The sequence below is a fragment of the Bacillus sp. S71 genome, from assembly GCF_016625265.1.
Taxonomy (GTDB): Bacteria; Bacillota; Bacilli; order Bacillales; family Bacillaceae_G; genus Bacillus_A; species Bacillus_A cereus.
In genome coordinates this window covers 1-56,930 of record NZ_JACVUW010000006.1, presented here as the reverse complement: position 1 = coordinate 56,930, position 56,930 = coordinate 1, and the positions used below count along the sequence as shown (strand labels likewise).

The window sequence follows — 56,930 nt, the reverse complement described above, 5'->3', positions numbered from 1 at the left end:
CTCTTGATTTTCTTCTGAAATCCACCCAATATCATTTGTCGGATGGATCCACTCATCGCCAGCCATAATGGCAGGATCTACTTCATCACTCCAATTGTTAAGCGGACTGTTCTCGGAATTATATTTACTGTCTCCAATTACAACATTATATTGATTCACAAAAGGTTGTTGCATCGTTTTTCCTGTTCCTTTAAAAGATGGAAAATTCATTTGATGCGGGAGCGTTTCGTCTAAAATTGGTGATTGAATCTTTTCTTTTTTCTTCAAAATTATCGCTCCTTTTTATAATGATTTCTTCATATGTAGTATTTCCATCTAACGCCCCTTATGTACTTGTTAACACTTGCCAGTAATAATTATTTTAAGTTGTTTCAAACTAGAGTAGAAAGTGATTTCTTGAGAGCAGGTGAATGTATTGGTAAAAAGAAAAGTGAAACCAAATGCGGCAATCAATAATAATAAAACTCCGAAAGAAAGCTTACCAGATGCAGAATTTGCATTAGAGTATGAAGGAGAAAATAGCGCAAAGTATGCTAATCGTAATTCAAAAAAAGGGAAACAAAAATGAGGCGTTTTTTACAAACGCCTCATTTTTTTGTGGGATTATAAAGGTTTTTTTAATTATTTGTAAATTTAGTGTTTTCTATTAGCAGAAAAATGCGAAAAAACATAGAAGTAGCAACGTATTACACAAAAACAAACAACAAACAAAAGATTAATGTTGGTTTAATACTGCTTTTACACTAGTTGTTTATATTTGAGTTGTACATAAGATTTGTAAAAGGAGAGAGAAACAGTGAAAAAAACAATCTTTAAAGCTGTAGCGACTGGAATGGTATTTTCGTTATTAATGGGGTGTGGTGCAAAGAAGGAAGAAAGTGCTGGAGCGAAAGTGAAAGATGACAAATTATCTGGATCATTAACTGTTTACACAGCAATTGAAGAAGAGCTTGTACCAATTTATCTTGATTCCTTTAAAAAGAAATATCCTGATGTGAAATTGAACATTGTACGTGATTCAACAGGAGTTATTACTGCGAAATTGCTAGCTGAAGGGAAAAATACACAAGCTGATGTTGTATGGGGAACTGCAGCATCAAGTCTATTAGCTTTAGATAAAAAAGATATGTTAAAAGGATACTCTCCAAAAGGAGCAGATCGTGTTCTTCCACAATTTAAAGATGATAAGCAACCTGAAAAATGGGTAGGAAATACTGCATTTATGACGGGGATTGCTGTAAATAAAGAAGAGTTAAAGAAGAAAAATTTACCGATGCCAGAATCATATGAAGATTTAACGAAACCAGAGTATAAAGGAACACTTGTTATGCCACATCCAGCATCATCTGGAACAGGATTTTTAACAGTTTCTGCATGGCTACAAATCATGGGTGAAGATAAAGGCTGGGATTACATGAAGAAACTTCATGATAATATGGCAAGTTATACGCATTCAGGATCAAAACCAGCGAAATTAGCAGGAGCAGGTGAATATCCAGTCGGTGTATCAATGGTTTATAGTGCTTTAAAAGAGAAACAAAAAGGTGCACCAGTTGAAGTTGTACTGCCGAAAGAAGGATTAGGGTGGGAAGTAGAAGCGAACGCACTTATTAAGAAAGATAATGCGAAAAATGATAAATTAGCACAAGCATTTTTAGATTGGGCAATTACTGATGATGTAATGAAGTTATACTTTGAGAAAAATGGATTTGCGACAATTAAAAATGATTATAAACTTCCAGAGGGATTCCCGAAAGATGTTACTGAAAAATTATATAAAAAGAATGACTTTAAATGGGCAGCAGAAAATCGTGACAAAATTTTAGAAAAATGGGAAAAAGAGTTTGGCCAAAAAGCAGAACCGAAAAAGTAAGTGAGTGGGAGAGAGAAAAATGAGCGAATATTTATCAATTCAACACATTCAAAAACAGTTTGATGCATTTACAGCGTTAAAAGATATTTCTTTTACTGTGAACAAAAATGAGTTTGTTTGTTTATTAGGCCCGAGTGGCTGTGGGAAAACGACGTTGCTTCGCATTTTAGCGGGACTAGAGGAACCAACGACTGGCAGTATAGCTGTGAATGGAAAAGATATTACAGCATTGCCTCCTGGGAAGAGAAACTTCGGAATGGTTTTCCAATCGTATGCTTTATTTCCGAATTTAACAGCACTTGAAAATATTGAATACGGCTTAAAGACAAAAAAATATGGGAAAGCAGAAGTGAAAGAGAAAGCGCTAGATGCGTTAAAACTTGTAGATTTGCTGAATGTAAAAGATAAATATCCTGCTCAAATGTCTGGTGGACAACAGCAGCGAGTAGCACTTGCACGTGCGCTCGCTCTGTCTCCAGATATTTTGTTACTCGATGAGCCGTTATCAGCTTTAGATGCAAAAGTGCGTGAAAAATTACGTAGGGAAATGCGTGATTTGCAAGAGAAAATAGGAATAACGACGATTATGGTAACGCATGATCAAGAAGAGGCATTAACGATGGCTGATAAAATTGTTGTAATGAATCATGCGGAAATTATGCAGATTGGAACACCAGAGGAGATTTATCAAAGACCAGCCAATCCGTTTGTGGCAGATTTTATTGGTTCTATTAATTTCTTTTCGAAAAATAATGAAGAACATGCAATTCGTCCTGAACATGTAACAATTGTACAAAAGGACGGTATTAAAACAGTTGTGGAAAGTATGGAATTTCGCGGATCTGTATATCGGACGGAAGTACGAGTCGTAGAAGAAAACACACACCTTTATAATGAGAAAATTGTAGTGGATATATTAGCATCAGAAGTAGAAGCAACGGCTATTAGAAAAGGAAAGCCGATTCAAATCTCTTTCTCAGAAAATCATATGTTGTCATATGGAAAGAAGGTCATTGTATAGATGGAGATGTTAGAAAACTATAAGGTAGAAAGTACGAAAAAAAAGATTAAGAGAAGTATAGGGAAAGAGGAATGGATCCAAAGGCTCGTAATTATCGGTATGATTCTTTCCTTCCTTATCATACTTGTATTACCGCTATTACAACTATTTACACAAGCTTTTTATAATAAAGATGGAGTTTTCATTGGTTTAGCGAATTTCAGTAAATATTTCACAACACCAACTTTAGTGCAGTCTTTACAAAATACAGTATGGATTTCGGGCGCAACAACAATTATTTCAGTTGCAATCGCATTCGTTTACGCATATGCAATTGCCCGTACGAATGTTTTTGGAAAGCGCGTATTTCAGTATGTAGCGTTATTACCATTGTTTGCACCAACGATGATGCACGGTATAGCACTTACATATTTATTTGGTAATCAAGGGCTAGTAACGAAAGGAATGTTTGGTTTATTTGAAGGTATACAAATCCCTTTATATGGACCAGTAGGAATTGTAATAGCTGAAGTTATGTATACATTTCCGCAAGCCTTTCTCATATTGCTAATTGCCTTTCAAGGATCTGATTATCGTTTATATGAAGCTTCTAATATGTTAGGAGCCAGTAAAACAAAGCAATTTTTCACGGTTACTTTACCTAGTGTAAAGTACGGATTAATTAGTGCAATGTTTGTTGTGTTTACACTTAGTTTTACTGATTTTGGGGCACCAAAAATTGTTGGTGGGCAATATAATGTGCTTGCTACTGACGTATACAAACAAGTAATTGGACAGCAAAATATGCCGATGGGTGCAACTGTCGGAATGATTTTATTAATCCCAGCTATATTCGCATTTGTAGTTGATCGTATTACGCAAAGAAAGCAGGCGAATTTCTTATCTTCAAAAGCAGTACCATACAGAATAATAGCTAATAAGAAAAGAGATGTAATCTCATTCATATATTGTAGTGTGATTACCCTTATGATCATTCTATTATTTGTTGCAGTTGGTATTGCTGCAAGTGTGAAAGTATGGCCATATAATATGAGTTTTACATTTGAGCATTTTAATTTTTCAAGTTTAACAGGAGATGGACTTGAAGCATTTAAAAATAGCGTAATTGTTTCAGCAGTTACAGCAGTTATTGGGGCGATCTTAACATTTGTATTCGCATATGCAATTGAGAAAATAGACCAGCTACAATTTTTCAGAAAAACAGGTTACTTTTTCTCTATAGTGCCGTTAGCGATACCAGGTTTAGTACTCGGATTAGGATATGTCTTTTTCTTTAGTCAACCAACGATTCAAATTCTTGGACTATCAGTAACGAATCCGTTTCATTCTTTATACGGAACAATTGCTGTATTAGTACTAGTAAATATCATTCATTTTTATTCTGTAACATTTGTTACGGCAACGACTGCCTTAAAGAAATTAGACCGAGAGTTTGAGCTTGTTTCGCAGTCGATGGGTATTCCGTTTTATAAAACATTCTTCCGAGTAACAGTACCAATGTGTTTACCAGCAATTTTAGAAATGGTAATGTACTACTTCGTAAATTCAATGGTAACTGTATCGGCAGTTGTGTTCCTATATGCAGCTGATTTTAAACTAGCTGCCGTATCAATCGTAAATATGGATGATGCAGGAAATGTAGCGCCAGCAGCTGCAATGAGTGTACTTATTGTTGTTACAAATATTGTAGTGAGAGTTGTATATGAATGGGGAACGAAAGCACTTCGTAACCGAACTTCACAATGGCAAAAAAGATAAGTAAGAAGGGTGATGGACAGAATGAAAATTGAAGCAGTTATTTTTGATTGGGCAGGTACGACGGTTGATTACGGATGCTTTGCACCACTAGAAGTATTCATGAAGATTTTTCATAAACGCGGCGTTGAAATTACAGCAGAAGAAGCACGTAAGCCAATGGGATTATTAAAAATAGATCATGTAAGGGCACTAACAGAAATGCCTCGTATTGCGGATGACTGGAAGCGTGTCTTTGGTCACTTACCAACAGAAGCAGACATTTATGAGATGTATGAAGAGTTTGAAGAAATTCTCTTTTCTATTTTGCCAAATTATGCTAAACCGATTGATGGGGTAAAAGAAGTAATCGCTTCTTTACGTGAGAGAGGCATTAAAATCGGTTCAACAACTGGTTATACGAGAGAAATGATAGATATTGTAGCAAAGGAAGCAGCGTTACAAGGATATAAACCTGATTTTCTTGTTACGCCAGATGATGTTCCAGCAGGCCGCCCATACCCATGGATGTGCTATAAAAATGCAATGGAACTTGGTGTGTATCCGATGAACCATATGATAAAAGTAGGGGACACAGTATCAGATATGAAAGAAGGTAGAAATGCTGGAATGTGGACAGTTGGTGTAATTCTTGGAAGTAGTGAGCTCGGTTTAACGGAAGAGGAAGTGGAGAGTATGGATTCGGTAGAGCTTCGTGAAAAAATAGAAATAGTTCGTAATCGGTTTGTTGAAAATGGGGCTCATTTTACGATTGAAACGATGCAGGAGCTCGAAAACGTAATGGAACATATCGAGAAACAAGAACTTATTATTTCATAAAAGGGGTACGGGATCATGAATGAAAATCACTACTTATTATTAACACCAGGACCATTAACGACAACAAAATCAGTAAAAGAAGTTATGCTATACGATTGGTGTACGTGGGATGTTGAATATAATACGATGGTGCAAGAAGTAAGAGCTAAACTTGTATCGCTAGCGACGAAGGAAGAAGAGAAATATACAACAGTGTTAATGCAAGGAAGCGGTACGTTTTCAGTTGAAGCGGTAATTGGCTCTGTTATTCAGGCAAATGGGAAGCTGCTCGTTTGTACAAATGGTGCGTACGGTAAGCGCATTGTGCAAATGGCAGAGATGTTACAGATTGATGTAGTGGTCAGCCAAACAGAAGAGTGGGAACCTACTAATATTGTAGAAGTAGAAAAGTTATTGCAAGAAGATAAAGAGATTACGCATATTGCAGTTGTTCATTGTGAAACAACGACAGGCATTATAAATCCAATTGTAGATGTATGTAGATTAGGAAAGCAGTATGGAAAGGTTACAATTGTTGATGCGATGAGTAGTTTCGGCGGGATTGAAATAGACATTGCTGATTTACAAATTGATTTTTTAATTAGTAGTGCGAATAAGTGTATTCAAGGGGTTCCTGGATTCGGATTTGTAATCGCAAAACGTGATGAATTATGGAAGTGTAAAGGGCAAGGACGCTCTTTATCTCTTGATTTATATGATCAATGGGAAACGATGGAAAAACAAAATGGGAAATGGCGTTTTACTTCACCTACACATGTTGTACATGCTTTTTATCAAGCACTACTTGAACTAGAAAAAGAGGGTGGAGTAAGAGCGCGTTACAATCGATATTACAACAATCAAAAACTACTAGTGAATAGAATGGGAGAAATCGGATTTAAGCCACTAGTAGATGAGAAATATCAATCTCCTATTATTACATCTTTCATTTATCCAAAAGGGGAGTTCGAGTTTCAACAGTTATATAACGAATTAAAATGCTATGGATTTGTTATTTACCCTGGGAAAATTTCGAAAGTAGATACGTTCCGGATTGGAAATATAGGTGATGTACATGAAGAAGATATTAATCGCTTAGTTGATAGTATTGCTAAAGGAGCTGTTATTGCGTGAAAGTATTTTGTTTAGGTGGAGCAGGTAAAATTTGTCGTGAAGCTATTTTGGATTTAGTTCAATTTTCATCTTTTGAGACGATTACTGTAGCCGATTTTAACGAGGAAGAAGGCCGTAAAGTAGTAGAATGGCTTAACGATCCTCGTGTTGATTTTGTAAAAGTAGATGTAACGAATCACGAGGATACGGTTGCAAAAATGAAAGGTTATGACATTGTATTGGATGGTACGACGATAAAGCTAAACGGATTGTCGACTCGCTGTATTGCAGAAGCAGGCTGCCACGGTGTGAACTTAAATGGATTTGGTGAAGAAAATGAATCGCATGCTATATTTGTTCAAAATGAAAAAACATGTTTGCCTGGGTTTGGCATGACGCCAGGTGTAACGCAAATGATGGCAATGCATGCAGCAAATCAACTGGATACTGTAGAGTCTGTCCGCGTAAGTCACGGTTCGTATCGTCCGATTGCTTTTTCTGCTTCAATTACAGAGACAACGACATATGAATATGATCCACATTTACCATCGCGTACAGTGTATGAAGATGGTGAATTTAAACAAGTACTTCCGTTTGCGCGTCCGAGAGAAATAGAATTGCCAGCGCCTTATGGTAAGGAAACGCAGTATATCATTCCGCATTCTGAAACGATTACGTTAGCAAAGGCACTAGAAAATAAAGGTGTCAAACTGATAGAGACGAGAGGAACTTGGCCGAAGCAAAATATGCAACTTGTACGTGCTTTATATGATTACGGCATATTGCGTAATGATCAGATTGAAATAAACGGGAAAGAAATAGGCATTATGGATTGTATTTCGCAGTATTTATTGCAATCGAAAGAAGGACAAGAAACAGAGCTTTATGGTTATGCACTTCATGTAGAAGTAATAGGTATGAAAAATAATGAGAAGCAAAGACATGTGTTATATCATACACATCCGTTATCTGATGGTTCTGTTGTAGGATGGGAAAAATTAAGAGCGTATACGAGAAACGTCGGTATTCCATTTGGGATTGCCGCAGAGTTAATTGCAACTGGAAATGTAAATAGGGTGGGTGTTGTTACGCCTGAAGAAGCTTTTGAAAATCCACAATTAATTTTTGATGAGCTAGCAAAGCGCGGTATTCATATTCATGAAGAAGTTTCTACTTACAAAGAAAATTATAACTTTGTATAAGCAAGGAAGCTTATGAGGGAGATATAAATGAGGTGAATCTATGTCTGTAGTAGGAGAAGAAAGAAAGCGAACCATTCTTGAAAAGGTAGAATTTAAAGGAAAAGTAAAGGTTTCAGAATTAGCGAGAGAATTTGCTGTATCAACAGAAACGATTCGTCGATATTTAGAAGAATTAGATCGTGAAAAGAAGCTGAAAAAAGTGTATGGTGGAGCTGTTCAACTTCCAGGCGCTGGGGTAGAGGCGCCAATGTTAGAAAGAGAAATGCTACATATAGAAGAGAAGAAAAGAATTGGTTATAAAGCAGCGACATTTGTAGAAGATGGTGATGTCATTGCAATTGATGATGGAAGTACACCGCTTCAAATGGTTCCATACCTTGTTCATCGTAAAAACTTAACGATTGTAACAAGTTCATTTCCAGTCGCAACACAATTAATTTCTTCTATTAATAAAAAGATGTTTCACGGTGAAGTTTTATTTATAGGTGGAAAAGTATCTCCAAAGCATTCGCGTGTATCAGGGTCTATTTCTCAGCAAGTAATACAGCAATTCCATTTTCATAAAGCGTTCGTTTCGATTGATGGGTTATTACCTAGTTTTGGAGTTTCCAGCTTTGAATTAGAGAAAGCGAAATTGTCAGAGGCGATGATGAAATTAGCTGAGAAGACATATATTTTATGTGATCATACGAAGGTAGGCGTGAAAGGGAATTATCGGATAGCAGCATTTTCACGTATTCAACATGTAATTTGTGATAAAAAAATGCCATATAGTTTTGAAGAAGAACTTATGAAGCATAATATTCAGTGGACAGTTTGTTAAATAAAGTGAAAGTACCTAAACTCCCGCCTAATTTTTAGGAGGGAGTTTTATTGTCTGCAAATCGTAAAATAAAAGATTTGCATTTATGCAAAAAGTGGACACATTTTCTCATCTCTTTCATATAATTTACCAATACAAAAAAAGTTGGTCGAAGGAAAGAAGGGAGAACATGTCAGAACGAATATATAATAAACTTGTATTGTACGCGAATATTTTGCAAAAAATTGGTGTCATCAATGAGAAGGAAAAAAGTGAAATTCTTCATACGATAGGTAAAAAAGCCCTTTGAATAAAGGGCTTTTTATTTTTTATCTTTAAAAATATAAATTTAATGTAATATTCTCATTGACAATGATAATGAGATTCATTATCATTTATTTGTGGATAATTGATAAGGGTTATCAATTATAAAAATTGTATATGATAGGGGATATTATTTTGAAAAAAAATTATATGAAGGCGCTAGTAGTAGCGACAACATTAGCAATTCCATTTGCTACGTATTCTACTCCAGCATTAGCGGCATTAAAAGTTGAAGCAAATCAATCGGTAGCAGCAGCGAGTGATCGCACGTATGATACTGAAATTAAAATATATAAGGACCAAAAAGACGAGCCATCTATGGTTTCTCAATATATAAAAGATCCTAAAGTAACGATTGCAGCTGGTAAAAAAATTGTCACTGTAACAATGCAAGATAGCGATTATTTTCAATATCTTAGAATAGAAGATAGAAACCAGCCTGGTGTATTTCATGATGTGAAGGTTTTGTCAGAAGATAAGAGGAAGAACGGAACGAAAGTAGTCCAATTTGAAATTGGCGAGTTTGAGAAGAAGCACAATATGCAAATGCATATACTTATTCCAGCTATTGGATATGATCACAAATATCAAGTTCAATTTGAAATTAAAGATCCAACTGTAGGTAACAAAGAAACAGAGAAACCAGATGATAACTCTAATTCAGGCAATACGGAAACGGATAATCCAGTTGATAATCAAAATATGATAACAGATAACAAATTAAGAGAACTTGTGAATAAAAAAGTATTTAATAGAAAAGATTTAAATACACCAATTACGAAAGAAGAGTTATTACAAGTAAAGGATTTATTTTTAAATACAAATGAGATACTTGATTATAGTGCATTAAAATATATGCCAAATTTAAAATCTTTAACAGTTGCGAATGCGAAGATAAAAGACCCGTCGTTCTTTGCGAACTTAAAGCAATTAAATCATTTAGCTTTGCGTGGTAATGAATTTGCAGATGTAACGCCACTTGTTAAGATGGATAATTTAGAATCTCTTGATTTAAGTAATAATAAAATTACAAACGTTGCACCACTAACTGAAATGAAAAATGTAAAAAGTTTATATCTATCAGGCAACCAAATAGAAGATGTAACAGCATTAGCGAAAATGGAACAACTAGATTACTTGAATTTAGCAAATAATAAAATTACGAACGTTGCTCCATTAAGCGCTTTGAAAAATGTAACATACTTAACTTTAGCAGGTAATCAAATTGAAGATATTAAAGCGTTATATTCATTACCTTTAACAGATTTAGTATTAACACGTAATAAAGTTAAAGATTTATCCGGCATTGAGCAAATGAAGCAATTAGAAGAATTGTGGATCGGGAAAAATGAAATAAAAGATGTTACTCCTCTAAGTAAGATGACACAGTTAAAACAATTACACTTACCTAACAATGAGTTAAAGGATATTACGCCATTATCAAGTCTAGTAAACTTACAAAAGCTTGATTTAGAAGCGAATTATATTTCAGACTTATCACCAGTGAGCAATTTGAAAAAATTAGTATTTCTAAGTTTTGTTGCAAATGAAATCCGTGATGTCCGACCAGTTATAGAACTAAGTAAGACGGCTTATATTAATGTCCAAAATCAAAAAGTATTTTTAGAGGAAACAGAAGTAAATAAAGAAGTAAAAGTACCTATATATGAAAAAGATGGTGAGGTTTCTACGAAAATCCGTCTGAAGAGCGATAACGGTACGTATAGTAATGGTGTAGTGAAATGGAGTACATCAGGTGAGAAAGTATATGAATTTGGTGTGAAAGATCCATTCGCGGATACAGGAATTTTCTTTACAGGATCTGTTATTCAAAATGTAGTAGAAAGTAAAGACGGTAATACATCTAAAGAAGATGAGAAAACAGAAGTGGTAGAATTTAAAGATGTACCAAAAGGACATTGGTCAGAAGAAGCAATTAATTACTTAGCGAAAGAAAAGTTATTTATAGGCTATGGAAATGGTGAATTTGGATTTGGGGATAACATTACTCGTGGACAAGTAGCACTTCTAATACAAAGGTACTTAAAATTAGAAAATAATCTAAAACCAAAAACGACATTTACAGATACGAAAGGAAATATGTATGAAACGGCTATTGATGCAGTAGTTCAAGCTGGGATTATGACAGGGTATGGAAATGATACATTCCGTCCAGATGGAGTATTAACTCGATATGAAATGTCAGTAGTACTACAAAGAGTATTTCAGTTAAAAGAAAATGAAAATAGTGCAGAGAACTTTAAAGATATACCAAATGGCCATTGGGCGAAAGGATATGTGAAAGCTTTAGTAGATAATAAAATATCAAAAGGTGACGGGGAAGGGAACTTTTTAGGAGATAATTTCGTAACACGTGAACAATACGCACAGTTTTTGTATAATGCAATAAAGAAATAAAGTGAAACTTTAATCAGTGGGGGTCTTACTGCCCGGTAAATAGCGGGATAAAAAATGAGGAAAATACGCTATTCTTTAATTAAAGAATAGCGTATTTTTTTATGTGCAAAATGAAATAGGAAATAGATAGGAGTATAGACATATGAATAGCCTATTTTAAAGAAGAACCACGAAACTATATTGACAAAAAAGCGTTCTCATGTGATAATTCAATTAAATTTTTAGAATAATCAAAAAATATTCCTTTTACATAGAAAGGATTCGAACCTTATATGAATATTATGCCGGGGGTGACGAAATGTTATTTTTTCTGAAGAAATGGAATGAATTAAAAGATGTGAAATCTGAATTGGCACTTCGTGATTGGTTTTATGGTACCAAAATTAGTTTATCGCTATGTACGTCAAAAGAGCCGTTAACATTCTTAGTAAATGTTGAGGGAAGAGATAAAGGGCTATTTTCGGAAGAAGATTTTATTGTCGTAAATTGCATGTGCGAGTCAGTATTTGAAAATGAAGAAAAACCAGCTGCAGAGTCATTTATGCATGCAGATATTTATAAAAAAAGTAGTGCAGGATGTATTTTACAAGTGCAGACTGTAGATAGTCATTTAATATCAGAGTTATATGGAGAAGAAGGAGAAGTAACGTTCGATAAACGCAGTGTGGAGCGTGTTTTCGGAAAAGAAGGTATAACAGAAATGACAATTCCAATTGTAGAAGATGAAAAAAAATTCGCTGATTTATTAGAAAGTAATGTTCCGAATTTCATTGAAGGTGGAGGAGTAGTTCTTGTTCATAATTACGGCATGATTGTGTGGGGGAAAACGCCAGAAGAATCGAAAAAATGGCTAGAGGGTATAGAATATTTAATGAACTATCATGTAAAGTTATTAATGATTAAGGGCGCAAGGAGCTCTGTTATATAAAAATGTATGTGATATGGATACAAGTTAATAAATAAATGAAAGCGTTTTAAAAATAATTTCACTCATAAAATATAGGTCTCCTTATTATATATAGATTACATGTTGACATGTAAGGAGGAACATATTTTGCGAGTTAAATATCATTTTCTGCCAAAGCAGCAAGTAACATTTTGCAAAATAAATGATTCTGGTGAAGAGGCACTGCAAATGATGAACGAAACGGGATTTCGAGCCATCCCGGTATTAGCAGAAGATGAGAAGAAATTCACGGGGATTATTTATAAAGTAGATTTATTAGAAAAAAAATGCAATAGCGGATTAGATCATGTAAGTGCAGGAGATATGCTTGACAATTCCAATGCATTTATTTTTGAAAAGGATTCCTTCTTCAGAGCCTTTTATGTAATTCGTCGGCTTCCGTTTTTAGCCGTGCTAAATGATTATAATGAATTTGTCGGTATGTTAACGCATTCGAATATATTTGATGTTATTGAAGATTCATTTGGTATGCGAACAGGTGGTTATATATTAACAATTGCAACACAAGATTGTAAGGGGACGATTAAAGAGCTTGGGACATTGTTAAAAGCATATAATATCGGTGGTTTGTTTACACTCGATAACGGCGATCAATATATCCGTCGGGTTATTGTAAATATATCAGATGAGTTAGATGAAACAAGATTAAAGCAATTAATCGGAAAAATAGAGAAAAAAGGATTCAGAGTGAGTCATGTAGATTATATTTAAGTTAACAAGAAAAGTACCTATCTGTTATATACAGATAGGTACTTTTTTGTCCCGTTATTTGTGGGCGGTAAGATCCCCACCTCAAAATTCAGTGAAAGCAATGGGGGCTTCCCGTAAAAGCCCGATTGGTGAGGGCTGGTTATATGTGAGTAATGAACTTTATTTTGAAACAGGAGGCGGGGATAATGCTAGATCAGATAAAAAAATAAAGTCTGCATGCTCACGAATTTTAGGGATAGAAGTTTCAATAACGCGTGATGTAATTTCACCTGGGGGGCCCACATGCCCGATAGCTACCATAATAGGCTTTTCTTGAATTTTTTTGATGAGTAATTGGGCTTGTTTTGAAATATGTCCTGCTGTATACACATCATCAAAAAATAGTTGGTTTTCAATAATAGGAACTCCTAATTCTTTTCCGATTTTTGGGACGACACTCTTAGGATTCGTTTTACTATCTAAGTAAAATAAACCGTGTTTTTTACAAGCAGCAAGTATAAGGCGAACAATTCTTTCATCCGCTGTTACTTTTGACCCCATATGATTGTTCATTCCAATTGCATGCGGAACTTCTTGAATAGCTTGTTCAAGTCGGTTGTTTATTTCTTCATCGCTTAAATCGGTTGTAATGGCTTTCGGCCCAAGCCATTCTTTTTTACCTTTAATAGGTTCCATTGGCATATGTATAATAACTTCATGGCCTTTCTTATGGGCAGCTATTGCATCTTCTTTTGTGGAAGGAAGAAAAGGCATAACAGCAACAGTTAGTGGAATTGGAAGTGACAACATTTGATTAGTCCCCTTCATATTATTGCCGAAATCATCAATGACAATAGCAACTTTATTCGTATGAGCAGTTGCTTGAATAGGAAATAAGAAGGACGGTAAAAACAAAACAATGATGAATAATGCAATCGTATATTTTCGCATATAAATATTTCCTTTCTCTTGTTATCCCGCTATTTGTGGGTAGTAAGACTCCCACCTCAACATTGGGCTGGATAGGTGGGAGATTCACTGCCAATAAACGCCCGATTGATGAATGCTAATAATCAGTGGGGCTGAACAAAAAACACTGATGAAAGTTTCACTTTATCAATCATCATTATGTTTTGCTTTTTTATATAAATTAAACAAAAAATGTCGAAGAAAAGTAGGTGGAAAATTAAGAATCCCCGGTTTACGTAGAATTTGTAAAAAAAAAAGATGAAAAAAATGTCTATTATTGCGAATGTATTTACAAAGATAGAATAATTTGTAATAATTCTCAAAGTGAGGGTAAAGATTTGTAAATTACAGGGAGAAAATGTTAAATTTTCTGATTCTTCAAATTTGCATATGATTAAGTAGTTAAAAAAGTCAATGGAGAAGTGAACTTGAGAGCATGGAAGTATAATAAGGGGGATATGGATGTTTACTGTAAAAAGGAAGTACACATTAGAAAAGCTTTCACGTGATATTCATATGAAACGTGAAGAAATGATTCAACTAGGATTAACAAGTGGGCTAAATAGTAAGGAGACAATTCAAGTTAGTCAAGAATTGGACAAGCTTATTTTACAATATCAGTGTTATAAAGAAAAACAAACACCGAAATGGTTTTCAATTATAAAAATACCTATTTTCCAAATCGGGTATGAAGGAAAATCAAATAATTTTTGGCGAATGCTTGTCGCTGGTTTTATGAAATAAGTATAATTACCCTTATAGGATAAGGATAATTATACTATGTGTAACGGAATTTCGATATGAACTGTCGTTCCTTCGTTTTCTGTACTGTCAATAAAAATATGCCCATTATACATCTCTACAATTCGTTTACATATGACAAGTCCAAGACCTGTTCCAGTATCTTTATTAGTAAAGAACGGATGAAAGAGGTGTTTTTGAATATGTTGTGGAATCCCTTTCCCAGTATCTATAATCTGCAATTGTGCATGTGTTTCATTGTTTTTTACTACAATGGTTAGTGTATCACTAGAAGTCATAGCCTCAATTGCATTTTTTGTAATGTTTAAAACCACTTGTTTCATATGGTCTTTCGAACAACGGATATGAACGGGATGGTCTGGCAAATGTAAATGGAATACAATGTTATGTAAATTCGCCTCAGATTGAATAATTAATGCTACCTCATTTAGAATTGTTCTTACATCATATGTTTGTTCGATGATGGCGGTTGGCTTTCCGAGAATAAGAAATTCACTTACAATTTCATTGATTCGCTCTATTTCTTGTTCAATTACGGAAAAGTAGAACTGATCTTGTTCATCTTTATATTTCTCTTTTAATAGAGCGACGAGTCCTTTAATTCCAGTAAGAGGATTACGGATTTCGTGTGCTGTACTTGCTGCAAAAGTTCCAACTAATTCAATTTTCTGTAGTTCGTTTTGTTGTCTTTCAAGTTTTGTTTGACGTTTTAACAACATATATTGAGCAAGTAAAAATAAAATAGACATTAAAAATAAAGTAGCGATACACTCTATTGCAACCCACTGGTATAAGGTTTTCTGATGAATAGGTAATGGAGAAACAGAGACCTTCCAATTTAATTTTTGGAGTGGGGTAGTAAGCATATTAGAATGCGTATCACTTGTGTCGTTATTATCATCGGTTAGAAAAACTACATCATGTTTATCAGTTACCTCAAAATGGTATTGTGGTTTAATGGCATTTAAAGAAGATGAAATGTAATCAAAGCGTAAACTAGCTAATAATAATCCTGAGAGCTCTTTCTGTTTATTGAATATGGGGGTAGCAATCATAATAGCTTTATGTCCAAGAACGCGATCAGTAATGACTGATGATACAGTGGTTTTTTTAGTTTGTAGCACGTCTTGAATATATTTACGGTCTGAAACATCTATAGGCTTTGATTCATCTTCAGATGCGATTGTAATGACCCCTTCTGGTGTAGCGTAATATAAACCAGAAAAGCGTGCATCGTTCCCATCTGTATCATGTACAATTTGTTTAATGCCGTTTATATTACCAGTCTCGGTGCCTACAACTTTTGCAAGCATGTCTAAAGCAGAAATTGCTTCACCAAGATGATGATCTAAATAATCTCTATATAAAAAGAGAACTGTATGAGCGGATAATTTGTTTTCCTGTTTCATTTTATATGTATGATACGAATAAAATGTAGCACCAATCCCTATTGTCGGTAGGATAACAAGCAATATATATATAATTATGCTTTGGAATTTGACTTTCAAATGTGGTACTCCTTCTTTTTTTATTATCATTATATATAAACTATGTTAAAATTGTCATGTTTTTATTCAAGAATGATTCTTAATATATTAGGGGAGAGGAAATGGATGAGTGAATGCTCATTCGGAATTCACATGAAGTATGAAGTGGCATTTTCTTTTTATTGGTGAGAATTTAAGTGAAGGGTTGAAAGTTGTATGACATCAAATAATGAACGAGAAGATATTTCTCAATCTTTAAAAGTATTTATTGCATTATCTCGTGTACATCGTTCTGTTATGGATACTACAAATAAATCTATACAAAGTAACGGATTAAATCCAACTGAATTTGCTGTATTAGAACTGCTATATCATAAAGGCGGTCAACCACTCCAGCAAATTGGTGAGCGCATTTTAATAGCCAGTGGCAGCATTACATATGTTGTAGATAAGCTGGAGAAAAAGGGATTAGTAAAGAGAATCCCATGTCCGAATGACAGACGTGTTATTTACGCGCAATTAACTGAGTCTGGCGAGAACTTTATTGCTTCTATTTTTCCGGGGCATGAGAAAGTTATACATCAGTCTTTTGAAATGTTAACGAAAGATGAAAAAGATGAATTACTTGATCTATTAAAAAAAATTGGGAAGTATGAAAAATAATAATATGTTCCAAAGGAGCTTTGGATAAATAAATCCAGGGCTTTTTTATTTGCAATGAACTCAGAGTAGTCACTGCCGAATTTTGTTGAAAATTAAGAGGGAATTCGAGAATACGTATTGAATTATAATAAAGGTATGTAATGGAGAGGAGGCCCGTTCATGTCATTTAAAGACTATGAATATAAACGCCCAAATATTGAAGAGTTAAAAGAGAAATTTACTGTTGCTTTAGAGAAGTTTGATAACGCAAAAACTGTAGAAGAACAAAAACAAGTCATTCATTCAATTAATGAAATTCGCAACGATTTTGGTACAATGGGAAACCTTTGTTACATTCGCCATTCTGTTGATACGACGGATACTTTTTATAAGGAGGAGCAGGATTTCTTTGATGAATTCTCTCCAGTTGTACAAGGATATGGTACAAAATATTATAAGGCACTTATTAATTCTCCATTTCGTGAAGAATTAGAGGCGTATTATGGAAAACAATTATTTGCTCTAGCAGAATGTGATTTAAAAACATATTCAGATGAAGTCGTGAAAGATTTACAATTAGAAAATAAATTATCGTCGCAATATACACAGTTATTAGCATCCGCAAAAATTGACTTTGCTGGAGAAGAAAGAACGTTATCGCAATTGATTCCGTTTATGCAAGGAAAAGAAAGAAGCGAACGTAAAGCAGCAAGTGAAGCATACTACGGATTTTTAGCTGGAAATGAGGAAGAACTAGATCGTATTTATGATGAGCTTGTTAAAGTGAGAACGAAAATCGCAAAATCTTTAGGTTTCAAAACCTTTGTTGAACTTGGATATGCAAGAATGTACCGTACAGATTATAATGCGGAGATGGTGGCTAATTACCGTCAGCAAGTGCTGGATTATATCGTTCCCGTTACAACGGAATTAAGAAAGCGACAACAAGCACGTATCGGTGTAGAGAAGTTAGCTTATTACGACGAAAACTTTGAGTTTGCTACAGGTAACCCAACTCCAAAAGGAGATGCGGATTGGATTGTTGATCATGGAAAGACGATGTATAAAGAGTTATCGGCTGAAACAGATGAATTTTTCAATTTCATGCTAGATAACGATTTATTAGATTTAGTTGCGAAAAAAGGAAAAGCTGGTGGCGGATATTGTACATATATTGAGAATTATAAAGCGCCATTTATTTTCTCAAACTTCAATGGAACATCTGGTGACATTGATGTATTAACACATGAAGCAGGTCATGCTTTCCAAGTATATGAAAGTCGTAAATTTGAAATTCCAGAATATAATTGGCCAACATATGAGGCATGTGAAATCCACTCTATGAGTATGGAATTCTTTACATGGCCATGGATGAAGCTATTCTTTGAAGAAGATGCAGATAAATATTACTTCTCTCACTTAAGTTCAGCACTTCTGTTTTTACCTTATGGTGTATCTGTTGATGAATATCAACATTATGTATATGAAAATCCTGAAGCATCACCTGAAGAGCGTAAGACAGCATGGCGTAACATAGAGAAGAAATATTTACCGCATCGTGATTATGAGGATAATGATTATTTAGAGCGCGGTGGTTTTTGGCAACGTCAAGGGCATATTTATAGCTCACCTTTCTATTATATTGATTACACGCTTGCTCAAATTTGTGCGCTACAATTTTGGAAACGTGCAAGAGATAATAGACAAGAGGCATGGGAAGATTATGTGAATCTGTGCCAACAAGGTGGAAGTAAATCGTTCTTAGAATTAGTAGAAGTTGCAAATTTAACATCACCATTTGCTGAAGGCTGTGTGAAAAGTGTTATTACAGAAATTGAAGCATGGTTACATGCGATTGACGACACAAAATTGTAAAAAACATGCGCTTTTTTTCACATGTTTAACATCGACATAATGGGAAAATGATGAGATAATAAAAGAAAATTCAGAATACTAAAGAGGTGTTTCTAATAAGGAGCACCTCTTTTCACCAACAAAAAGGGGGGAAAGAAGTATGCTTCAATCTAATATGGATGTGAGTTTAGAAAGTTTAGTAAGCTCATTACAGTCTACTCGAAGCACGCTATTATCAGAAATTGAAATGTTAAATGATACAGAAGTGAATGTAAAGCCACGCCGTGATAAATGGAGTATTATTCAAATTTTACACCACTTGCATTTAGTTGAACAATCTGTCACGTCTGCCCTTGTATATGCTTTACAAAAAAATGAAAGAAACATGACTCCATTTAAAGACCTCCAACTTACGCTTGATCGCACACATAAACGAGAAGCTCCTCAGCAAATGCAACCAACAGAAACTTTAATGAAAAAACAGCAAGGAATTCAATTACTAGAACATTCACGACAAGAACTATTACATGCGCTTCATAGTGTTATAGATGAAAAAGATCTATTTGAAAATGGATTAAAGCATCCTGTTTTTAATGATCTGAATTTGTATCAATGGGTTCAATTTCTTGATTTGCATGAACAAAGACATCTTACGCAATTAAAAGAGGCGAAACATGCAATTTTGCAGCGCTAAAGTGGAAGAAGTGGGAAACCACTTCTTTTTTTGATACGTGCATAGTTTTCTTTCTTATTTTGGAATACTACATGGAGAAAGAAAAGAAGGAGTTGAAAAAATATGTCTAAGAAGAAGCGAGAAGAAGAGCGTGCCTGGAAAGCGCGTAAAGAAAATCAACAACCGCACGGAAAAGTGAAAGCTTTTGCTGAATTAGTTGAAGGAACAGAAAAAACGTGATGATTATTTCATCACGTTTTTTGTATGAGTGGAAAAGTTAATAAAAAGGTTGTACCGATTCCTTTTTCACTTATAATATCAATTTTTCCATTCATAGCTTGAACAACACTGAATACGACCATCATTCCAAGTCCAGTGCCTTTTTCTTTCGTTGAATAGAAAGGCGAGCCAAGACGTTTTACTTGTTCTGAATCCATACCGACTCCTGTATCTTTTATATATAACTGAATATGCTTATGGTCAGGAACTAATGTGAAATAAAGATCACCGCCTTTTGGCATAGCCTCAATGCAATTTTTTAAAATATTTAATAAACATTGATTTAGTTTTTGCTTTTCTCCAGCGATAAAAAAAGAAGTGCTTTGCTTTATATAATGAGTACGTACATTTGTTAAATTAGCAAGCGGTGTAATTAACGACAATGCATGTAGTAATTCTTCTTCTAACTGTAATGTTTGTTCTTTTTCAATGCTTGGTTTAGCAAAGGTTAAATAATCTGTAAGAACATGATTTGCTTGTTCAATGCCGTTAATGGCAATATCGATATATAATTTTCGTTCCTGCTCAGTGCATGTATCTGATTGTAACAGTTGTAAAAACCCTTTTGTTGAAGTTAATGGATTGCGAATTTCATGAGAGATAGACGCTGCCATTTCACCAATTAAATGAAATTTTTCAGCATTTATAAGTTCGTTTTGGAGACGAACTTGAGTTTGTAATATGTGTAGTAAATATAAAATTAGAATCGTACCAAGCATTGAACATAACTCATACACAATAATATGCGGTATATAATCAGTCTTATTTGTAACCTTTGAAAGGAAGAAGGGTATCCAACTAAATCCGTATGTGAGACTGTAGATAATAGCAAGTGTTATTTTTATACGATTAGAAGTTCGATTGAAAAATTTATATGTTAATAGTAGAACAATAAATAGAAGAACAGAACCGATAAGAGATGGGAAAACACCGATCCCACCTAATAATAAGCGATATATGTTTAATACAACTAAGATAGAACCACCAGCAATAGGCCCTCCCGTTAATGTACCGACAATTAATACAATATGGCGCATATCAAATTGAAAACCATTATTTGTTTTTGCTGCAAATGTAATACAGAGTACGGTAGCGAGGCAACAGAGTACAATGAATATAGCTGAATTTAATTTAGGAGAGCGTTTCCCTTTTTGATTCCAAAATAAATGATATACGAGCATTGTAATCAGGATGAATAATATATTTAAAAAGAGATAAATAATAAAGGATTTCAGTGGGATGCCTCCTCTCTTCTTATATTAAATTAATCATACTATAAAATGAAAGAAATGAAATGATAAATAGCGGAAAAATCAGAAATTTTTACGCTAGTATACAATATGTTACAATAAGCTGTGTCAATGAAAGAAGAAATTCCGTGTACCGCGCGGGAGAGGTTCGCGAACTCCCTCTATAAAAAACTATGGAAACAACAATATCCTTAGGTATTGTTTTGTTTTTTTATTGTGACAGTTCAAGAACGTTCTTTCTTCTTATTTATAGTAGAGAAGGAGAATGAGTGAAATGAAAAAAGAAAAAGCAGTTGTTGTTTTTAGTGGAGGACAAGATAGTACGACATGTTTATTTTGGGCAATAGAGCAGTTTGCAGAGGTAGAAGCTGTAACATTTAATTACAATCAACGTCATAAGCTAGAAATTGATTGTGCAGCGGAAATTGCAAAAGAGCTAGGAATAAAGCATACGGTACTAGATATGAGTCTATTAAATCAACTTGCTCCAAATGCGTTAACGAGAACGGATATGGAGATTACACATGAAGAAGGTGAATTGCCGTCGACATTTGTAGATGGACGAAATTTACTCTTCCTATCATTTGCTGCTGTATTGGCAAAACAAGTTGGAGCACGTCATATTGTAACCGGTGTATGTGAAACTGATTTCAGTGGTTATCCAGACTGCCGTGACGTGTTTGTGAAATCGTTAAACGTTACTTTAAATTTATCTATGGATTACCCGTTTGTCATTCACACGCCACTTATGTGGATTGATAAAGCTGAAACATGGAAATTATCAGATGAACTTGGAGCATTTGAGTTTGTTCAGGAAAAAACATTAACATGTTATAACGGAATCATTGGTGATGGTTGCGGTGAATGTCCAGCATGTCAACTTCGTAAAGCAGGATTAGATACGTACCTACAGGAACGCGAAGGAGCGAACAACTAATGGATAACTTTTTTGGATTTCGCATCGTAGAGAATTTGCAAAAAATGGACAAGGATATTCAGCGTAAACAACTCAAATACCATAATAAAAGAGTAATGGTCAGCAAGGAATTTACATTTGATGCAGCACACCATTTACACTGTTATGAAGGGAAATGTAAAAACTTACATGGTCACACATATAAAGTTGTATTTGGAATTAGTGGATATGTAAATGAAATAGGTCTTGCAATTGACTTTGGAGATATAAAAGAAATTTGGAAGAATGAAATCGAAATTTATTTAGATCATCGTTATTTAAACGAAACGTTACCTGCAATGAATACGACTGCTGAAAATATGGTCGTTTGGATTTATGAAAAGATGGCAGAAGCACTAACAAAAGAGAATCGAGTGAACGAATATAAAGGAGCTCGCGTTGAATTTGTTCGTCTATTTGAGACGCCGACTAGTTATGCGGAAGTAAGACGGGAGTGGATGCTTGATGAGTAAAATCCCTGTCTTAGAAATATTCGGTCCGACTATTCAAGGTGAAGGAATGGTTGTAGGGCAAAAGACAATGTTTATCCGTACAGCTGGTTGTGATTATAGCTGTGCTTGGTGTGATTCTGCTTTTACGTGGGATGGATCAGCTAAAGATCAAATTAGACAGATGACACCAGAAGATATTTGGGATGAGCTTGTTGCAATTGGAGGAGAAAATTTTTCTCATGTTACGATTTCAGGCGGAAATCCGGCATTACTGAAAAATATTGAGTTTCTTCTTTCAATATTAAAAGAAAATGGAATGCGAACGGCAATTGAAACGCAAGGGAGTAAATGGCAAGATTGGTTACTTCAAATTGATGAGGTAACAATTTCTCCAAAACCACCAAGTTCGACGATGAAAACAGATTTTCAGAAGTTAGATGCTATTATTCAGAAACTAGCAGGAAAAGATATTAGTTTAAAAGTAGTAGTATTCGATGATCATGATTTTGAATATGCAGTTAAGATGCACGAACGTTATCCAGGTGTACCATTTTTCCTGCAAGTAGGAAACGATGATACAAAAACAGTGGATGATGCGATGCTTATTAAAAAATTATTAGATAAGTATGAGTGGCTGATTGATAAAGCTGTAAATTGTAAAGAGATGAATGATGCAAAAGTATTGCCTCAGCTTCATGCGTTAGTATGGGGAAATAAACGCGGCGTATAACGAGAAGGGATGTTTAAAATGACTGGAAGATTAGATGAAGATTTAAAAGATGTAACATTATTAGGAAATCAAAATACAAAATATTTATTTGAATATAGCCCAGAAATATTAGAGGTATTTGATAATAATCATCCAAACCGTGATTATTTTGTAAAATTCAATTGTCCTGAATTTACAAGTTTATGTCCGAAAACAGGACAACCAGATTTTGCAACAATTTATATTAGCTATATTCCAGAGCAAAAAATGGTAGAGAGTAAATCTTTAAAGTTGTATTTATTTAGTTTCCGCAATCATGGTGATTTCCACGAAGATTGCATGAACGTTATTATGAACGATTTAATTAAATTAATGGATCCACGTTACATTGAGGTATGGGGGAAATTCACACCACGTGGTGGCATTTCAATTGATCCATACTGCAACTACGGTCGCCCAGGGACGAAGTATGAACAAATGGCTGACTACCGCATGATGAACCACGATCTATATCCGGAAACAATTGATAATCGTTAATAGAAAGAAAGGGCCTGTATACTATACAGGCCCTTTCTTTCTATTATATTATGCATTTTGATTAATGACAGTATAGTTTTTATGACTTACAACTGTAAGAGGTTCCATATCTAGTTCTCTAAAATTCTTCATAATTGTTATATCAACAATAACAGAGTTTTGATTTACTTTTTGAACACGGCCTTGCATTCCACCTTTAAATTCGATGATATCTCCAGTTTCTGCGATCTGCATAAGCAACTCTCCTTGTTACAGTTTTCCCAAAAAAAGAATAAATTTGGGTTTTTTTTATTTCCTCCTATTTTGAACCATATTTCCTACTTTGTAAATGTTTCCAAAGTAAAAATTCGAAAAATATTCACTTTTTGTAAGAAAATATGTAGAAAATCCATGTTATTTGAAAAAAATAGCAAAAATGCGAGAATCTTTATATCGAGGTATAATGAAAAAGTAGAATAACCTGCTGAAGTGGGAGAAATTAGAGGCGGTAAAATGATGTTTGAATTTGTGGGGAGTGTTATAGCTTTAATTTTATTTTTATTTTCTTATATGCATTTAAAAAAGATTCGTCAATATGATACGAGTACATATTTTGATGGGATGGATGGTATCCATGCTTCGATAACGCATGATAGTGGTGGGGAGATGTAAAAGTATATGACTTTCTTTTCTTGCGTGGTATGATGTTTAGAACTAGTGCATAATAGAGTTCGTAAGTGATGAATGGAGAGTGAAAAGAATGAAGATTTCTTTTATTCGTCATGGTTGTTTAGGTCGTATAAGAGAACCGATGACAATTAATTCATTTCACGAATGGATGAAACAGTATGATTCCGAGTCAATGATACAAAAAGCTAAAATGCCGATAGAAACAATAGAGGCAATTGAAGCAGCGAAATTTGTCTTAACAAGTGATCAAAGGCGTGCTGTACAATCAGCAGCTGAATTAACGGATTCTTTATCTTTTATGCAAAACTCTCTTTTTAGAGAAGCTGAAGTTCCTTCATACTTTTTTGCTCCGAAGTGGTTGAAATGCACAATTAAGGTATGGATGTTCATTGGGCGCACATTATGGATACTTGGCTACCATAAAGATGTTGAGTCTTATAAGGAAGTAAGAGAGAGGGCAAGGCAAGCGGCTTACCTGTTACATCGTTATGCTCTCGTACATGGAAGTATTGCTCTTGTAGGTCATAATTATTTTAATTCGATGATTGGAACGGAGCTGAGGGCAATGGGATGGTCTGGTTCTCCTATTTTGCATAGAAAGCCATGGGGATGTACAACATATACGTTTCACGAGGCGATGGATGGAAATATATTAAATACGAATTTAACATAAAAGCACACGATTTATATAAATCGTGTGCTTTCTTTTTAAGATATAGAAATTTTGACGTTTAATGGTTTTACGAGATGAGCATAAGGTTCGCCTACTAGCATAACAATTTCATCTTTTTTATAACCTAACTTTTCGTATAGTGAATAGGCGCGTGTGTTTTCTAAATTAACAAGTAAAGCGATTTTTTCATGCCCTTTTTCAGTTGCATAGATTTCGGCAGCTTCAATTAATTTAGAACCAATACCTTTTCCACCGTGTGCACTTGAAACTGATAATGTATCAATGTAATACTCATCAAGCTCAGCTTCTTTTTCTAACGTAATCGATTCATCTTTATGTAATTCTCTTAAGTGATGTACAATTGGTGCGTCAAGCTGTGTTGCTTCACTACCGTGATAAGCGACAATAATTCCAACTGCACTCTCGTCTTGTTCATAAATAAAACAGTTTTCGTAGCTCAGACGGTTATTTTCTTTTGAGAACCATGTCTCAAGTCCTAGTAATACTTCTGCTTCAACTGTGCTACCTGTGATTTTTTCAGCAATTTCATGCAGAGCATTATACAATAAAGGAGCTATTGCCATTGCATCTGTCTTTTTTGCTTTCCGAATCATAGTATCCCTCCTAGTTCTATTTGTATATTGTAGCATAGTGGTATGGAACTTTGCATAATTGAATGCCGAAATGTTTGATATAGAGAAGTAGCTATGTTAGTATATGATATTTAGTGGACATATAGTAAAACGATATTGTTTGCGAAATAACGAAAATAAAATCATGGCATAACAACAAGATAAAGTGAAATGTTAATCAGTAAGATTTTTTGTTCATTCCACGACTGATTAGTAGTCAACACCAATCGGACTACCCGCAAATAGCGGGATAATTTTACAGTTGTTGACCTATAGAATATACGATAGAATAAAATATTGCAGAGAGGTGAAATACATGGATAAAGAATTAGCAAATACAATTTTAGATCAGCTGAAAAATGGTGAAATAACGGAGTATGTTGTTACGAAAGATGTATTTTATACGTTCAGAGAAGTTGTTGTAAATAGAGAAGACTTTAAGCATTTCATTGGTAACGCACAGCGAGGCGGGCAAGTGATTTATACATATTCAGAAACGCCACGTTCATAAAGGGGAATTTTGATCAGCAGGGCATCCCTCACTGATTAGTAACCTTCACCAACTGGACGTTTAATGTGGGATAAATAAAAGATAAAGGAGAGGGGAATTATGGGCGATTTTAAACAAGGCATTTTACCACATTGGGATTATATGTGGAAAGATAGAGCCGGCAATAGATTTATGGGAATGGTTATGTATCCAGAGAAACGAAAATGTTCAGCAAAAATGCTTCAGAAAATAAAAAGAGCATATGAAGAAGCGATAGAAATTAAAGTAACTGTACAAGTTCAACATACATATCAGTATGTTGAAGGAATGATTGTATACTTTGATGAAGAGGCTCCTGTATGTACAATGCTTGATAAAGATGAAAATCCACATCACATATTTGTAAAAGATATTTTGCGTATTGAGCACTCTGAATAAACTTTTCATAAATAAATTGAAGTTCCATAATAATAATCTTTTTCTATAATAGTTATCTTTTAGTATGTAACGAGAGACGAAAGTATATGTATAATATATTTAATAAGGTAAATTTGATAAATGTAATCGTTTTTTAGAGCAGATTATCGTTTCATATCTGTTCTTTTTTGCGTGATGCTGGAGAAATATATTTCTTCAGCATCTACCGTTTTATGACAAAATATATTGTTAACTTTTTTAAAAATAAGGTTAAATTCGTTGACAACTTTTTTGAAAAGCACTTTATTGACATGAGTTTTAGAATGTTGTTTCATAGTCATTGTATTGAAAAAAAACGGCTATCATGTCGAAAAGTAAAAGTTAAAAAAAGAAAGAATTTATACATATATCTTGTGTCTTATTTTGAAACGTAATACAATATATAGAGAAATCAAGAACAACATATAGAGAATATAGATTTGAGAGGGAGGGTCGGAAATGTTAGTTGCATATGATTCTATGACAGGAAACGTGAAGCGTTTCATTCACAAATTAAATATGCCGGCCGTTCAAATTGATGAAGATCTAGTAATAGATGAAGACTTTATTCTTATTACGTATACAACAGGTTTTGGCAATGTACCAGAACGTGTTTTAGACTTTTTAGAGCGCAATAATGAAAAATTAAAAGGCGTATCTGCAAGCGGCAATCGTAACTGGGGAGACATGTTCGGTGCAAGTGCTGACAAGATTTCTACTAAATATGAAGTGCCTATTGTATCAAAATTTGAGTTATCTGGAACAAATAACGATGTAGAATATTTTAAGGAAAGGGTGCGGGAGATTGCGACACATTGAACTGAATAATGAAATCACGCAAATGCAGGACGGTTTTTATCAGCTTCATAAAGATAAAGAGGCATTAGAAGTCTTTATGGAAGAAGCTAGAGAGAATACCGTTCCTTTTAATAGCGTGGCAGAGCGAATGGAGTATATGAAAGAACATGATTACTATTACAACGTTCTGGACGAGTATAGCTTGGAGGAAGTAGAGGAAGTATATAACATCGCTTATGGTGAAAACTTCGAGTTCCAATCTTATATGGCAGCATCTAAGTTCTACAAAGATTATGCGTTAAAAACGAATGATCAAAAACAATACTTAGAAAGCTATGAAGATCGTGTAGCAATTGTTTCATTATACTTAGGACGCGGTGATGTTTCGAAGGCAAGACAATTCGCAAGCATGATTGTAAAACAAAACTACCAACCAGCGACACCAACCTTTTTAAATGCGGGAAGAAGCAGAAGAGGAGAAATGGTGTCTTGTTTCTTGTTAGAGATGGACGATAGCTTAAATTCGATCGGCTTTAACATTAATACTGCGATGCAATTATCGAAAATCGGCGGGGGAGTAGCTTTAAACTTATCTAAGCTACGCGCACGTGGTGAGCAAATTAAAGGTATCGACAACGCTGCAAGTGGTGTAGTACCTGTTATGAAATTGCTCGAAGATTCGTTTTCATATGCGAATCAACTTGGCCAACGAAAAGGTGCCGGTGCAGTATATTTAAACATTTTCCATTGGGATATTATTGAATTCCTTGATACAAAAAAAATAAATGCCGATGAGAAGAGCCGTATTCAGTCTCTATCAATCGGAATTATCGTTCCAAGTAAGTTCTTTGAGCTTGCTGAGAAAAATGAGCCTTTCCATGTTTTCGCACCTTATACGGTTTATAAAGAATATGGCAAGCATTTAGATGATATTGATATTGATGAAATGTACGATGAATTAATGAGCAATCCGAAAGTGAAGAAGAAGCCACTAGATATTAGTGCACGTGATATGCTTATTAAAATCGCTATGATTCAGCTTGAGTCTGGTTACCCATACTTAATGTTTAAATCAAATGCAAATAATCAACATCCATTGAAGGATATTGGAACTGTGAAGATGTCGAACTTATGTACAGAAATCTTCCAGCTTCAAGAAACTTCAGAAATAAATGATTACGGTACAGATGACATTATCCGTCGTGATATTAACTGTAACTTAGGATCGTTAAATATCGTAAACGTAATGGAAAATAAAGAAATTCGTGAAGCGGTTCATGCAGGAATGGAAGCTTTAACAGCTGTTTCTGATATGACGATCATTCCGAATGCACCAACCGTGAAAAAAGCAAATGACGAGCTTCATTCAGTTGGACTTGGAGCAATGAATTTACACGGGTATTTAGCAAAAAATAAAATCGCTTATGAAAGTGCAGAAGCGAAAGAGTTTGCTCGTACATTCTTTATGATGTTAAATTACTACTCTATTGAGAAAAGTATGGAAATCGCTACAGAAAAAGGCGAGACATTTAAAGACTTCGATAAATCTGATTATGCGAATGGCACATACTTCGAAAAGTATGAAACGACAGATTACAGCCCAGTAACTGAAAAAGTTCAGCAACTATTTGAAGGAATTCATATTCCAACAAAAGAAGATTGGACAAGTTTAAAAGAGCAAGTGCAAAAGAATGGTTTATACAACTCATATCGTCTTGCCATTGCTCCAACACAATCAATCAGTTACGTTCAAAATGCAACTTCAAGCGTAATGCCGATCGTAAGTCAAATCGAATCAAGAACATATGCGAACGCGACAACATATTATCCAATGCCGTATTTATCAAAAGATACGTTCTGGTACTATAAATCTTCTTACGATATGAATCAGTTTAAATTAATTGATTTAATCGCAGAAATTCAAGAACATATTGACCAAGGAATTAGTACAATTCTTTACGTTAATAGTGATATTTCAACACGTGAATTAGCACGTTACTACATCTATGCACATAAAAAAGGCTTAAAGAGTCTGTATTATACGAGAACACGTAAATTAAGCGTGGAAGAGTGTGTGGCGTGTACCGTTTAATGGCATATTGCCATACTAAATGAATAACCCAATAGTATGAGCAGGGTTATGAACCCTGCTCATACTTGGTTTGTTCTACTAAACGGTTAGCTTTTCATTGTTAGATGGAAATTTAACCGTTCAGTAGAACAATAATAGATATAGGGGTGATTCAATGCGCGCTGTTAACTGGAATAAAAAGGAAGATGATTTCAGTTTAATGTTTTGGAAGCAAAACATCGCTCAGTTTTGGACAGAAGAAGAAATCGCGGTTTCGTCTGACAAAAATACTTGGGTGCAATTATCGAAAGAAGAGCAAATTGCTTATAAGCGTGTATTAGGTGGTTTAACACTTTTAGATACGAAACAAGGTGGCGAAGGAATGCCACTTGTACTTGTTCATCTTGAAAATTTACAAGCGAAAAGTGTATTAGCTTTCATGGGAGCTATGGAAGAAGTACATGCGAAAAGTTATAGTCACATTTTCACAACATTAGCTACAGAAGAAGAAATTGATGATATTTTTGACTGGGTAGACAATCATCCGTTACTTGAGAAAAAAGCTGGTATTATTACTAGTTACTATCGTCGTTTATTAAAGCCTGAAGTAACGAAAAAAGAGTTATACATGGCAATGGTAGCAAGTGTGTTCTTAGAAAGTTACTTATTCTATAGTGGATTTTTCTATCCACTTTACTTAGCTGGTCAAGGTAAACTGACGGCAAGTGGTGAAATTATTAACCTTATTATCCGTTAACTTATGGCGGCTTTTGGTAGAGATACCAATTGAAAAACCCTTTTAATTGCTGGGACCCCCTATTGTAAATTTATCTGTATTATTATTGATGAATATATGCATTCAGGTTATTCTCTAACTATCAATAGATGGAAAGGAGAATAGCTGATAGGGCAATCAGCAGCGAAGCCTTTATCTAGCGATAACATGTACGGAATTTACTATTTAAAAATCAATGGGAAGTATTATATTGGTAAAGATGTGAACGTTTCAAATTTAAAACGAATTAGGGAACATATGTGGATGTTAAAGAGTGGTACACATTATAATAGGTATTTACAAGCAGTATACTGTAAATATGAATCCACTTTAGAATATGGAATTCTAGAGGAAATAGAATGTTCATTGGAAGAATTGAGTGAGATTGAGCAACAGTATATTTGGCTGTATGATTCTTATAATAATGGCTATAACTTGACGTTAGGCGGAGAAGGATTGGGTGGAATTAAATTCACTGAAGAACAATTAGAGAAGAAAAGGCAACGTGTTATAGGTGAAAAAAATCCACAATCAAAAATTACAGATGCACAATTTTTTGAGATTGTAGAACTACTAAAGTGCGGAAAGACAAATCCAGAAATTGCTGATATGTATAATCTTCATCCTAATTATGTATCTTTAATTCGACATAAGAAACGTTATAAATATCTTTGGGGAAAAGTGCAAAATTATATGCCGGTTAAATCTGAACACCAACTGAAAACAAGGGGACGTGTGACTCTTGAAATGTTTTTGGATATCGTTCAGATGCTACAAGCCGGTGAATCTAATGCATCCATTGAAAGAAAACATGGGTTATCGAGCGGCACAGGAAGCCGTATCAGACATCGAAAACTGTATAAACAGTGGTGGGTGTGATACGTAGATAAAGGAACGTTCAACGACTATCCCAATGGCGGTGAAATTCCGCAAGAGGAGTAGGGCCAAGCGGTGGGTGAGAATCCCTTAAATCGAAATGGAGGGCTACCTGAGAAGGTAGATGATATAGTCTCTTCTTACAGGAAACTGTAAGCTGTATAAACGGCATAGGAGTAGCGAACTTATGTGAAGGTAAAGGATGAGTCAATTCACGGCGTATTCGTCGGTATTTTAGCACAACAAATCTTCGCAGAACTTTCTGCAGAAGAGCAACAAGAAGTGCAAAAAGAAACACAAGAGTTATTAATGGAACTATATGAAATTGAAATGGCCTATACAGAAGAAATTTACACTTCTATCGGTCTTGTAGAAGATGTAAATCGTTTCGTTCGTTACAATGCGAATAAAGGGCTTATGAACTTAGGACTTGAGCCGAAGTTTGAAGAAGAAGAAATTAACCCAATCGTTTTAAATGGTTTACGTACAGATACGAAAAACCATGATTTCTTCTCTGTAAAAGGAAATGGTTACGTAAAAGCAACGAACGTTGAAAAGTTAGCTGACGATGACTTCGTGTTTAACTTTTAATATAGGATTATAAAGAAAAGCTGTCTTATTCATTGATAAGACAGCTTTTCTTTATAATTTTGTTTACATAACACTATTATTTCTATATAGCGATTTATGTTTGGGAAGTTCTATTCGGTTAACGGATAGAACTTTTTGTAATTAAATGGGTATTTACAAACTTTTTGTATCAGTGTATTATTTAACTAGTACACCGATACGAAAGGAGGGAAGAAATGAAAATAGAGTTTTCTCCAAATATACCAATTTACATTCAGGTAATGGAATACATAAAAAAAGAGATCGTAACAGGACATTTATTGCCTGGTGATAAAATTCCCTCTGTCCGTGAATTAGCGAGTGAATTACAAGTGAATCCAAATACGATTCAGCGTACATTTCAAGAGCTAGAACGGGATGGAGTTGTTGTAACACGTAGAGGAATGGGACGGTATGTAACGAATGAAGGGGAGAAAATTATGGAGCTGCGAAAAGAGATGGCGAAAGAATTACTTCATTCTTTTATAGATGGAATGGACAATTTAGGTTTTTCAGAAGAAGAAATTCTTACAATTCTTCGTTCTTCATTACATGATAAGAGGGAGGAGAGCCAATGACAGAGCTATTAAAAATAGAAAACTTATGGAAGAGATACGGATTAAAAGCAGTGATCCGTGAATTAAACATAGAGATTACGGAAGGGAAAATCGTTGGGCTTGTTGGAGATAACGGGAGCGGGAAAACGACGTTATTGAAAATGATTGCAGGCTTGCAACACCCTTCTGAAGGTAGTATCACAATAGACGGTAAAAAGGTAGGATTACAGACGAAAGAAATCGTTTCATTCATGTCCGATAAGCCAGTCTTTGATGATTGGATGACTGTAAAAGACGCTTTATTTTTCTACCGGGATTTTTATAAAGACTTCGATATTCAAAAAGCGGTAGATACGATTGCAGAATTTAAAATACCGTTAGAAGAAAAAATTACAGCATTGTCAAAAGGTATGATAGAGAAGCTGCAAATCATTTTAACATTTTCTCGAAAAGCGAAGCTATACGTACTGGATGAGCCATTGGGCGGGATAGATCTTGTTTCTAGAGAACATGTACTTGAGTTAATACTTAAATTTTATCGTGAAGATTGTACGCTACTTATATCGACTCATTTAATAAGAGAAATCGAAAATATATTCGATGAAGTAATCTTTTTGAAAGATGGAGAAATAATATTACATGAAAATGTGGAAGAACTACGATTTCAAAAGGGTAAAGCAGTACATGAGCTGTTTAAGGAGGCCTATGAGAAATGAGTCAGCTTTTTCTTTATCTGTATAATTGTAATAAGAGAAAGATAGCCATTATTTACTTTGGTTTTATTACAGTTTCATTAATTCTTTTATTTAATATGAAAGGAGTTTCAGGAGTTAGAATTTCAGGTAGGCAAGATATAATAATTATTATATTCTTTATCGTACTAGGTATAAATGGATTTGCAATTCTTTTAACAGGTATATCGTCTTTTCGGAAAATGTTAAAAAACTCTATGCTACGTTATACTTCTATTTCAGCAAAAAAGTATATATGTGCAAATATTTTATTCTGTGTACTACTCTTTATGATTTTGCTAGGAATAGGAATCATTTTTCTATACTATTTTTCTTTAAATATTTACAATGGAAAAACTAATTTAGGTATTCAGCAAGCAATACACAGTTTATATAATTATGGAATATTACATCATATGTTATCTATTTTCTTATGGGGACTAGATTTTCTTAATATGCTAGTTTCTATTTATTTTATTATAGTAATTGTAAAACTATTAAATGTGAAATCATCGATGAATAAAGTTGCTTGTTTAGTTTTATTCGTCATTTTTACCGCATTTAATGGAGGAATAACGTATATTTTTCAGCAAATAGAAAAGTATGTGTTTGCTATAAATAATATTGGATTTATAGATCAAAATGGTTTTTTAAATACATCATTTTATTCTGGTACAGAGGTTACAATTTTAAATCTATTTTTTAATTGTTTATTAACAATTATATTACTAGTAGTTACAGGTCACATAGTCGATAAAAAACTAGAAGTCTAAAGGAGGAATCAGCATTGGGAAACGTAGTAGTAAAGTTAGAGAATGTTCGAAAAAGGATTGGTGGAACGGAAATTATTCGTGGTTTATCATTTGAGGTTCGTGAAGGAGAAGTATACGGATTCCTTGGACCGAACGGTAGCGGTAAGACGACGACGATCCGTATGATGACAGGTCTTATTTCAATGACAGAGGGCGATATTATAATTTGTGGACATAGTATTCGCTCGGAGCGTGAAAAGGCACTAGAGCAAATTGGAGCGATTGTAGAAAATCCTGAACTATATGATTATATGACAGGAATGCAAAACTTAAAGCATTTTGCGAACATGGCCATTACACCAATTAGTAAAGAGCGCATTGCTGAGATTGTAAAGCTTGTTGAGTTAGAGCATGCGATTCATAAAAAGGTGAAAACATATTCACTTGGTATGAAACAACGTTTAGGAATTGCACAGGCATTACTGCATCAGCCGAAAATCTTAATTTTAGATGAACCGACAAATGGATTAGATCCAGCTGGTATTCGCCAAATTCGTGATTATTTACAACGTTTAGCGAAAGAAGAGAATATTGCTGTAATCGTATCAAGTCACTTATTGAGTGAAATTGAATTAATGTGTGATCGCGTCGTTATTATTAAACAAGGTGAGTTTGTACAAGAGTACAACTTACATGAAAAAGTGAAACATGATGAGGCAGTCGTTGTAGCGTTTGAAGTAGATGAAGTTCAGAAAGCAAATGAAATCATTAAAGGTAAAGCAAAAGGGAATGTAATTGTAGCATCTGTAACAAAAGACAACATTCCGCAACTTGTAAAAAAACTTGTTCATGCTGATGTGCTTGTATACGGAGTTACTGTTCAAAATAAAACGTTAGAGGATGAGTTCTTAGCGATTACTGGGGGAGTGAAAGCGTAATGTTTAAATTAATTCAAAATGAATTTTTAAAGTTGCATGCGAAAAAAGGTATGTATATTTTAATGGGTGTCATTGCGGCACTCGAAATTTTAGGTACTTTAGCAATGTTGAAGTGGGGAAAAGGTGATGAGTTTAAGGGATCATATTTAGATTATGCAAACTCAGAGATTGGCTTAATTGTTTTATTTACAACGATTTTTGGGATTACACTTGCTGCCCGTACTCTTACTGATGAGTTCCAAAAAGGTACAATTAAACAATTGTTAATCCGTCCAAGAAAAAGACTTGCAGTTTTATTTTCTAAATATATTACAGTGTTATTAGCAATGTTATTTATCGTATTAGCTGGTATGCTAATTGCAATGATTATTGGCGGTATTGTAATGGATGGTAGTAAAACAGAATTAACATTAGGAATCGTTATGAAGTCCACTTTATATCAACTACTTTCACCGTTCTTTTTTGCAACACTTGCATTTTTCCTAGCAAATGTCTTTAGAAAATCTGTATTACCATTAATTATTACGATGTTCCTATTCTTCTTACAAGGTGCAATTAATATGGTATTAATAATGTTTGCAAAAGGTGTAGCGAAGTTTGTAGTATTCAACCATTTGGATTTAAGAGCTTACGATAGTAATAAATTAATCAATGGTGGAATGGAACCAACATTTACAGAATTTACGTTTACAACTTCATTATTACTTGTAGCTGCATACTTTGTTGTGTTACTTGTAGCATCAAGTGCATTATTCCAAAAACGTGACGTATTATAATAAAAGAAATCCCCGCTTGTAAAAACGGGGATTTTTATTACATAAATTTCACTTGGATTGAACTTGAAGAACAGCGATATGGTATTTTAAGAGCTATGTTGTTTGAAAGTAATTGAGAAAAATAGGAAGAGTTTCAACTATATTCATATTATAATGTAGTTATCCGACCATTTACTTTTACTATCTTTGGAGGTGTTCTATATGCACTATGCATTTTCACGTATAAGGCTACGTAGCTTTTTTGGATGGATGATTATAGGGGTGTTCCTTATAATGATACCATTAGGTCTAGCAAATGTTTCTGAGAATACGATGGAGGTTATTTCACAAATAACTGTATTTTTTGTATTTCCGTTACTTTGGCTATACGTAAAAACAAATAAAAATAATATTGTATTTAACAGTTTTTTTGATAAGCCAGGACGTTTATCTTGGGGATTAATTGTATTAGCAACGATAATGGGGATGATTTTTTCAGTTGGCATATCTCAGATTCAATTTTACATATTAGCACATACGTTACCGAATTTCTTAGTTACTATGCTAGAAGACGGAAATGTTATTAATACGAGTAACGTATATATGACGATATTTACTTTCATTTCAGCATGTGTGTTAGCACCTATTATGGAAGAGGTTATTTTTAGGGGATTTTTCTTACAGCGAATGGCTCATAAATGGGGAATTAAAAAAGCTGTAATTATATCTTCAATTATTTTTGGCCTAGGACATTTTGATGTTATTGGTGCGTTCATGTTTGGTGTCGTTATGTGTCTTTTATACATAAAGACAAAAAATATATGGACGAATATAGCTGTGCACGCTCTAAATAATTTGATTGCAACAAGTATGCAATTTTTCGGTGGAAAAGAAAGTGGTACAATCTCAATTACTGAATTACAAGCGCAAAGTAATTTATGGATTGGTATCGGTCTTACAGTTGTTGGATTACTATGGTTAATTCCGTATGTTTGGAAACAATGGCGTACAGTAAAAGAAGTTGGCGTGCCACCAGTACGTTTTATAAATGAGCAAAAAGTAGTGAATTCATTACAAGAAAATGAAGTGTATAGTCAAGTGATCGTAACCGATAGATTGATGGCCATAGAGTTACCAGATGAGGCTGTAAATAAGCTTCGGTTAGAAGAAAATGATTATGTAACAGTAGCTGTAGAAGAAGATAAAATCGTTATAAAGAAAGCACATAATAGATAATTAAAAAGTAGCTCTTAGGAGCTACTTTTTAATTTGTAATAATTTCTACACGAAAATTATTACCGTTCTTTACATATTTAATATCTGTAACAGTGCGGACTGTCTTTAAAATCTCCACTTTTTCACCAATTCGCGGGATGGTCGGAACATTATCCCAAATACCAAGCAAGTCATCTAATTGTGCCGTTTTTTCATAAAACCAGATTTTCAATGTAAAGCCCCTTTCTCGAATTTTATGTATTTTAATACATAATATATTATTTTTATTCTTATTGTAAGGGGTTTTTTTATAATTTATGAATAAAAATAAATTAATCTTCTGGGAAGATATGTTCAATATCAGGAGTAAGAGATACTTCTGATAATACGATATGAGAAACTGTCGTTGCATATGAAGAAACATCATTGATAAATTCTTCAAGTTCAACGAGTGAAGGAACAGAAATTTTTACAATGTAGCATAAGCTTCCTGTTACTCGGTAACAAAAACTTGCAGATGGATAAGACTGAATAAACTGTTGCATACGTGTTGTATCACCATTTTTTAAAGTGATTTCTAAAATACAATCTAAAACTAGTCCTGCTTTTTTATAGTCGATATCGATTGTATATTTTTGAATAACGCCTTCACTTTCAAGTTTACGAACACGTTCTGCAGTAGACGGAGCAGATAAGTTTACTCGTTTCGCCAATTCACGCATAGAAAGGCGACTATCATTATATAATTCATTTAAAATTTTTCGATCAACACGGTCTAGTTGCATTTGTAAATATACCTCCAGTAAAATAATGATTTTTGTAAAGGAAAAATATAAATTAAGATTCATATGAAATGTAAAGTGAACGTTATTTATTTTACAATAAAACAGAAGGAAATAGGAGGGGAAATGATGGAGAGAATTTCATTATCAAATGTAGGAGATACAAAGTTTCAAAAGTTATTAGGGCATAATTCGGATATATTACACTCGTGGAGTAAGTTAGAAGATACACTGTACAATAAAGGAACTCTTTCAGCAGAGTTGAAGGAGCAAGTGAGAAGAACATTAGCGTATGGGAATGAATGTCCGTACTGTATGGCAAAGGGAAGACCTGATGATGTGCAAAAGGCAGAGGAGATTGGTGTAGCCGTTACTTTTGCGCATACATTTGTTCATGACCGAAAAGCAATAGATGATACTATGTTTCACGCTTTAAAACAATATTGGACAGAAAAAGAAATTGTAGAGCTTTGCGCCTATGTTTGCTTTATTACTGCGTCACAACAACTTGGTTTTCTATTTCAATTACAGCCAAATTAAGGGGGAAATGATGACAAATCAAATAGCACTTATCATAATCGATGTACAAAAGGCATTTCAATTACCAGATTGGGGCGAGAGAAATAATATTTTTGCTGAAGAAAACATGAGAATTTTGTTAGAAGAATGGAGAAAAAGGAAACGACCAGTTTTTCATATTCAACATGTAAATAAAGAAAATGCTCAGTCAATGTTTTATGAGAGAGCGGAAACGGTAAACTTTAAAGAAGAAGTGCAACCACTACTTGGTGAAGTGGTTATTCAGAAATTCGTTAACAGCGCGTTCATTGGGACAAATTTAGAAGAGCAATTAAGAAAGAACAAATGTAATGCAGTAGTGGTTGTAGGATTAACGACAAATCATTGCGTGGAAACTACGACACGAATGGCAGGGAATTTAGGATTTACAACATATTTAGTGAGTGATGCAACGGCTACTTTTAACCGTATAGGTTTAGATGGTAAAGAGTATAGTGCAGAAGATATTCACAATATGACACTTGTAAATTTACATGAAGAGTTTGCTACGATTGTGACGACAAAAGAAGTGTTAAAATTATTTTAAGAAAATAATTGCGAATTATGTAGAAAAAAATAAGAATATTTCGTATAATCTAAGTACAATCATTTTGAAAATAGGGGTGGCATCATATGGAGCAAATTTCAGTAAAGAAATTAGAAGAGGTACTTGTTGTAGCAGGGGATGATAAACAGAAGCAAAAGGAATTTTATGAATTGCTCTTATCTACTGAGTTTTATGTTGCTGGTTCACTAGAAGCAGAGGACGGGGCAACAGAAGGAATACTTCGCTTGCGTCATTTCCAAGGAGAAGGTAGATGGATCGTTCCGTTCTTTACACAAATGGAATTTGTAAAAGATGTGTTGCCAGAAGGAACGCCCCTTATTACGATACGTGGGAAAGAGTTATTTGGTAGCATTGAGAAAGATGCTACAGCTGTATTAAATGTTGGCACTGATATAAGTAAAACATTTATTCCAGAAGAAATTGCAGATATCGCATCTGGACGAATTTTTAATTATTATAAGTAAAAGTAAAAGTAAAAGGAAAAGCGTAATCGTTTTTCCTTTTACTTTTTAATTTGAATATGAAGTGGCTATACCAGAAGAAATAGAGACTGTTTTATTATTCGTGTTTATTGTCGCTGTAGCTCCAAGTGGAATACCAATGTTTGGACTTATATGTCCAATTGGTAAATCGAATAGGACAGGTATATGATATGGCGCGAAATATTCATATAATATTGTTTGCAATGATTGAGATGGCTTTGAAGGAGTGCAGTCGTGACAACTTGTGAAAATAACGCCCCTGCATTCATTAAACTTTCCAGATAAAAGTAGCTGATTTAACATACGGTCAATGCGGTACGGTTCTTCACCAATGTCTTCAAGTAATAAAAGTGTATTGTCCGTATTTATCTCGTAGGGCGAGCCAATTATACTTGCTAACACAGCTAAATTTCCTCCAACTAACGTACTTGTAACTGTACTGTGAGAGCTAGGTACGATACATTCTGATGCAGATAAAATGGTTGAATACGGATGGAATAGCTGATTAAAAGAGGATAAAGATAGGGAATCAATACCTTTTCCTAGTTCTTCAATCATCGGACCATGAAATGTTATAAGCTTTGCATAACGTGAAACAGCAGTATGTAAAGCTGTAATATCGCTATATCCCCAAAAGATTTTTGGATTCTGCCTAATAACTTCATATTGAATGTGAGGAAGAAGACGAGCACTTCCATAACCACCTCGTGCACAAAAAATTGCCTTCACTTCATTATTTGTAAATGCTTCATGTATATCGTCAAGCCGAACTTGATCACTTCCGGCTAAAAATCCATATTTCTCGTAAACACTCTTCCCGATTATTACGGATAACCCCATCTCTTGTAATACATTCACACCTTTTAATACATTTTCGATTGTAGGTGGACCAGATGGTGCAATAATCATTACTGTATCACCTTGTTTTAATGCATTTGGATAAATCATTAAGCTCAGCCTCCTTCTCTTTCAATATATTCGCTTCATTTGAGGTCCAACCCTTGCAAAAGCAGGGGAAAGCTTATCAAATAAAGAAAATATAAGGGAAATAGGAGGGAAAATGATGTTTACAAGTCGAGTAACAGACATATTAAAAATTGAGTATCCCGTTGTTCAAGCCGGTATGGCAGGCGCGATTACGACGCCAGAACTCGTTGCAGCAGTAAGTAATAGCGGAGGATTAGGGACGCTTGGAGCGGGCTATATGAGCCCAGAACAAATTCGTGAAGCGATTTATAGAATAAGAGAACTAACAGATAAGCCTTTCGGTGTTAATTTACTTGTAACGAAAGAGATACAAATAGAAGAAGAGAAGGTAAATGAGGCGAAAGTATTACTAAGCGGAGTGAATAGAGAATTAGGTATAGAAGTAGAAGGAACGTTAAAGCTTCCAAAAAGCTATAAGAAACAATTACAAGTGCTATTAGATGAAAAAGTACCGGTCGTTAGTTTTGCATTTCAAACGTTAGAAAAAGAAGAAATAAATGATTTAAAAAGAAGTGGAATAAAAGTTATCGGAACAGCTACCCATGTGAAGGAAGCGAAAGTACTTGCCGAGCTAGGAGTAGATATTATTATCGGACAAGGTAGCGAAGCAGGAGGGCATAGAGGAACGTTTATTGGGAGAGAACGAGATGCTATGATTGGTACTTTTGCGTTAGTACCTCAGTTAGTAGAAGCTGTTCCGCATATCCCAATTGTCGCAGCAGGTGGTGTAATGAACGGACAAGGGCTTGTTGCGGCATTGGCACTAGGAGCAGAAGGTGTTCAAATGGGATCGGCCTTTTTAACAAGTGAAGAGAGTATTACGCACGATGTGTATAAAGAAGCGGTTTTACATAGTACAGATACGAGCACAACGGTAACTCGTGCGTTTTCCGGGAAATATGCACGGGGTATCCGGAATGAATTTATAGAGAGACATGAAGGAAAAGAAGAAGGGCTTCCGATGTATCCAGTGCAAAACGTATTAACTTCTAAAATACGCCAAGAGGCAGCGAAGCAAAATAAGGAAGAATATATGTCACTTTGGGCAGGACAGGCAGCATCGTTGGCACGAATCGAATCAGCTCAGCATGTAGTGGAGCGAGTTATGAAAGAAGCGGATAATGCAATCGAGCAATTACAAAATATATACAAAAAGACCACTTGAGTAATTCAAGCGGTCTTTTCATTAGTTTGCTTTATAAAATTGTTGGATGGCTTCGTCGATGTAAACCCAGCCTTTCCAACCTAAGTGCATATGATCTTTTAAGAAGTATTTATCGTATTCATGATTTGAGAAGTCGGCAATTGGATAACCAGCTTTTTCGATTTGCTCATGAACTTTCTTATAGTATGCTTCGCGGCGTTCTTTCGGGAAGCCAGCGTAGTCGTACCAAGGACCTTTGACAGGAACAGAAATGAAGAGCGGTTTTGCACCAGATTGTTTTAATAAATCAAGTACAATTTGTAAATCTTCATATTCTGGCGATTGGTCATAAGCATCATTTTTTAAGTAACCTTCACGTTGCTTTAATTTTTTCTTAATTTTGCTATTGAAATAATCATCTTCAATACCGTATTCATTAGATCCAGATTCTACTGCACCTGTTTGATCCGCATGTTTACGAGCCTCTTCCCAGTTCATTTGTTTTAATGAAGGATCAAGCTTTTCTTTGTGCGGTTTAATATTAAACATAGCTGTAAATAAATCTTTACGATCTAAAATGTTACGATAAATATAAGCGAAAGGTTTAGCAGCAAGTGCTTTTACTTTATACTTCGTATCATCATAAGCGATACCTTCAAGCGAAATTTTTAATAAAGTTTCTTTTTTTACAATCTCAAAGTTTAATAAACGCTTTGCAATTTGTTTTTTCATTTCAGGTTTTAAATCATTGTTGAAAATGAAGTGGTAACCTTGTTGTTTTGAAAAGTTAGGTGCAAAGTGCGTCTCGTCAATACCTTGTGGTACAAACCATTGCGGAGAAAGAACGAATACCATTTTCTTATCTTTCAATTGATCCATTGTAGATGCGAAGTTTAACACATGTACAAGGTCTTGTGTTCCGCCGCGTCCAAGAAGGAATGGCGTAAATCCTTCAGGCTTTACTTTAAAATAATTAGATGGATGGAAAGCATCCATACGTGCGAATTCCGATGAACCGTACATCGGAAGATATTTTGGATCTGCTAACATCTTTTGCTGTAAAATCATACTTTGAATCTTTTCTTCTTTTAAAGAAGTAGCAGCTTGTTCTACTTTTTCATCACTTAAAAGTGGAAGTAGAAAGCGCGTTGGAATAAGTAAGAATACAGCAAAAAGGGCCAATGCTAAAAGCATCGGACCAAATTTTGCTTTGTTCATCGGATTTCTTCCAACTTTTTAATAACCATGTTTGGTGTAGCCCACTCGTCACGGTCAAAATCAGAAATAGAAACTTCAATATCTAAACGCTCTTGGAATTCAACTAATAAAGATACTACAGCGAAAGAATCAAGGATACCTTCTTCAAATAATTGAACATCTAAGTTTTCTTTCACAATATCGTTTTCACATACTTCTTCTAAAATATCTAATACTTGCTCTTTGAATTCTGCCATTTTTAAAATCTCCTTTATATCCGAAATATATTATATGTGCAACTTCTTAATGGAATAAGAAGGGTGCATTAAAAGTATCTGTTAAGGTGTCCAGAGAAGATTAGGAAACCGAAACATACAACGTGGAACGTAATTACAATCGCAAGGATGCGTGTGAATTTATTGTTGGGCCAAAACTTATGCTTCTTGTTTTTTCGTTCGAAAATATCGAATAAAATAAACAGTGCGGCATGATATAGACCATAAATAACATACTGCGCAACAGCGCTTCCTTGGATATGCCAAATTCCCATAATGAAAAAGTTTAAAAATGCACCGATATACGAAATTGTGTAACGGTTCTTAATTAACTTTTTCTTCGTTGCAAAAAAGACGAAACGCATGTAAATAAAATCACGGAACCAGAATGATAAACTCATGTGCCAGCGGTTCCAGAAGTCTTTAATATTACGACTAAGGAATGGCTTATTAAAGTTTTCTGGCGTTTTAATTCCCATCATATAACTTACACCAATTACAAAAGAGCTATAACCAGCAAAATCAAAGAATAGATATAAGCTATAGCTATACATGTAAATCATATTTGAAAAGATTGTATCGTGTTGAGCGAATGCTGGATCCATACAATATTGCTTTATTAAGTAAGCAATAATAAATTTATACAAGAAACCTTGGAAAATACGATTTAGTCCTGTATATAGTAAATTTTGATATTCTTCAGCGCTAGGTGGCTTTTGAATATCTTTTTGGAATCTTCGGTAACGATCGATAGGTCCTGTTGAAATCGCAGGGAAGAATAAAACGAATTCCCAGAAGTTAAAGAAAGAAAGCTCTTTAATTAAACCATCACGAACTTCAAATACCATTTGAACTGCTCTGAATGTTACGTAAGATATACCTAGAAAAACAACAAGTTTTAACTCAGGTAATAACGATGCAAATGGTGCGATTTTTGCCAAAATAAGAGGCAAAATCGATAAAATAACAGCTATGCAAAATGTGAATGTACTATTATTTTGTTTTCTTAAAATTAAATAGCCTTTAATAAGGACATATTGCCAAATAATAAATGCAGCTAACATCATTGCTTGCTTTGGTTTATCTGAGAAGATAATAGCAAGCATGACTAATGTTAAAACGGCATTATATTTACGCAACATTTTACCTTTTAATCCAGCTATGATAGTAGGTATTAATAAAATGCCCACTATAGCGAAAAAATAAAATGATCCATATGCGGTCATGCTGTAACCTCACTCAATAATTTTTTGCGATCTACCTTTCCATTTGGTGTCATTGGAATAGAAGATTGATACATGAATTTACGTGGAATCATGTAGTTTGGTAATCGCTCATTGAGTTCTTTTTTGATTGCAGATGTTAATTTGAATTCTTTTTCAAACGAATGCTCCCCAGGAACAACAACCGCTAATAAATAATCGTATTTCTCACCTTTTTTAATTGGAACGATAACTGCTCCTTCTACGTAAGAACACGCACGAAGGTGATGCTCAATTTCTTCTAATTCCATTCGATAACCATGCAGCTTAATTTGGAAATCAAGACGACCATTATAGAATAGAAGACCATTTTCAACATAGCCAGCATCGCCTGTTTTATAGGCACGCTCACCGTCAATCATAGTAAATGCTTTTTCTGTTAATTCAGGGCTTCCTAAATATCCAACGCTTACGCTTGGACCGACAATTACGATTTCACCTTTTTCACCATCAGGTGCAATCGTGCCATCTTCTTTCATAATAAGAAGGCGACAGTCTGATTTACAATAGCCAACTGGAAGTGATTTGTATTGATCAAGCACTTCTTCTGTCACGTGAATACCTGTTACAGCGACAGTAGCTTCTGTTGGACCATACGTATTCATAATTGTTGCTTTCGGGAAACGCTCAATTAATTTTCTAGCTACTTCATTTGGTAACACTTCACCGCAGAATAAGAATGTTTTCATGTTCGGTAGCATATTCTCAGAGAAAGATGCTTCCATTAAACACATTTCAGCGAAAGAAGGTGTGGAAGTCCATACTTGAATATCCGATTGCTCTAAAGAAGCAAACAAGTCTTTTGGACGCGCAATCATATCTTTATCGATTGCCCAAAGTGTACCACCTGTTACTAATGATGGGTAAATATCCATAACAGATAAATCGAATGAGAAAGGTGCTTGGTTTAAGAATACTTGCCCTGTTTGTAAGTTGAAATCTTCTACAGCCCATTTTGTAAAGCTAACAAGGCAGTTATAAGTAATCTGAACCCCTTTCGGATTACCTGTGCTTCCTGATGTGTAAATAATGTAGAAGTTCTCATCACCTTTTACCGCATGTTCAGGATTTGGAGTGTTCCCTTTATGAGTAAAGAAAATATCTTTTAAGTTGTCTTCACTTACGATGCGAACTGGTAAATCAGTTACAGTTACTGCTGTTGCCGATAAAAGTAATTTCGCACCAGAATTTTCAGCAATACGTTGTACACGATCAGCTGGGATAGATAAATCTACAGGAATGTAAGCATGTCCAGCTTTTACACATCCTAAAAAGTTAATAATCATTTCAGGTTGCATATGGCCATACACCATAATTGGTGAACGATCGTCTGGATACTCAGAAGAAATCCAATGTGCTAACGCATCAGAATCTTCCTTTAATTGTTTGTACGTAATTTTCGCATCTCGCCAAACAAAAGCGGTTTGATCAGGCGTTTCTGCAGCCCACTTTTCAATTTGTTCTAATAACTTCATAACGTTCCCACCCTAGAATTCATTGTAAATAAATGTACTTGTGTTTGTATCATGGAATCCATACAACCAAAGTAATGCAAATAAAATTGCAAGATAATAAACCGTCTTTGCAACCCATTGTGTGAGTGGTCGAGACCATATCTCTTTTAATCTTTCCATGTCTTTCCCTCTCTTAATGAAATAATAGCTCTTTGTAGGTATCATGTCCTACATTATTGTGAAAAAAACAAAATCCCACATTTTAGGTAAAAATAAGTCAAAAGGCTCTTTTCTGATATTAGCACTAAATACTAAAAAAGAAAATCCCTAACTTAGCAATTATATTACATTCAGCATGAATTTGTAATGGGTTTGACATGTAAATAGAAAGTGGATTGTGTGAATACATAAAAGTGGACTATAAGAATACGTAAAAATGCAGTATTTGTTTTTATTAAACATTTAAGACGGAGTAAAATTTAAAATTTCTAGTTCTTTTGAAAAGGAGGAAATTATCATGAATAGAGTGTGGAAGAGTCTAATTTCGGAAGAAAATATCGTGAAATGGAGAAGGCATTTTCATAAGTATCCGGAATTATCATTTCATGAAAAAGAAACTTCGCAATTTATATATGATACACTATGCTCATTTTCTTCTTTTGAAGTAACGAGACCGACGAAGTATAGTGTACTAGCAATTAAAAGGGGTGTGAAGCAAGGGAAAGTAATTGCGATTCGAGCTGATATAGATGCTTTGCCAATTCAAGAGGAGACAAGTAAATCTTATACATCTGTGAAAAAAGGAATGATGCATGCATGTGGGCACGATGCTCACGCAGCTATATTATTAAGCACTGCAGAGGTGCTTAATAATATGAAGGAAGAGTTTGTAGGAGAAATTCGTCTATTCTTTCAGCATGCAGAAGAAGTATACCCTGGTGGTGGACAAGAAATGGTTGAGGCTGGTGTTATGGACGGTGTTGATTATGTAATAGGTTTACATGTTATGTCTGGCTTGGAAAGTGGGAATGTAGGAATTGTATATGGACCGATGATGGCAGCACCAGACGTATTTACAGTTGAGATCCAAGGCAAAGGAGGGCATGCGGCGCGGCCAGAAGAAACGATTGATCCTATCGCTATCGGAGCGCAGATTATTACAAATCTACAACATATCGTATCTAGAAATACAAGTGCTTTCATGCAAAGAGTCGTTTCAGTTACGCAGTTTCATGGGGGAGTGGCTGACAATATTATTCCTAGTACAGCAACTTTAATGGGAACTGTTCGTTCATTTAATCAAGCATTGAGGGTGGAAGCAGAAGGGAAAATCGAAAAAATTGTGAAAGGAATTACAGAAGCACATGGAGGATCGTATACATATACGTATCGATATGGATATGATCCGGTTATTAATGATGAATATATTACGAAAATAGTAGAAGAAAGTGCACTACATTTGTTTGGGAATGAGCGTGTTGTGAAGCTTGAACCTTCTATGGGTGGGGAAGATTTTTCAGCATATTTAAGAAAAGCACCTGGTTGTTTCATTAAATTAGGAACAGGTAATGAAAATATATATACTTGTTATCCACATCATCATCCGAAATTTGACGTGGATGAATCAGCATTAATTTGTGGAGTGGAGCTATTCTTAGAGACTACTATAAGATTACTAAAATCATAGAAAAACAAAAAAAAGGCAACTGCGCTCTATCGCAGTTGCTTTTATTTCTTTCCGTCAGAGAGGGCTGAGAAAGAACTATGCTCATTTATAGTATATGAATAGCTAACGGACAAGCTTGTACATTTTAATCATTTTTTTAAAAATAGTTGTTGACATTGATAATCAATGTCAATTAATCTAAATATAGTTGAAATTGATAATTATTATCAATAGGATGGATGCGACATGTTAATGAGAAAAAAATTTCACCTTCTACGGAGGGGATTAAAAGATAAAAATAAAGATGTTGATCAGCATATGGAATGGCAACGAAATGTAATTCGGTCTGAATATGTAGATGAGAAGAAGAGCATTCAAACAGAAAAAGAGATACAAAGTAAAGGGAGAGGTTCAGTTGAGTAAGTTAGTAATGATTTTTGCAAGTATGAGTGGAAATACAGAGGAAATGGCTGACCATATTGCCGGCGTAATTCGTGAAACAGAAAATGAAATTGAAGTTATTGATATTATGGATTCACCAGAAGCTTCTATATTGGAACAGTATGATGGAATTATTTTAGGTGCATACACATGGGGAGATGGTGATCTTCCTGATGATTTCTTAGATTTTTATGATGCAATGGATTCTATTGATTTAACTGGGAAAAAAGCGGCAGTATTCGGATCATGTGATTCGGCTTATCCGAAATACGGAGTGGCGGTTGATATTTTAATAGAAAAGCTACAAGAGCGCGGAGCAGCAGTTGTGTTAGAAGGACTAAAAGTAGAATTAACGCCAGAAGATGAAGATGTAGAAAAATGTTTACAGTTTGGAGCCGAATTTGTAAAACACCTTTCTTAATGGCAGAAGGGAGCTGAAGAGCAAGTGCATGAGAAAATCTCAATCAAAACGATGACAGATTATCATTTGTATGATTTTATGCGGTGTCCGCATAAATTTTATTTTCGTCATATAAAAAGAAGAGAACCTTCTTCATTTGAATGGCAACAAATAGCGCAAATGATTGTGAATCAAATTATTAACGAGTATTACACGCTACCTGCGGGTCAACAAACGAAAATTGTACTTTTAATATTAATAGAAAAGTATTGGAAAAAAGTAAGGATTAATATGTTTGCTTCGAAGACGGAGTACTATATTGTATTAGCGAAGCTAACGGATCACTTATTACAGTTTGTTGAAAGGGATGATAGTCAGACACCACCATTGTTTTTATACGAGAAGTTTCAAAAATATATGGAAGAGTTAGGTGTCCACATGTCATTGACATTTGAAGTTGGTGAGTGGAATGCTGAGTCGTTTGTAATTAAAAAGTATGTTGTCGATGCGGATGAGGAAATGCTTGCTCTTTGTCAGAAGCTAATGACAGTATTCAGTTATAAAGCTTTCGGCGTTCTTCCAGGAAAAATTGAAGTTATTAATTTAATAGAAGGAACTAAGTATGAGTACATTCCGAAACAGGAAGATATTATAACTGGAATGGCTGATTTATCTAGAATGAAAGAAATGTTACAGCAACCTGAGCATTATACAGAGCGTCATTTTCGTTCTGAGTGTATAAGTTGTGCGTTTCGTAGTGAATGCCAAGGGGAAGAAGTAAAGAAAGAAGCGAAACAGAAGAAAAATATAGTACATTAAAGGATGCAATTTTGCATCCTTTTTTGTTATTGACATGAAAAGCTTTTCATCATTTACGGTATATTTGTAGCAGATTTTAATAAAGTGAAACTTTAATCAGTGGGGGTCAATCGGGCTACCCGCAAATAGCGGGATAAAGGGAGGAATAATCAATGAAAGATGAAACGAAAGTATTTCAATGGTTAAAAGAACAAAATGCTCCTTTTGAAATTCAACTGCAAATTTTACAGGCATTTCAATTGTATAAAGTTATTGTTGAAATGGATAAAAAGTTAATGATGTATGAGGAGAGAGTATATAGGGAGAGAATGTAATCTCATCCCTGTAATATCGTTTTTAGTTGTTCTGTACTTGTAATGAATTCGAGTTCATTCTCTGATTCAAAGTTATAAATAATATTATGTAGTAAAGGACTATATTGATAAAAGGTAGTAATGCGGTGAATGAGTAATGGATCATGATGAGAAATAAGTGTACTGTACTGTTCATATACGGATGTAGTAAACTCATGTCCGAAATCATAATATAGTCCTGCAAAATCAAAAGCAGGATCGCCAATTTGCGCATCACCAAAATCGATAACACCTGAAATGCTTTTGTTCTGCTTGTTAAATAAAATGTGATGATGTGTAAAATCAGCGTGAATGATTGTGTTTTGAAAAGTGGATGTAGCTAAACATGCAAAGAAATTTTCAAATAAGCGATTTAAGGCTAGTTTCTGTAATGAAGTAAGGTTAGTAGTAAGATATTGGTTTAATTTTGTTTGTAGCTCTTTCCAGTAGGTACATGTTTTTTCAATAGGGAAACATAGCGTTGTAACTTGGTTTAAAGGAATACTATGTAGTGCCGCAAGGAAAGTAGCTAATTGTGTAATAATTGCTTGCAGCTCTGTATCCTCCAGCTTGGCAACTGTTTCTGTTTTTAATGGTTCACCATGAATGAGCGTATAGTAACTACAAAGAGGGATCTCATCAGATTCATTTTTATAAATTAGGTGATATTGTGGAACCTCGATTTCTTGTAGTGATTGAGTGAGAATTGTGCATAGTTCTTTTTCTAACGGAATTCGCATTGCATATTCCTGTTTTCGCGGGAAACGAAACAGTAGCTCATCATTTACTATAATTGCTACATTATCCCAACCTTCTTCATTTTGTTTATATGAATGTATAGAAAGATTAGGCAAAGCTTCTTTTATATAATGTTTGTAAGAGTCCATAATTGTTCCTCGTTTCTGAGTTAAGTTATTCTACTTTATAATATCAGAATTTTCTTTCTGTATGTTAAAATATGGCTATCATTATGAAGAAGGGCGGGAGTATTACGAAAAAAAGACTGTTAATCATTTCTCTATGTATCGCTTTTGTATTGTTTTGGTCATATAAAGAGGAGGTTTTTGCTACCTTTAAACCGATTGATCAGTACGGATTAAATAAGGAGTTAAAGAATAAAAGTATAGAAAATTTAACTCATAATGAAATGAAAAAGGTAGGAGAGCATTTTGTGACTGAACAACTATCAGTGTTTGAGTTTAATAATAAAGAAGATGTGAAACGAAAAGGTGAAGAACTATTTTTAAATAGAGGGTATGAACAATTAATGGAAAATTATTATCCAAATCGTTTTCAAGAGTTAGAGTATAAATTTACAAACGAGGAGATACGTGAAGAGAAAGATGAGAGTTTTCTCTATCAAGCTGTAGCGTACGTTGCGGGTACTGAAAATGGTAAGAGAAGCGAAATGAAATTGAATTATGAAGTGAAAATTGTAAAGGTTAATAATATATTTATGGTGCTAGAACAAAAGCAGCGCGTACAATAAAGGAAATTCATTGCTCAATAGATCATTTGGGGGTGTACTACTTAATGCGGAATAAAAAGGCCCTCAAGGAGTCAAGGACCTTTAAAGATTTTCATTTTGTTGACCAAGTTCTTTTTGAGCAATATATAAATTTCCTTGCTCCACTTGTTTAAGTGTATGAACAGAATCGCCTGCATATCCTTTTTGTGTTTTAACAGTTCTTTTGGAACGATTGGAATTTTGTTTCTTCATATAATAGGCCACCTTTCATCAAAAATAAACGAAAATGATAAGTATGAGTAATACAGCGGCGAAAATGGTAATGCCCATTAAAAACGAAGTGTTTTTATATTTAGGTGGCTTATGTACATCTTGCCGATATCCAGGTGAAATTTCAGGGGCAAATTCTTCATCGAATGATTGCTTTTTTTCTTTGTCGTCCATATGTACCCACCTTTCTTTTTCATTATATTATACGTTACAAGAAAAAATATGCATAAAGAAAACAGCCGCTTTATTATTAGCGGCTGTTTTGTGTTGTATATTTTCGTTGTACTTGAAAGAGACGGATAAGGAGGAAGGCAGCGCCAAATGCTAGACCGATAATAAGACCGATCCAATAACCTTTTGCGGCCCATTCTGTATATGTTGCTAATATGTAACCTAGTGGTAGACCTATTATCCAATAAGCAATTAAAGTCATAATTAGAGCAACATTTACATCTTTATACCCACGCAGAGCTCCTTGTACAGGGGTTGCAATTGCATCTGAAATTTGAAATAAAATCGCAAAGATAAGAAATTCTTTTGCTAAATGATGAACTTTTGCATCTGTCGTATAAATAGAAGCAATTTGATTATCAAAGAAGTAGAGAAGAATTGAATATAATAAAGCAAAGGCAAGGGCTAATCCAATTCCAATCAGTCCGTATTGTTTTGCATTATCGTAACGTTTTGCTCCAACTTCGAATCCGACTGCAATAGTCATTGCCATTGCTAAACTTAGCGGAGTCATATATAACAAGGAAGCAAAGTTCATAGCTGCTTGGTGAGCTGCAATAGTTGTCGTACTAAAATTACTCATCATGAGCGTTACCGCAGCGAAAATACTCGTTTCAAAAAAGATAGCACATCCGATAGGAACGCCAAGCTTTAAGAATGTTGTCCAACTCGAAAGAGAAGGGCGATATAATTGTTTGAAAATGTTGAAAGAGGCAAAAGGCTCTTTCGTCTGAATAATAATGACTGTAATAATTAAAATGCACCAATATGTTGCAGTGGAAGCAATTGCTGCTCCGACACCACCAAGCTTTGGGAAACCGAAGTTACCAAAAATTAATAGGTAATTTAATATTACGTTAATTGGTAATGATAGTAATGTAATAATCATCGTTGTGCGAGTTTTTCCTAATGCATCAATAAATCCACGTAAAACAGTGTAAGTGAATAAAGGTATAATTCCTATTGCAATAATACTTAAAAATTGAGCTGCAATTCGTTCCACAGGTTCTTCTAAGCGCATGCCGTTTAAAATAGGTGAAACGACGAAGAAACCGATGAGGATAACAACGAAGCTAGCACAAATTGCTAAATAAACTGCTTGTATGACAACGTGGGGAACGTCCTTTTTTTTCTTGGATCCGACGAGTTGTGCAACAATGGGAGTAGTAGCCATTAAAATTCCTGTTAATCCCGTACTAACTGGAAGCCATATACTTGTTCCAATTGCAACACCTGCTAAATCAGTTGGACTTGCATGTCCTGACATTGTTGTATCAAAAAAACTCATCGCAAATAATGACATTTGCGTTACGAAAATCGGAAAAAATAGTAATACAAATTGCTTTAACTTTTGTGAAAATGAAGTAGTTTCTTTCATAAAATCCCCTTTCCATATAAAAAAACAAACTCTTACTATCATACAATTTAATCAAAGATTAGAAAAGAAATACGCGCCTACAACATATGAAACCAATAAAAAAAGGATGCACTTTGAAAAGGGATAAGGTATTATGATAAGGTGTGAAAAAATTACATATTATTTGTTATTAAGGAGGCACTACTTGTGGCTGATTGGTTAATTGGTTTAATCATGGGTGCTGTTGAAGGGTTAACAGAGTTTCTACCAGTATCATCAACAGGACATATGATTTTAACAGGACATTTAATTGGATTTGACGATGAGAGAGCGAAAGTTTTTGAAGTTGTTATCCAATTGGGATCGATTTTAGCAGTTGTTGTTATATTTTGGAAGCGTCTATGGTCGTTAGTTGGAATAGGTAAAGTAACAGACGGACCATCGTTAAATTTATTACATATTATTATCGGGATGATTCCTGCCGGGATACTTGGCGTATTATTCCATAGCACTATTAAAGAGGTTTTATTTGGTCCAGGACCAGTTGTTATTAGCTTAGTAGCCGGTGGTATTTTAATGATTGTTGCTGAGAAGTTTTCAAAACCAAGTACAGCAAGAACGTTAGATGAAATCACATATAAACAGGCATTTACAATTGGAATGTTTCAATGTTTAGCTCTTTGGCCAGGATTCTCTCGTTCTGGTTCTACAATCAGTGGTGGTTTATTAGCTCGCGTGTCGCATACAGCGGCAGCTGAATATACGTTCATTTTAGCGGTACCGATGATGGTAGCTGCAAGTGGATTAGATTTAATTAAAAGCTGGGATGTATTAAGCTCAGCAGATATAACGCTATTTGTAACAGGATTTGTAACTGCATTCGTTGTTGCGATGCTTGCAATTGTTTCATTCTTGAAATTATTATCTCGTGTGAAACTAACACCGTTCGCTTATTATCGTTTCATTTTAGCTGCGGTATTCTATTTCTTCATTATGTAATAAAAAAACCTGCCGAGCTCGGCAGGTTTTTTTTATTTTACTATTTTTTCCACCATATTTTCCATTACATGCTCCCAAAGAGAAGTATCATCAGCTAATGTAGCACGGAAATTAGCATACATTTCTTTTTGTTTTTCTTCGAATGTTGGATCTTCTTTTTCAGGTAATGTAGCGCGCATTGAAGTTACTAATTCTTGTACTTTTGGAGCGCGTGGTCCAAAGACGGCTTGTTCATTTCCATCTTTATCAATGAAAATAAAGATTGGAATCGCACGTGCTGTTCCATTTGTTAAATATTGATCCATTAATTCTAAGTTTTCGTCGCGAATTAATAAACTCATTTCAATATTTGCAACTTCAGAAATTCGTTTCATAACAGGTACGCATAAAAGAGCATCGCCACACCAATCAGCAGTTAATACGATAACACGCCAGCCGTCATTTTGACGTTCTTCTAATACAGGAAGTAATTCATTTGGAATTAAAAAGTTATTGTAAATGTGTAGTAGCTCGTATTGGTTTACTTGCATTTCATTCACATATGTATCAAAGGACATACCTTTATCAGCCCATTGTTGTAAGTTCATAATTAACACCTCTTTAGTAAGATTTGCTTTCATTGTACCAATTTTTATATAGAAAAGCTTGTATTCTTACTCTTTCTCGTCACTTAATAATTTATTTAAGAGGAAAAAGAATAGTACGACACATAATTCAGCTATGTTGGACATTTGTACGCTTTCTATCCAATCATCAGCAGTATGAATGACGAACCAATCTAGTGTAATTTCAATGAATGAGAAAAGAGTAATAGAAATCCAATTTGGCATGTTTTGTGTTAGTGGATATAGCAGCGCTTTGAAGAAACTGAAGATGAAAAATGTAATACTGTCTAAGAAAGTGATTAATAAAAAAAAGAGAAGTAACGCAGTACGTGAACTATACTCTATACCTGTAATTTGAAAGATTCCTACATATACAAAAAATATAAATGCAAAAACTATAATGAGAAAAGGAGCAATAATACTAATGATAATCGTTTTATCTTTTAGGCTGAGATTTGAGAATTTCTCCTCCTCATGCATTAAAATACCCCCTTTTTCTGGAAGTTAACTTCATTTTATCATGAAATACATATTAAAAAACTACGAATTATGGGAAAATAAGGTGACAAAAAGTAAGATTTCATGTAAAATTATTAATAAGGTTTTTATTTAACTAAATGAAATAAAAGGAGCTGTCAAAGTTGTCTCAAAATCGAGAGCAATTAATGGAAGAACTATCGACAAATGTGTTTGCTATGTTTCGCACATTGCGTAATGATATCGGAAAAATATTCGGTGGTTACATACCGTGGAATGAATTCATCGTCCTGAGAATATTAAATCGTACGAATAAAGAAATGGTATCGCGTGTAGCAAATGAATTAAATGTGTCGAATAGTCATATTACAGCTGTTACAGAAAAATTAATTAATAAAGGTTTTGTAACTCGTTCACGTTCTACATCAGATCGCCGAGTTGTGTATTTAGAGATTACAGAACAAGGGAAAGATTTAGTTGCGAAAATGGAAGATGCGAAAAAACAATATTTACAAGAAAGATTCTCTACACTTTCAGAAGATGAAATGAATGTAATGATTTCGATTTCCAAAAAACTTATTTAAGTGATTATAAACAAGAAAACGCTTACGTGATGAAAGAGAAGATCTTCCTTATATATGGAAGGTCTTCTTTCGTGTGTAATAGATGTTAAAAAATAAAATGTGTATGAAAAAAGATAGAGCGCCATACTACTAATACAAGGAAGGGAGGGAGAAATATGACGAATCGTAACGGTAGTAAAGGGAGCGGTAATCAAGGATCACCAAAGTCCGGCCAGTTTAATCAGGAATTTAGCACTGAATTTGAAACTGGTAATGATAATAAAGGGAAAGAATATCGTTCTAAAAAAGGGAGTAAATCAAAAAAGGAGTGATCTGCCTCACTCCTTTTTTGATTTACGATGCTGCCGATTGATCAGTATTATATTTTTCTTCTGATTTTGCGACAATCATTGCGCAAATTGCATCCCCAGAAATGTTTACAGCTGTTCTAGACATATCTAGAATACGGTCAATACCGATAATTAAAGCGATACCTTCTACTGGTAGATTTACTTGATTTAAAACCATTGTAAGCATTACAAGTCCAACACCTGGTACACCAGCAGTACCGATACTAGCTAGTACAGCGGTTAATACGACCATAGCTAATTGCGGTAATGTAAGTTCAACTCCGTATACTTGAGCGATAAATACAGTTGCTACCCCTTGCATAATGGCAGTACCATCCATATTAATAGTTGCCCCTAGTGGTTGTACAAATGAGCTTATCGCTTTTGGAACGCCAAGCTTATCTTGTGCTGTTTTCATTGCAAATGGAAGCGATGCATTAGAGCTAGATGTACTAAATCCAATTGCCATTACTGGTCCGAAATGTTTAAAGAAACGAACAATACTTTCTTTTGCTAATACCTTTAATAAGCCACCATATACAAAGACCCCGTGAATAATGAGTACTAACATAACGACAATCATATACTTGAACATCGCAGCGACGCCTGCAAGCCCCATTTTACCAACGGATGAAGCGAGCAAACCGAATGTTCCAATTGGGGCTAATTTCATAACGAGATTAACGAGATACATCATTAATTCGTTGCCCTGTTCAAGTAATGAATGGATACCTTGAACTCGTTTTCCTAAAATAGCTATACCGAGTCCAATCAATACGGCAAAGGCAATGATTTGTAACATGTTTCCGTCAGCCATCGCTTTTGCTGGGTTATCTGGTACGATATTTAGCAATGTGTCGACGAAAGATGTTTCAGTTTTTGCACCTTCATACTTAAGACCTTCTGTTTTAAAATTACCGCCAGCTCCTGGTTTTATAATAAGTGCAAATGTAACCGCTATAGAGATGGCAACCGCAGTTGTTACGAGAAAGAATGAAATTGATTTTAAACCGATTCTTCCAAGTTGTTTCGGATCTCCAAGGCCGGCAGCACCAAGTACGATAGAAATGAACACAACAGGAACAACTAGCATTTTAATAAGTCGAATAAACAATTGACCAATTGGGTTGAACACATATTGATTTAGTGGCTCAAAGATAGATGGAGCGGCTAAATTTAGAGTGAGTCCAACAACTAGACCTAGAAATAATGCGATTAAGATTGCTTTTGTTTGTTTCAATAAAATCCCCCCTTTTGTTTTTGCGAAATTCCTTCCTAAAGTAATTATACCGAAAAAATACCTAATTTGACAATATTTTCTGAATTTTTAGGTTTTTTATTTAAGTACAGATAGATTGATTTTGTGTTTGGAAAATAAAATAGACCATCACATAGGATGGTCAAGGGAAGGGGACAATTTATGTCAATTTAATTAGGGATGGAAGTTGCTATAAGACACTGGGGAATGTCTTATAAATTAGGGAGGAACAACTTCGATACATATACTATAAAAGATAGGTGTGACTCTCATGTGAACATAGGGTGAAAGAGAGAGGGAGTTTTAAATAAAAGATAGAAAGACAAAAAAATAAGACCATCATTTATAAGATGGTCAAGGAAGGGGACAATTTATGTCAATTTAATTAGGGATGGAAGCTGTTCAAAGACACTGGGGAATGTCTTATAAATTAGGGAGGAACAACTTCGATACATA

General features: G+C 34.5%; 67 protein-coding genes, 2 pseudogenes and 1 riboswitch (1 of these 70 running past the window's edge). Of the genes and pseudogenes, 48 read left to right on the top strand and 21 right to left on the bottom strand.

What is annotated here, in order from left to right:
• Positions 1-267, bottom strand: partial view of a DUF3905 domain-containing protein gene (locus IBT51_RS15395; protein WP_000726028.1) — the 5' portion only. The gene continues 69 nt to the left of window position 1, outside the view; the window shows 267 of its 336 coding nt (coding positions 1-267); its start codon is at positions 265-267; the stop codon falls past the left edge of the window.
• A 148-nt stretch (positions 268-415) separates the two neighbouring features.
• Between IBT51_RS15395 and IBT51_RS15390 the strand changes: the two genes are divergently transcribed.
• The 11 genes from IBT51_RS15390 (at position 416) to cbpA (ending at position 12,984) form a co-directional block, all read left to right on the top strand.
• The gene (locus IBT51_RS15390; RefSeq protein ID WP_200458397.1) at positions 416-568 is read left to right on the top strand and encodes a hypothetical protein; all 153 of its coding nucleotides are present in this window, start codon (positions 416-418) and stop codon (positions 566-568) included.
• 228 nt (positions 569-796) lie between these two features.
• A complete protein-coding gene (locus tag IBT51_RS15385; protein WP_000750893.1) occupies positions 797-1,873 on the top strand; it encodes a putative 2-aminoethylphosphonate ABC transporter substrate-binding protein in 1,077 nt (358 codons plus the stop codon).
• A gap of 19 nt (positions 1,874-1,892) precedes the next feature.
• Complete coding sequence (locus IBT51_RS15380) at positions 1,893-2,894, top strand: putative 2-aminoethylphosphonate ABC transporter ATP-binding protein (RefSeq protein WP_000006196.1); 1,002 nt, start codon at positions 1,893-1,895, stop codon at positions 2,892-2,894.
• Positions 2,895-4,652 (top strand): putative 2-aminoethylphosphonate ABC transporter permease subunit, encoded by a 1,758-nt coding sequence (locus tag IBT51_RS15375; RefSeq protein ID WP_000425530.1) that lies wholly within the window; start codon positions 2,895-2,897, stop codon positions 4,650-4,652.
• A 21-nt stretch (positions 4,653-4,673) separates the two neighbouring features.
• Positions 4,674-5,468 carry a phosphonoacetaldehyde hydrolase gene (gene phnX, locus IBT51_RS15370; RefSeq protein WP_200458396.1) on the top strand — a complete coding sequence of 265 codons (795 nt, stop codon included), beginning with the start codon at positions 4,674-4,676 and terminating at the stop codon, positions 5,466-5,468.
• A gap of 15 nt (positions 5,469-5,483) precedes the next feature.
• Positions 5,484-6,581 (top strand): 2-aminoethylphosphonate--pyruvate transaminase, encoded by a 1,098-nt coding sequence (gene phnW, locus IBT51_RS15365; protein ID WP_200458395.1) that lies wholly within the window; start codon positions 5,484-5,486, stop codon positions 6,579-6,581.
• Complete coding sequence (locus tag IBT51_RS15360; protein ID WP_075718817.1) at positions 6,578-7,762, top strand: saccharopine dehydrogenase family protein; 1,185 nt, start codon at positions 6,578-6,580, stop codon at positions 7,760-7,762. The genes phnW and IBT51_RS15360 overlap by 4 nt, the downstream gene beginning before the upstream one ends.
• Before the next feature lie 40 nt (positions 7,763-7,802).
• Entirely contained in the window at positions 7,803-8,585 is a 783-nt protein-coding gene (locus IBT51_RS15355; RefSeq protein ID WP_000117666.1) for a DeoR/GlpR family DNA-binding transcription regulator, read from the top strand.
• 420 nt (positions 8,586-9,005) lie between these two features.
• Positions 9,006-11,306, top strand: coding sequence for an NEAT domain-containing leucine-rich repeat protein (locus tag IBT51_RS15350; RefSeq protein ID WP_078401670.1), 2,301 nt, complete (start codon positions 9,006-9,008; stop codon positions 11,304-11,306).
• A 298-nt stretch (positions 11,307-11,604) separates the two neighbouring features.
• On the top strand, positions 11,605-12,234 hold the full coding sequence (locus IBT51_RS15345) for a class II aldolase/adducin family protein (protein WP_053564937.1): 630 nt from the start codon (positions 11,605-11,607) through the stop codon (positions 12,232-12,234).
• A gap of 126 nt (positions 12,235-12,360) precedes the next feature.
• Positions 12,361-12,984, top strand: a complete 624-nt coding sequence (gene cbpA, locus IBT51_RS15340) for a cyclic di-AMP binding protein CbpA (protein WP_053564936.1) — start codon at positions 12,361-12,363, stop codon at positions 12,982-12,984.
• A 159-nt stretch (positions 12,985-13,143) separates the two neighbouring features.
• Here cbpA and IBT51_RS15335 read toward each other — a convergent pair whose 3' ends face one another.
• Positions 13,144-13,914, bottom strand: coding sequence for a divergent polysaccharide deacetylase family protein (locus IBT51_RS15335; protein WP_001234111.1), 771 nt, complete (start codon positions 13,912-13,914; stop codon positions 13,144-13,146).
• 480 nt (positions 13,915-14,394) lie between these two features.
• Here IBT51_RS15335 and IBT51_RS15330 point away from each other — a divergent pair, with 480 nt between their 5' ends.
• Positions 14,395-14,676: an aspartyl-phosphate phosphatase Spo0E family protein gene (locus IBT51_RS15330; protein ID WP_000495527.1), complete on the top strand. Its 282-nt coding sequence runs from the start codon at positions 14,395-14,397 to the stop codon at positions 14,674-14,676.
• Between the two features lie 29 nt (positions 14,677-14,705).
• Here the strand turns inward: IBT51_RS15330 and IBT51_RS15325 are convergent, their stop codons facing one another.
• On the bottom strand, positions 14,706-16,202 hold the full coding sequence (locus tag IBT51_RS15325; RefSeq protein WP_088022500.1) for a DUF3149 domain-containing protein: 1,497 nt from the start codon (positions 16,200-16,202) through the stop codon (positions 14,706-14,708).
• Positions 16,203-16,397: 195 nt separating this feature from the next.
• Here IBT51_RS15325 and IBT51_RS15320 point away from each other — a divergent pair, with 195 nt between their 5' ends.
• From IBT51_RS15320 to IBT51_RS27045, 4 genes are all read left to right on the top strand, one after another.
• The gene (locus IBT51_RS15320; protein WP_000203336.1) at positions 16,398-16,844 is read left to right on the top strand and encodes a MarR family winged helix-turn-helix transcriptional regulator; all 447 of its coding nucleotides are present in this window, start codon (positions 16,398-16,400) and stop codon (positions 16,842-16,844) included.
• 159 nt (positions 16,845-17,003) lie between these two features.
• Positions 17,004-18,698 carry a M3 family oligoendopeptidase gene (locus IBT51_RS15315; protein ID WP_063546912.1) on the top strand — a complete coding sequence of 565 codons (1,695 nt, stop codon included), beginning with the start codon at positions 17,004-17,006 and terminating at the stop codon, positions 18,696-18,698.
• 139 nt (positions 18,699-18,837) lie between these two features.
• Positions 18,838-19,371 carry a DinB family protein gene (locus IBT51_RS15310; protein ID WP_000941977.1) on the top strand — a complete coding sequence of 178 codons (534 nt, stop codon included), beginning with the start codon at positions 18,838-18,840 and terminating at the stop codon, positions 19,369-19,371.
• A gap of 102 nt (positions 19,372-19,473) precedes the next feature.
• Positions 19,474-19,590, top strand: a complete 117-nt coding sequence (locus IBT51_RS27045) for a DUF6254 family protein (RefSeq protein ID WP_000038355.1) — start codon at positions 19,474-19,476, stop codon at positions 19,588-19,590.
• Positions 19,591-19,601: 11 nt separating this feature from the next.
• Here the strand turns inward: IBT51_RS27045 and kinB are convergent, their stop codons facing one another.
• Positions 19,602-20,810, bottom strand: coding sequence for a sporulation sensor histidine kinase KinB (gene kinB, locus IBT51_RS15305; protein ID WP_000964151.1), 1,209 nt, complete (start codon positions 20,808-20,810; stop codon positions 19,602-19,604).
• Between the two features lie 206 nt (positions 20,811-21,016).
• Positions 21,017-21,060, top strand: a riboswitch (PreQ1 riboswitch).
• Between the two features lie 93 nt (positions 21,061-21,153).
• Between kinB and queC the strand changes: the two genes are divergently transcribed.
• Genes queC through queF form a run of 4 tightly spaced genes read left to right on the top strand, consistent with a single transcriptional unit; the run spans position 21,154 to position 23,532 of the window.
• Entirely contained in the window at positions 21,154-21,816 is a 663-nt protein-coding gene (gene queC, locus IBT51_RS15300) for a 7-cyano-7-deazaguanine synthase QueC (RefSeq protein ID WP_200458394.1), read from the top strand.
• On the top strand, positions 21,816-22,307 hold the full coding sequence (queD, locus tag IBT51_RS15295) for a 6-carboxytetrahydropterin synthase QueD (RefSeq protein WP_000368414.1): 492 nt from the start codon (positions 21,816-21,818) through the stop codon (positions 22,305-22,307). Before queC ends, queD begins: the two co-directional genes overlap by 1 nt.
• Positions 22,300-23,016, top strand: a complete 717-nt coding sequence (gene queE / locus IBT51_RS15290; protein ID WP_000036299.1) for a 7-carboxy-7-deazaguanine synthase QueE — start codon at positions 22,300-22,302, stop codon at positions 23,014-23,016. The genes queD and queE overlap by 8 nt, the downstream gene beginning before the upstream one ends.
• Before the next feature lie 18 nt (positions 23,017-23,034).
• Positions 23,035-23,532 carry a preQ(1) synthase gene (queF, locus tag IBT51_RS15285; protein WP_001986050.1) on the top strand — a complete coding sequence of 166 codons (498 nt, stop codon included), beginning with the start codon at positions 23,035-23,037 and terminating at the stop codon, positions 23,530-23,532.
• Positions 23,533-23,580: 48 nt separating this feature from the next.
• On the opposite strand, the gene IBT51_RS15280 is transcribed toward queF, so the two are convergent.
• Positions 23,581-23,766, bottom strand: coding sequence for a YkvS family protein (locus tag IBT51_RS15280; RefSeq protein WP_001165082.1), 186 nt, complete (start codon positions 23,764-23,766; stop codon positions 23,581-23,583).
• Between the two features lie 258 nt (positions 23,767-24,024).
• Here IBT51_RS15280 and IBT51_RS15275 point away from each other — a divergent pair, with 258 nt between their 5' ends.
• Positions 24,025-24,183, top strand: a complete 159-nt coding sequence (locus IBT51_RS15275; RefSeq protein WP_000971063.1) for a hypothetical protein — start codon at positions 24,025-24,027, stop codon at positions 24,181-24,183.
• 88 nt (positions 24,184-24,271) lie between these two features.
• Complete coding sequence (locus IBT51_RS15270) at positions 24,272-24,874, top strand: hypothetical protein (RefSeq protein WP_000703093.1); 603 nt, start codon at positions 24,272-24,274, stop codon at positions 24,872-24,874.
• Positions 24,875-24,909: 35 nt separating this feature from the next.
• On the opposite strand, the gene IBT51_RS15265 is transcribed toward IBT51_RS15270, so the two are convergent.
• Complete coding sequence (locus tag IBT51_RS15265) at positions 24,910-25,488, bottom strand: GNAT family N-acetyltransferase (RefSeq protein WP_000619547.1); 579 nt, start codon at positions 25,486-25,488, stop codon at positions 24,910-24,912.
• Positions 25,489-25,822: 334 nt separating this feature from the next.
• Here IBT51_RS15265 and IBT51_RS15260 point away from each other — a divergent pair, with 334 nt between their 5' ends.
• The 13 genes and pseudogenes from IBT51_RS15260 (at position 25,823) to IBT51_RS15200 (ending at position 36,550) form a co-directional block, all read left to right on the top strand.
• Complete coding sequence (locus IBT51_RS15260; RefSeq protein ID WP_000356686.1) at positions 25,823-26,017, top strand: hypothetical protein; 195 nt, start codon at positions 25,823-25,825, stop codon at positions 26,015-26,017.
• 99 nt (positions 26,018-26,116) lie between these two features.
• Positions 26,117-26,434, top strand: a complete 318-nt coding sequence (locus tag IBT51_RS15255) for a hypothetical protein (RefSeq protein ID WP_000502199.1) — start codon at positions 26,117-26,119, stop codon at positions 26,432-26,434.
• A 477-nt stretch (positions 26,435-26,911) separates the two neighbouring features.
• A complete protein-coding gene (gene nrdI / locus IBT51_RS15250) occupies positions 26,912-27,271 on the top strand; it encodes a class Ib ribonucleoside-diphosphate reductase assembly flavoprotein NrdI (protein ID WP_000959447.1) in 360 nt (119 codons plus the stop codon).
• Complete coding sequence (gene nrdE / locus IBT51_RS15245) at positions 27,258-29,342, top strand: class 1b ribonucleoside-diphosphate reductase subunit alpha (protein WP_001215839.1); 2,085 nt, start codon at positions 27,258-27,260, stop codon at positions 29,340-29,342. The genes nrdI and nrdE overlap by 14 nt, the downstream gene beginning before the upstream one ends.
• Before the next feature lie 154 nt (positions 29,343-29,496).
• A pseudogene (locus IBT51_RS15240) lies at positions 29,497-30,075 on the top strand (ribonucleotide-diphosphate reductase subunit beta); the annotation flags it as partial.
• Between the two features lie 189 nt (positions 30,076-30,264).
• Positions 30,265-30,975 (top strand): GIY-YIG nuclease family protein, encoded by a 711-nt coding sequence (locus IBT51_RS15235; protein ID WP_200458393.1) that lies wholly within the window; start codon positions 30,265-30,267, stop codon positions 30,973-30,975.
• Between the two features lie 192 nt (positions 30,976-31,167).
• Positions 31,168-31,563 (top strand): annotated as a pseudogene (locus IBT51_RS15230) (ribonucleotide-diphosphate reductase subunit beta); the annotation flags it as partial.
• Positions 31,564-31,778: 215 nt separating this feature from the next.
• Positions 31,779-32,159, top strand: coding sequence for a GntR family transcriptional regulator (locus IBT51_RS15225; protein ID WP_000687503.1), 381 nt, complete (start codon positions 31,779-31,781; stop codon positions 32,157-32,159).
• Positions 32,156-32,854 carry an ABC transporter ATP-binding protein gene (locus tag IBT51_RS15220; RefSeq protein WP_000137746.1) on the top strand — a complete coding sequence of 233 codons (699 nt, stop codon included), beginning with the start codon at positions 32,156-32,158 and terminating at the stop codon, positions 32,852-32,854. The genes IBT51_RS15225 and IBT51_RS15220 overlap by 4 nt, the downstream gene beginning before the upstream one ends.
• The gene (locus tag IBT51_RS15215; protein WP_200458392.1) at positions 32,851-33,642 is read left to right on the top strand and encodes an ABC transporter permease; all 792 of its coding nucleotides are present in this window, start codon (positions 32,851-32,853) and stop codon (positions 33,640-33,642) included. Before IBT51_RS15220 ends, IBT51_RS15215 begins: the two co-directional genes overlap by 4 nt.
• A gap of 14 nt (positions 33,643-33,656) precedes the next feature.
• Positions 33,657-34,559, top strand: a complete 903-nt coding sequence (locus tag IBT51_RS15210; RefSeq protein WP_088022509.1) for an ABC transporter ATP-binding protein — start codon at positions 33,657-33,659, stop codon at positions 34,557-34,559.
• On the top strand, positions 34,559-35,335 hold the full coding sequence (locus IBT51_RS15205; RefSeq protein WP_000475456.1) for an ABC transporter permease: 777 nt from the start codon (positions 34,559-34,561) through the stop codon (positions 35,333-35,335). The genes IBT51_RS15210 and IBT51_RS15205 overlap by 1 nt, the downstream gene beginning before the upstream one ends.
• A gap of 201 nt (positions 35,336-35,536) precedes the next feature.
• On the top strand, positions 35,537-36,550 hold the full coding sequence (locus IBT51_RS15200) for a CPBP family intramembrane glutamic endopeptidase (RefSeq protein ID WP_200458391.1): 1,014 nt from the start codon (positions 35,537-35,539) through the stop codon (positions 36,548-36,550).
• A gap of 28 nt (positions 36,551-36,578) precedes the next feature.
• Here the strand turns inward: IBT51_RS15200 and IBT51_RS15195 are convergent, their stop codons facing one another.
• On the bottom strand, positions 36,579-36,761 hold the full coding sequence (locus IBT51_RS15195; RefSeq protein WP_000707107.1) for a DUF3913 family protein: 183 nt from the start codon (positions 36,759-36,761) through the stop codon (positions 36,579-36,581).
• Between the two features lie 100 nt (positions 36,762-36,861).
• Entirely contained in the window at positions 36,862-37,314 is a 453-nt protein-coding gene (locus IBT51_RS15190; protein ID WP_001175498.1) for an Lrp/AsnC family transcriptional regulator, read from the bottom strand.
• 126 nt (positions 37,315-37,440) lie between these two features.
• Between IBT51_RS15190 and IBT51_RS15185 the strand changes: the two genes are divergently transcribed.
• The 3 genes from IBT51_RS15185 (at position 37,441) to IBT51_RS15175 (ending at position 38,901) form a co-directional block, all read left to right on the top strand.
• The gene (locus tag IBT51_RS15185; protein WP_016082359.1) at positions 37,441-37,851 is read left to right on the top strand and encodes a carboxymuconolactone decarboxylase family protein; all 411 of its coding nucleotides are present in this window, start codon (positions 37,441-37,443) and stop codon (positions 37,849-37,851) included.
• A gap of 10 nt (positions 37,852-37,861) precedes the next feature.
• Entirely contained in the window at positions 37,862-38,416 is a 555-nt protein-coding gene (locus tag IBT51_RS15180) for a cysteine hydrolase family protein (RefSeq protein WP_000184436.1), read from the top strand.
• An 86-nt stretch (positions 38,417-38,502) separates the two neighbouring features.
• Complete coding sequence (locus IBT51_RS15175) at positions 38,503-38,901, top strand: SseB family protein (protein ID WP_000435265.1); 399 nt, start codon at positions 38,503-38,505, stop codon at positions 38,899-38,901.
• Between the two features lie 45 nt (positions 38,902-38,946).
• Here IBT51_RS15175 and IBT51_RS15170 read toward each other — a convergent pair whose 3' ends face one another.
• Positions 38,947-39,867 (bottom strand): S66 peptidase family protein, encoded by a 921-nt coding sequence (locus IBT51_RS15170; RefSeq protein ID WP_000640064.1) that lies wholly within the window; start codon positions 39,865-39,867, stop codon positions 38,947-38,949.
• Positions 39,868-39,982: 115 nt separating this feature from the next.
• Here IBT51_RS15170 and IBT51_RS15165 point away from each other — a divergent pair, with 115 nt between their 5' ends.
• Entirely contained in the window at positions 39,983-41,071 is a 1,089-nt protein-coding gene (locus IBT51_RS15165) for an NAD(P)H-dependent flavin oxidoreductase (RefSeq protein WP_234465774.1), read from the top strand.
• Between the two features lie 21 nt (positions 41,072-41,092).
• Here IBT51_RS15165 and dltD read toward each other — a convergent pair whose 3' ends face one another.
• The 5 genes from dltD to IBT51_RS15140 form a co-directional block, all read right to left on the bottom strand.
• The gene (gene dltD / locus IBT51_RS15160; protein ID WP_001030272.1) at positions 41,093-42,268 is read right to left on the bottom strand and encodes a D-alanyl-lipoteichoic acid biosynthesis protein DltD; all 1,176 of its coding nucleotides are present in this window, start codon (positions 42,266-42,268) and stop codon (positions 41,093-41,095) included.
• Complete coding sequence (gene dltC / locus IBT51_RS15155) at positions 42,265-42,504, bottom strand: D-alanine--poly(phosphoribitol) ligase subunit DltC (RefSeq protein ID WP_000807310.1); 240 nt, start codon at positions 42,502-42,504, stop codon at positions 42,265-42,267. The genes dltD and dltC overlap by 4 nt, the downstream gene beginning before the upstream one ends.
• Positions 42,505-42,572: 68 nt before the next feature.
• Positions 42,573-43,748 (bottom strand): D-alanyl-lipoteichoic acid biosynthesis protein DltB, encoded by a 1,176-nt coding sequence (dltB, locus tag IBT51_RS15150; RefSeq protein WP_089170677.1) that lies wholly within the window; start codon positions 43,746-43,748, stop codon positions 42,573-42,575.
• Positions 43,745-45,259: a D-alanine--poly(phosphoribitol) ligase subunit DltA gene (gene dltA, locus IBT51_RS15145; protein ID WP_000770502.1), complete on the bottom strand. Its 1,515-nt coding sequence runs from the start codon at positions 45,257-45,259 to the stop codon at positions 43,745-43,747. The genes dltB and dltA overlap by 4 nt, the downstream gene beginning before the upstream one ends.
• 12 nt (positions 45,260-45,271) lie before the next feature.
• The gene (locus IBT51_RS15140) at positions 45,272-45,418 is read right to left on the bottom strand and encodes a teichoic acid D-Ala incorporation-associated protein DltX (RefSeq protein WP_000440293.1); all 147 of its coding nucleotides are present in this window, start codon (positions 45,416-45,418) and stop codon (positions 45,272-45,274) included.
• A gap of 337 nt (positions 45,419-45,755) precedes the next feature.
• On the opposite strand from IBT51_RS15140, the gene IBT51_RS15135 reads away from it, so the two are divergent.
• From IBT51_RS15135 to IBT51_RS15115, 5 genes are all read left to right on the top strand, one after another.
• Positions 45,756-46,925 carry an amidohydrolase gene (locus IBT51_RS15135; RefSeq protein WP_043936097.1) on the top strand — a complete coding sequence of 390 codons (1,170 nt, stop codon included), beginning with the start codon at positions 45,756-45,758 and terminating at the stop codon, positions 46,923-46,925.
• A 225-nt stretch (positions 46,926-47,150) separates the two neighbouring features.
• The gene (locus IBT51_RS15130) at positions 47,151-47,327 is read left to right on the top strand and encodes a hypothetical protein (protein WP_000929009.1); all 177 of its coding nucleotides are present in this window, start codon (positions 47,151-47,153) and stop codon (positions 47,325-47,327) included.
• Positions 47,320-47,766, top strand: coding sequence for a flavodoxin (locus IBT51_RS15125; protein ID WP_000041153.1), 447 nt, complete (start codon positions 47,320-47,322; stop codon positions 47,764-47,766). Before IBT51_RS15130 ends, IBT51_RS15125 begins: the two co-directional genes overlap by 8 nt.
• Before the next feature lie 24 nt (positions 47,767-47,790).
• Positions 47,791-48,564: a hypothetical protein gene (locus tag IBT51_RS15120; RefSeq protein WP_029441796.1), complete on the top strand. Its 774-nt coding sequence runs from the start codon at positions 47,791-47,793 to the stop codon at positions 48,562-48,564.
• Between the two features lie 152 nt (positions 48,565-48,716).
• Positions 48,717-48,878: a hypothetical protein gene (locus tag IBT51_RS15115; RefSeq protein WP_000651086.1), complete on the top strand. Its 162-nt coding sequence runs from the start codon at positions 48,717-48,719 to the stop codon at positions 48,876-48,878.
• A 2-nt stretch (positions 48,879-48,880) separates the two neighbouring features.
• Here IBT51_RS15115 and IBT51_RS15110 read toward each other — a convergent pair whose 3' ends face one another.
• The gene (locus IBT51_RS15110; RefSeq protein ID WP_200458389.1) at positions 48,881-49,783 is read right to left on the bottom strand and encodes an aminoglycoside phosphotransferase family protein; all 903 of its coding nucleotides are present in this window, start codon (positions 49,781-49,783) and stop codon (positions 48,881-48,883) included.
• Between the two features lie 83 nt (positions 49,784-49,866).
• Between IBT51_RS15110 and IBT51_RS15105 the strand changes: the two genes are divergently transcribed.
• The gene (locus tag IBT51_RS15105; RefSeq protein ID WP_098125911.1) at positions 49,867-50,385 is read left to right on the top strand and encodes a biotin transporter BioY; all 519 of its coding nucleotides are present in this window, start codon (positions 49,867-49,869) and stop codon (positions 50,383-50,385) included.
• Between the two features lie 81 nt (positions 50,386-50,466).
• Here IBT51_RS15105 and IBT51_RS15100 read toward each other — a convergent pair whose 3' ends face one another.
• From IBT51_RS15100 to IBT51_RS15090, 3 genes are all read right to left on the bottom strand, one after another.
• The gene (locus IBT51_RS15100; RefSeq protein ID WP_000744623.1) at positions 50,467-50,616 is read right to left on the bottom strand and encodes a hypothetical protein; all 150 of its coding nucleotides are present in this window, start codon (positions 50,614-50,616) and stop codon (positions 50,467-50,469) included.
• Between the two features lie 18 nt (positions 50,617-50,634).
• Positions 50,635-50,808 (bottom strand): hypothetical protein, encoded by a 174-nt coding sequence (locus IBT51_RS15095; RefSeq protein WP_000341062.1) that lies wholly within the window; start codon positions 50,806-50,808, stop codon positions 50,635-50,637.
• 76 nt (positions 50,809-50,884) lie between these two features.
• Complete coding sequence (locus tag IBT51_RS15090) at positions 50,885-52,243, bottom strand: MATE family efflux transporter (RefSeq protein WP_200458388.1); 1,359 nt, start codon at positions 52,241-52,243, stop codon at positions 50,885-50,887.
• Positions 52,244-52,429: 186 nt separating this feature from the next.
• On the opposite strand from IBT51_RS15090, the gene uppP reads away from it, so the two are divergent.
• Complete coding sequence (uppP, locus tag IBT51_RS15085; protein WP_000796253.1) at positions 52,430-53,221, top strand: bacitracin resistance undecaprenyl-diphosphatase; 792 nt, start codon at positions 52,430-52,432, stop codon at positions 53,219-53,221.
• A 32-nt stretch (positions 53,222-53,253) separates the two neighbouring features.
• Here the strand turns inward: uppP and IBT51_RS15080 are convergent, their stop codons facing one another.
• Together IBT51_RS15080 and IBT51_RS15075 are read right to left on the bottom strand one after the other, a co-directional pair.
• Positions 53,254-53,841: a thioredoxin family protein gene (locus tag IBT51_RS15080; protein WP_002040836.1), complete on the bottom strand. Its 588-nt coding sequence runs from the start codon at positions 53,839-53,841 to the stop codon at positions 53,254-53,256.
• 33 nt (positions 53,842-53,874) lie between these two features.
• Positions 53,875-54,306: a regulatory YrvL family protein gene (locus IBT51_RS15075; RefSeq protein WP_078400644.1), complete on the bottom strand. Its 432-nt coding sequence runs from the start codon at positions 54,304-54,306 to the stop codon at positions 53,875-53,877.
• Positions 54,307-54,467: 161 nt separating this feature from the next.
• On the opposite strand from IBT51_RS15075, the gene IBT51_RS15070 reads away from it, so the two are divergent.
• Positions 54,468-54,887, top strand: a complete 420-nt coding sequence (locus tag IBT51_RS15070; RefSeq protein WP_000081434.1) for a MarR family winged helix-turn-helix transcriptional regulator — start codon at positions 54,468-54,470, stop codon at positions 54,885-54,887.
• A gap of 155 nt (positions 54,888-55,042) precedes the next feature.
• Complete coding sequence (locus tag IBT51_RS15065; protein ID WP_000184928.1) at positions 55,043-55,198, top strand: hypothetical protein; 156 nt, start codon at positions 55,043-55,045, stop codon at positions 55,196-55,198.
• A gap of 22 nt (positions 55,199-55,220) precedes the next feature.
• Here the strand turns inward: IBT51_RS15065 and IBT51_RS15060 are convergent, their stop codons facing one another.
• Positions 55,221-56,456, bottom strand: a complete 1,236-nt coding sequence (locus IBT51_RS15060; protein WP_000814809.1) for a dicarboxylate/amino acid:cation symporter — start codon at positions 56,454-56,456, stop codon at positions 55,221-55,223.
• Positions 56,457-56,930 lie beyond the last annotated feature (474 nt).

Coding starts and splice junctions, on each gene's coding strand:
- phnX (WP_200458396.1), top strand. CDS start 4,674: ATGAAAATTGAAGCAGTTATTTTTGATTGGGCAGGTACGACGGTTGAT.
- phnW (WP_200458395.1), top strand. CDS start 5,484: ATGAATGAAAATCACTACTTATTATTAACACCAGGACCATTAACGACA.
- IBT51_RS15135 (WP_043936097.1), top strand. CDS start 45,756: ATGAATAGAGTGTGGAAGAGTCTAATTTCGGAAGAAAATATCGTGAAA.
- IBT51_RS15320 (WP_000203336.1), top strand. CDS start 16,398: ATGACATCAAATAATGAACGAGAAGATATTTCTCAATCTTTAAAAGTA.
- IBT51_RS15180 (WP_000184436.1), top strand. CDS start 37,862: ATGACAAATCAAATAGCACTTATCATAATCGATGTACAAAAGGCATTT.
- IBT51_RS15275 (WP_000971063.1), top strand. CDS start 24,025: ATGATGTTTGAATTTGTGGGGAGTGTTATAGCTTTAATTTTATTTTTA.
- IBT51_RS15075 (WP_078400644.1), bottom strand. CDS start 54,306: ATGCATGAGGAGGAGAAATTCTCAAATCTCAGCCTAAAAGATAAAACG.
- IBT51_RS15255 (WP_000502199.1), top strand. CDS start 26,117: ATGGGCGATTTTAAACAAGGCATTTTACCACATTGGGATTATATGTGG.
- IBT51_RS15215 (WP_200458392.1), top strand. CDS start 32,851: ATGAGTCAGCTTTTTCTTTATCTGTATAATTGTAATAAGAGAAAGATA.
- IBT51_RS15115 (WP_000651086.1), top strand. CDS start 48,717: ATGAAAGATGAAACGAAAGTATTTCAATGGTTAAAAGAACAAAATGCT.
- dltB (WP_089170677.1), bottom strand. CDS start 43,748: ATGACCGCATATGGATCATTTTATTTTTTCGCTATAGTGGGCATTTTA.
- IBT51_RS15270 (WP_000703093.1), top strand. CDS start 24,272: ATGAAGATTTCTTTTATTCGTCATGGTTGTTTAGGTCGTATAAGAGAA.
- IBT51_RS15315 (WP_063546912.1), top strand. CDS start 17,004: ATGTCATTTAAAGACTATGAATATAAACGCCCAAATATTGAAGAGTTA.
- IBT51_RS15105 (WP_098125911.1), top strand. CDS start 49,867: ATGAAGAAGGGCGGGAGTATTACGAAAAAAAGACTGTTAATCATTTCT.
- IBT51_RS15380 (WP_000006196.1), top strand. CDS start 1,893: ATGAGCGAATATTTATCAATTCAACACATTCAAAAACAGTTTGATGCA.
- IBT51_RS15355 (WP_000117666.1), top strand. CDS start 7,803: ATGTCTGTAGTAGGAGAAGAAAGAAAGCGAACCATTCTTGAAAAGGTA.
- queF (WP_001986050.1), top strand. CDS start 23,035: ATGACTGGAAGATTAGATGAAGATTTAAAAGATGTAACATTATTAGGA.
- IBT51_RS15205 (WP_000475456.1), top strand. CDS start 34,559: ATGTTTAAATTAATTCAAAATGAATTTTTAAAGTTGCATGCGAAAAAA.
- IBT51_RS15095 (WP_000341062.1), bottom strand. CDS start 50,808: ATGGACGACAAAGAAAAAAAGCAATCATTCGATGAAGAATTTGCCCCT.
- IBT51_RS15165 (WP_234465774.1), top strand. CDS start 39,983: ATGTTTACAAGTCGAGTAACAGACATATTAAAAATTGAGTATCCCGTT.
- kinB (WP_000964151.1), bottom strand. CDS start 20,810: ATGCTCGTATATCATTTATTTTGGAATCAAAAAGGGAAACGCTCTCCT.
- IBT51_RS15090 (WP_200458388.1), bottom strand. CDS start 52,243: ATGAAAGAAACTACTTCATTTTCACAAAAGTTAAAGCAATTTGTATTA.
- IBT51_RS15345 (WP_053564937.1), top strand. CDS start 11,605: ATGTTATTTTTTCTGAAGAAATGGAATGAATTAAAAGATGTGAAATCT.
- IBT51_RS15170 (WP_000640064.1), bottom strand. CDS start 39,867: ATGATTTATCCAAATGCATTAAAACAAGGTGATACAGTAATGATTATT.
- IBT51_RS15280 (WP_001165082.1), bottom strand. CDS start 23,766: ATGCAGATCGCAGAAACTGGAGATATCATCGAATTTAAAGGTGGAATG.
- IBT51_RS15190 (WP_001175498.1), bottom strand. CDS start 37,314: ATGCAACTAGACCGTGTTGATCGAAAAATTTTAAATGAATTATATAAT.
- dltD (WP_001030272.1), bottom strand. CDS start 42,268: ATGAACAAAGCAAAATTTGGTCCGATGCTTTTAGCATTGGCCCTTTTT.
- dltA (WP_000770502.1), bottom strand. CDS start 45,259: ATGAAGTTATTAGAACAAATTGAAAAGTGGGCTGCAGAAACGCCTGAT.
- IBT51_RS15185 (WP_016082359.1), top strand. CDS start 37,441: ATGGAGAGAATTTCATTATCAAATGTAGGAGATACAAAGTTTCAAAAG.
- IBT51_RS15350 (WP_078401670.1), top strand. CDS start 9,006: ATGATAGGGGATATTATTTTGAAAAAAAATTATATGAAGGCGCTAGTA.
- IBT51_RS15310 (WP_000941977.1), top strand. CDS start 18,838: ATGCTTCAATCTAATATGGATGTGAGTTTAGAAAGTTTAGTAAGCTCA.
- IBT51_RS27045 (WP_000038355.1), top strand. CDS start 19,474: ATGTCTAAGAAGAAGCGAGAAGAAGAGCGTGCCTGGAAAGCGCGTAAA.
- IBT51_RS15175 (WP_000435265.1), top strand. CDS start 38,503: ATGGAGCAAATTTCAGTAAAGAAATTAGAAGAGGTACTTGTTGTAGCA.
- IBT51_RS15100 (WP_000744623.1), bottom strand. CDS start 50,616: ATGAAGAAACAAAATTCCAATCGTTCCAAAAGAACTGTTAAAACACAA.
- dltC (WP_000807310.1), bottom strand. CDS start 42,504: ATGGCAGAATTCAAAGAGCAAGTATTAGATATTTTAGAAGAAGTATGT.
- IBT51_RS15235 (WP_200458393.1), top strand. CDS start 30,265: ATGTACGGAATTTACTATTTAAAAATCAATGGGAAGTATTATATTGGT.
- IBT51_RS15065 (WP_000184928.1), top strand. CDS start 55,043: ATGACGAATCGTAACGGTAGTAAAGGGAGCGGTAATCAAGGATCACCA.
- IBT51_RS15335 (WP_001234111.1), bottom strand. CDS start 13,914: ATGCGAAAATATACGATTGCATTATTCATCATTGTTTTGTTTTTACCG.
- IBT51_RS15080 (WP_002040836.1), bottom strand. CDS start 53,841: ATGAAAGCAAATCTTACTAAAGAGGTGTTAATTATGAACTTACAACAA.
- IBT51_RS15130 (WP_000929009.1), top strand. CDS start 47,151: ATGTTAATGAGAAAAAAATTTCACCTTCTACGGAGGGGATTAAAAGAT.
- IBT51_RS15225 (WP_000687503.1), top strand. CDS start 31,779: ATGAAAATAGAGTTTTCTCCAAATATACCAATTTACATTCAGGTAATG.
- IBT51_RS15260 (WP_000356686.1), top strand. CDS start 25,823: ATGGATAAAGAATTAGCAAATACAATTTTAGATCAGCTGAAAAATGGT.
- IBT51_RS15200 (WP_200458391.1), top strand. CDS start 35,537: ATGCACTATGCATTTTCACGTATAAGGCTACGTAGCTTTTTTGGATGG.
- queD (WP_000368414.1), top strand. CDS start 21,816: ATGGATAACTTTTTTGGATTTCGCATCGTAGAGAATTTGCAAAAAATG.
- nrdI (WP_000959447.1), top strand. CDS start 26,912: ATGTTAGTTGCATATGATTCTATGACAGGAAACGTGAAGCGTTTCATT.
- IBT51_RS15265 (WP_000619547.1), bottom strand. CDS start 25,488: ATGATTCGGAAAGCAAAAAAGACAGATGCAATGGCAATAGCTCCTTTA.
- IBT51_RS15375 (WP_000425530.1), top strand. CDS start 2,895: ATGGAGATGTTAGAAAACTATAAGGTAGAAAGTACGAAAAAAAAGATT.
- IBT51_RS15220 (WP_000137746.1), top strand. CDS start 32,156: ATGACAGAGCTATTAAAAATAGAAAACTTATGGAAGAGATACGGATTA.
- queC (WP_200458394.1), top strand. CDS start 21,154: ATGAAAAAAGAAAAAGCAGTTGTTGTTTTTAGTGGAGGACAAGATAGT.
- IBT51_RS15110 (WP_200458389.1), bottom strand. CDS start 49,783: ATGGACTCTTACAAACATTATATAAAAGAAGCTTTGCCTAATCTTTCT.
- IBT51_RS15140 (WP_000440293.1), bottom strand. CDS start 45,418: ATGGAAAGATTAAAAGAGATATGGTCTCGACCACTCACACAATGGGTT.
- IBT51_RS15330 (WP_000495527.1), top strand. CDS start 14,395: ATGTTTACTGTAAAAAGGAAGTACACATTAGAAAAGCTTTCACGTGAT.
- queE (WP_000036299.1), top strand. CDS start 22,300: ATGAGTAAAATCCCTGTCTTAGAAATATTCGGTCCGACTATTCAAGGT.